This is a genomic window from Nostoc sp., from assembly GCF_036917615.1.
Taxonomy (GTDB): domain Bacteria; phylum Cyanobacteriota; class Cyanobacteriia; order Cyanobacteriales; family Nostocaceae; genus Nostoc.
Genome location: NZ_JBALCZ010000091.1, coordinates 1 through 57671, shown reverse-complemented (window position 1 = coordinate 57671; position 57671 = coordinate 1). Strand labels below are relative to the sequence as shown.

Annotated in this window: 50 protein-coding genes, 1 tRNA gene and 2 pseudogenes (1 of these 53 running past the window's edge); 26 read left to right on the top strand and 27 right to left on the bottom strand. The window is 41.7% G+C overall.

The genetic code is table 11. From position 1 onward, the window contains the following. The 8 genes from V7K85_RS33140 to V7K85_RS33105 all read left to right on the top strand — a co-directional run. Nucleotides 1-781, top strand: the 3' portion of a protein-coding gene (locus V7K85_RS33140) for a CheR family methyltransferase (RefSeq protein ID WP_334820442.1). The gene continues 1160 nt to the left of window position 1, outside the view; the window shows 781 of its 1941 coding nt (coding positions 1161-1941); its start codon lies off the left edge, out of view; its stop codon occupies nt 779-781. Then, nucleotides 762-2666 carry a PAS domain-containing hybrid sensor histidine kinase/response regulator gene (locus tag V7K85_RS33135; RefSeq protein WP_334820440.1) on the top strand — a complete coding sequence of 635 codons (1905 nt, stop codon included), beginning with the start codon at nt 762-764 and terminating at the stop codon, nt 2664-2666. The genes V7K85_RS33140 and V7K85_RS33135 overlap by 20 nt, the downstream gene beginning before the upstream one ends. A 15-nt stretch (nt 2667-2681) precedes the next feature. Then, nucleotides 2682-2840 carry a hypothetical protein gene (locus V7K85_RS33130; RefSeq protein WP_334820438.1) on the top strand — a complete coding sequence of 53 codons (159 nt, stop codon included), beginning with the start codon at nt 2682-2684 and terminating at the stop codon, nt 2838-2840. Nucleotides 2841-2891: 51 nt separating this feature from the next. Next, nucleotides 2892-3488 (top strand): tRNA-(ms[2]io[6]A)-hydroxylase, encoded by a 597-nt coding sequence (locus V7K85_RS33125; protein WP_334820436.1) that lies wholly within the window; start codon nt 2892-2894, stop codon nt 3486-3488. 18 nt (nt 3489-3506) lie between these two features. After that, nucleotides 3507-3911 (top strand): VOC family protein, encoded by a 405-nt coding sequence (locus V7K85_RS33120; RefSeq protein WP_334820434.1) that lies wholly within the window; start codon nt 3507-3509, stop codon nt 3909-3911. Between the two features lie 637 nt (nt 3912-4548). After that, nucleotides 4549-5037, top strand: coding sequence for a GNAT family N-acetyltransferase (locus V7K85_RS33115; protein WP_334820432.1), 489 nt, complete (start codon nt 4549-4551; stop codon nt 5035-5037). 145 nt (nt 5038-5182) lie between these two features. Then, complete coding sequence (locus tag V7K85_RS33110; protein ID WP_334820430.1) at nt 5183-5860, top strand: ComF family protein; 678 nt, start codon at nt 5183-5185, stop codon at nt 5858-5860. Between the two features lie 86 nt (nt 5861-5946). Then, complete coding sequence (locus V7K85_RS33105; RefSeq protein ID WP_334820428.1) at nt 5947-6402, top strand: PPC domain-containing protein; 456 nt, start codon at nt 5947-5949, stop codon at nt 6400-6402. A 206-nt stretch (nt 6403-6608) separates the two neighbouring features. Here V7K85_RS33105 and cobS read toward each other — a convergent pair whose 3' ends face one another. Further along, the gene (gene cobS / locus V7K85_RS33100; protein WP_334820426.1) at nt 6609-7382 is read right to left on the bottom strand and encodes an adenosylcobinamide-GDP ribazoletransferase; all 774 of its coding nucleotides are present in this window, start codon (nt 7380-7382) and stop codon (nt 6609-6611) included. 548 nt (nt 7383-7930) lie between these two features. Here cobS and V7K85_RS33095 point away from each other — a divergent pair. The 6 genes from V7K85_RS33095 (at nt 7931) to psbM (ending at nt 11525) form a co-directional block, all read left to right on the top strand. Next, nucleotides 7931-8083 (top strand): hypothetical protein, encoded by a 153-nt coding sequence (locus tag V7K85_RS33095; RefSeq protein ID WP_334820424.1) that lies wholly within the window; start codon nt 7931-7933, stop codon nt 8081-8083. A 164-nt stretch (nt 8084-8247) separates the two neighbouring features. After that, nucleotides 8248-8700, top strand: a complete 453-nt coding sequence (locus V7K85_RS33090) for a hypothetical protein (protein ID WP_322676276.1) — start codon at nt 8248-8250, stop codon at nt 8698-8700. Between the two features lie 578 nt (nt 8701-9278). Next, the gene (tgt, locus tag V7K85_RS33085) at nt 9279-10412 is read left to right on the top strand and encodes a tRNA guanosine(34) transglycosylase Tgt (protein WP_334820830.1); all 1134 of its coding nucleotides are present in this window, start codon (nt 9279-9281) and stop codon (nt 10410-10412) included. A gap of 128 nt (nt 10413-10540) precedes the next feature. Continuing rightward, the gene (locus tag V7K85_RS33080) at nt 10541-10678 is read left to right on the top strand and encodes a photosystem II reaction center protein K (RefSeq protein ID WP_006195022.1); all 138 of its coding nucleotides are present in this window, start codon (nt 10541-10543) and stop codon (nt 10676-10678) included. Between the two features lie 184 nt (nt 10679-10862). Next, on the top strand, nt 10863-11159 hold the full coding sequence (locus tag V7K85_RS33075; RefSeq protein WP_334820422.1) for a 2Fe-2S iron-sulfur cluster-binding protein: 297 nt from the start codon (nt 10863-10865) through the stop codon (nt 11157-11159). Between the two features lie 249 nt (nt 11160-11408). After that, nucleotides 11409-11525 (top strand): photosystem II reaction center protein PsbM, encoded by a 117-nt coding sequence (gene psbM / locus V7K85_RS33070; RefSeq protein ID WP_334820420.1) that lies wholly within the window; start codon nt 11409-11411, stop codon nt 11523-11525. 80 nt (nt 11526-11605) lie between these two features. Here the strand turns inward: psbM and V7K85_RS33065 are convergent, their stop codons facing one another. The 3 genes from V7K85_RS33065 to V7K85_RS33055 all read right to left on the bottom strand — a co-directional run bounded on the left by V7K85_RS33065 (nt 11606) and on the right by V7K85_RS33055 (nt 15574). After that, on the bottom strand, nt 11606-12457 hold the full coding sequence (locus tag V7K85_RS33065) for a universal stress protein (RefSeq protein WP_334820418.1): 852 nt from the start codon (nt 12455-12457) through the stop codon (nt 11606-11608). A 590-nt stretch (nt 12458-13047) separates the two neighbouring features. Beyond that, entirely contained in the window at nt 13048-13611 is a 564-nt protein-coding gene (locus V7K85_RS33060) for a pentapeptide repeat-containing protein (protein WP_334820416.1), read from the bottom strand. A 391-nt stretch (nt 13612-14002) separates the two neighbouring features. Beyond that, on the bottom strand, nt 14003-15574 hold the full coding sequence (locus V7K85_RS33055; protein ID WP_334820828.1) for an alkaline phosphatase D family protein: 1572 nt from the start codon (nt 15572-15574) through the stop codon (nt 14003-14005). Nucleotides 15575-16105: 531 nt separating this feature from the next. On the opposite strand from V7K85_RS33055, the gene V7K85_RS33050 reads away from it, so the two are divergent. Further along, a complete protein-coding gene (locus V7K85_RS33050) occupies nt 16106-16330 on the top strand; it encodes a hypothetical protein (RefSeq protein ID WP_334820414.1) in 225 nt (74 codons plus the stop codon). Here V7K85_RS33050 and V7K85_RS33045 read toward each other — a convergent pair. From V7K85_RS33045 to psbZ, 5 genes are all read right to left on the bottom strand, one after another. Beyond that, nucleotides 16296-17561, bottom strand: a complete 1266-nt coding sequence (locus V7K85_RS33045; RefSeq protein WP_334820412.1) for a glutamate-5-semialdehyde dehydrogenase — start codon at nt 17559-17561, stop codon at nt 16296-16298. The genes V7K85_RS33050 and V7K85_RS33045 overlap by 35 nt on opposite strands. Nucleotides 17562-17565: 4 nt before the next feature. After that, a complete protein-coding gene (locus tag V7K85_RS33040) occupies nt 17566-17973 on the bottom strand; it encodes a hypothetical protein (RefSeq protein ID WP_334820410.1) in 408 nt (135 codons plus the stop codon). An 893-nt stretch (nt 17974-18866) separates the two neighbouring features. Continuing rightward, nucleotides 18867-18938 (bottom strand) — tRNA-Gly (locus V7K85_RS33035). 234 nt (nt 18939-19172) lie between these two features. Beyond that, nucleotides 19173-19751, bottom strand: coding sequence for a 6,7-dimethyl-8-ribityllumazine synthase (gene ribH / locus V7K85_RS33030; protein WP_334820408.1), 579 nt, complete (start codon nt 19749-19751; stop codon nt 19173-19175). Between the two features lie 189 nt (nt 19752-19940). Beyond that, a complete protein-coding gene (psbZ, locus tag V7K85_RS33025; RefSeq protein ID WP_298905268.1) occupies nt 19941-20129 on the bottom strand; it encodes a photosystem II reaction center protein PsbZ in 189 nt (62 codons plus the stop codon). A gap of 653 nt (nt 20130-20782) precedes the next feature. Between psbZ and V7K85_RS33020 the strand changes: the two genes are divergently transcribed. Continuing rightward, on the top strand, nt 20783-23491 hold the full coding sequence (locus V7K85_RS33020) for a CBS domain-containing protein (RefSeq protein ID WP_334820406.1): 2709 nt from the start codon (nt 20783-20785) through the stop codon (nt 23489-23491). 55 nt (nt 23492-23546) lie between these two features. Here V7K85_RS33020 and V7K85_RS33015 read toward each other — a convergent pair whose 3' ends face one another. The 6 genes and pseudogenes from V7K85_RS33015 to V7K85_RS32990 form a co-directional block, all read right to left on the bottom strand. Next, nucleotides 23547-23771 (bottom strand): type II toxin-antitoxin system HicA family toxin, encoded by a 225-nt coding sequence (locus tag V7K85_RS33015; RefSeq protein WP_334820404.1) that lies wholly within the window; start codon nt 23769-23771, stop codon nt 23547-23549. Next, entirely contained in the window at nt 23764-23988 is a 225-nt protein-coding gene (locus V7K85_RS33010; protein ID WP_334820402.1) for a type II toxin-antitoxin system HicB family antitoxin, read from the bottom strand. Before V7K85_RS33010 ends, V7K85_RS33015 begins: the two co-directional genes overlap by 8 nt. 243 nt (nt 23989-24231) lie before the next feature. Continuing rightward, nucleotides 24232-24555 (bottom strand): annotated as a pseudogene (locus tag V7K85_RS33005) (Uma2 family endonuclease); the annotation flags it as partial. A gap of 654 nt (nt 24556-25209) precedes the next feature. After that, entirely contained in the window at nt 25210-25800 is a 591-nt protein-coding gene (locus V7K85_RS33000; protein WP_334820400.1) for a WG repeat-containing protein, read from the bottom strand. Nucleotides 25801-25890: 90 nt separating this feature from the next. Further along, nucleotides 25891-27771, bottom strand: a complete 1881-nt coding sequence (locus V7K85_RS32995; RefSeq protein ID WP_334820398.1) for a serine/threonine protein kinase — start codon at nt 27769-27771, stop codon at nt 25891-25893. Between the two features lie 101 nt (nt 27772-27872). Beyond that, on the bottom strand, nt 27873-28040 hold the full coding sequence (locus tag V7K85_RS32990) for a hypothetical protein (RefSeq protein WP_334820396.1): 168 nt from the start codon (nt 28038-28040) through the stop codon (nt 27873-27875). 284 nt (nt 28041-28324) lie between these two features. Here V7K85_RS32990 and abc-f point away from each other — a divergent pair, with 284 nt between their 5' ends. The 5 genes from abc-f (at nt 28325) to V7K85_RS32965 (ending at nt 33906) form a co-directional block, all read left to right on the top strand. Continuing rightward, nucleotides 28325-29947, top strand: a complete 1623-nt coding sequence (abc-f, locus tag V7K85_RS32985) for a ribosomal protection-like ABC-F family protein (RefSeq protein ID WP_334820394.1) — start codon at nt 28325-28327, stop codon at nt 29945-29947. Between the two features lie 189 nt (nt 29948-30136). Beyond that, nucleotides 30137-30463 carry a DUF6825 family protein gene (locus tag V7K85_RS32980; protein ID WP_334820392.1) on the top strand — a complete coding sequence of 109 codons (327 nt, stop codon included), beginning with the start codon at nt 30137-30139 and terminating at the stop codon, nt 30461-30463. A 150-nt stretch (nt 30464-30613) separates the two neighbouring features. Next, nucleotides 30614-32299: an ABC1 kinase family protein gene (locus V7K85_RS32975; RefSeq protein ID WP_334820826.1), complete on the top strand. Its 1686-nt coding sequence runs from the start codon at nt 30614-30616 to the stop codon at nt 32297-32299. A 20-nt stretch (nt 32300-32319) separates the two neighbouring features. Continuing rightward, complete coding sequence (locus V7K85_RS32970; RefSeq protein WP_334820390.1) at nt 32320-33057, top strand: Stp1/IreP family PP2C-type Ser/Thr phosphatase; 738 nt, start codon at nt 32320-32322, stop codon at nt 33055-33057. Between the two features lie 651 nt (nt 33058-33708). Next, nucleotides 33709-33906, top strand: coding sequence for an NblA/ycf18 family protein (locus V7K85_RS32965; protein WP_041565841.1), 198 nt, complete (start codon nt 33709-33711; stop codon nt 33904-33906). A gap of 469 nt (nt 33907-34375) precedes the next feature. On the opposite strand, the gene V7K85_RS32960 is transcribed toward V7K85_RS32965, so the two are convergent. The 4 genes from V7K85_RS32960 to V7K85_RS32945 form a co-directional block, all read right to left on the bottom strand. Continuing rightward, nucleotides 34376-35929: a serine/threonine-protein kinase gene (locus tag V7K85_RS32960; RefSeq protein ID WP_334820388.1), complete on the bottom strand. Its 1554-nt coding sequence runs from the start codon at nt 35927-35929 to the stop codon at nt 34376-34378. A 779-nt stretch (nt 35930-36708) separates the two neighbouring features. Further along, nucleotides 36709-37722, bottom strand: a complete 1014-nt coding sequence (locus tag V7K85_RS32955; RefSeq protein WP_334820386.1) for a glycosyltransferase family 2 protein — start codon at nt 37720-37722, stop codon at nt 36709-36711. Nucleotides 37723-38255: 533 nt separating this feature from the next. After that, a complete protein-coding gene (locus V7K85_RS32950) occupies nt 38256-38702 on the bottom strand; it encodes a hypothetical protein (protein WP_334820384.1) in 447 nt (148 codons plus the stop codon). Between the two features lie 82 nt (nt 38703-38784). Beyond that, complete coding sequence (locus V7K85_RS32945) at nt 38785-40056, bottom strand: anhydro-N-acetylmuramic acid kinase (RefSeq protein WP_334820382.1); 1272 nt, start codon at nt 40054-40056, stop codon at nt 38785-38787. Between the two features lie 286 nt (nt 40057-40342). Here V7K85_RS32945 and V7K85_RS32940 point away from each other — a divergent pair, with 286 nt between their 5' ends. Continuing rightward, nucleotides 40343-41758, top strand: coding sequence for a folate/biopterin family MFS transporter (locus tag V7K85_RS32940; RefSeq protein WP_334820380.1), 1416 nt, complete (start codon nt 40343-40345; stop codon nt 41756-41758). Between the two features lie 656 nt (nt 41759-42414). Here the strand turns inward: V7K85_RS32940 and V7K85_RS32935 are convergent. From V7K85_RS32935 to kdpB, 5 genes and pseudogenes are all read right to left on the bottom strand, one after another. Then, nucleotides 42415-42561: pseudogene (locus tag V7K85_RS32935) on the bottom strand (GNAT family N-acetyltransferase); the annotation flags it as partial. 37 nt (nt 42562-42598) lie between these two features. Further along, entirely contained in the window at nt 42599-43783 is a 1185-nt protein-coding gene (locus V7K85_RS32930; RefSeq protein ID WP_334820378.1) for a universal stress protein, read from the bottom strand. A 1-nt stretch (nt 43784) separates the two neighbouring features. Continuing rightward, nucleotides 43785-44003 (bottom strand): hypothetical protein, encoded by a 219-nt coding sequence (locus V7K85_RS32925; RefSeq protein ID WP_334820376.1) that lies wholly within the window; start codon nt 44001-44003, stop codon nt 43785-43787. Nucleotides 44004-44005: 2 nt separating this feature from the next. Further along, a complete protein-coding gene (gene kdpC / locus V7K85_RS32920) occupies nt 44006-44608 on the bottom strand; it encodes a K(+)-transporting ATPase subunit C (protein ID WP_334820374.1) in 603 nt (200 codons plus the stop codon). Between the two features lie 350 nt (nt 44609-44958). Then, nucleotides 44959-47064, bottom strand: a complete 2106-nt coding sequence (gene kdpB / locus V7K85_RS32915; protein WP_334820824.1) for a potassium-transporting ATPase subunit KdpB — start codon at nt 47062-47064, stop codon at nt 44959-44961. 75 nt (nt 47065-47139) lie between these two features. On the opposite strand from kdpB, the gene V7K85_RS32910 reads away from it, so the two are divergent. Then, nucleotides 47140-47394, top strand: a complete 255-nt coding sequence (locus V7K85_RS32910) for a hypothetical protein (RefSeq protein WP_334820372.1) — start codon at nt 47140-47142, stop codon at nt 47392-47394. A 201-nt stretch (nt 47395-47595) separates the two neighbouring features. Here the strand turns inward: V7K85_RS32910 and kdpA are convergent, their stop codons facing one another. Together kdpA and V7K85_RS32900 are read right to left on the bottom strand one after the other, a co-directional pair. Next, nucleotides 47596-49281, bottom strand: coding sequence for a potassium-transporting ATPase subunit KdpA (gene kdpA / locus V7K85_RS32905; RefSeq protein WP_334820370.1), 1686 nt, complete (start codon nt 49279-49281; stop codon nt 47596-47598). Nucleotides 49282-49695: 414 nt separating this feature from the next. Further along, nucleotides 49696-51399 carry a pentapeptide repeat-containing protein gene (locus V7K85_RS32900; RefSeq protein ID WP_334820368.1) on the bottom strand — a complete coding sequence of 568 codons (1704 nt, stop codon included), beginning with the start codon at nt 51397-51399 and terminating at the stop codon, nt 49696-49698. 619 nt (nt 51400-52018) lie between these two features. Here V7K85_RS32900 and V7K85_RS32895 point away from each other — a divergent pair. Then, complete coding sequence (locus V7K85_RS32895) at nt 52019-53137, top strand: trypsin-like peptidase domain-containing protein (protein ID WP_334820366.1); 1119 nt, start codon at nt 52019-52021, stop codon at nt 53135-53137. Further along, nucleotides 53094-55604, top strand: a complete 2511-nt coding sequence (locus V7K85_RS32890) for a LamG-like jellyroll fold domain-containing protein (protein WP_334820364.1) — start codon at nt 53094-53096, stop codon at nt 55602-55604. Before V7K85_RS32895 ends, V7K85_RS32890 begins: the two co-directional genes overlap by 44 nt. A gap of 32 nt (nt 55605-55636) precedes the next feature. Here V7K85_RS32890 and V7K85_RS32885 read toward each other — a convergent pair whose 3' ends face one another. After that, nucleotides 55637-56356, bottom strand: a complete 720-nt coding sequence (locus tag V7K85_RS32885; RefSeq protein ID WP_334820362.1) for a CHAT domain-containing protein — start codon at nt 56354-56356, stop codon at nt 55637-55639. 63 nt (nt 56357-56419) lie between these two features. Here V7K85_RS32885 and V7K85_RS32880 point away from each other — a divergent pair, with 63 nt between their 5' ends. Continuing rightward, a complete protein-coding gene (locus V7K85_RS32880) occupies nt 56420-57517 on the top strand; it encodes a sensor histidine kinase (protein ID WP_334820360.1) in 1098 nt (365 codons plus the stop codon). Nucleotides 57518-57671 lie beyond the last annotated feature (154 nt).

Genomic DNA, 57671 nt, shown 5'->3' with positions numbered 1-57671 from the left:
TTTGCAGATTACGCCTTTACAAGACACTGACAGCAGTTTATTAGGTGTCAGCATCGCTTTTTATAATGTCACCCGTTACATTAGACTCCAAGAGGCGTTGCAACGCTCCCGACAAGAATTAGAAACCACCAACGAAGAACTGCAATCTACTAATGAAGAATTAGAAACCACCAACGAAGAACTTCAATCTACCAATGAAGAATTAGAAACTACCAACGAAGAATTGCAATCCACCAACGAAGAATTGGAGACGATGAATGAAGAACTCCAATCTACTAATGAAGAATTACAGACAATTAATAGCGAACTGAACGATCGCACCATCGAACTCAATCGTACAAACATTTTCCTTGTCTCTATTCTCAGAAGTCTCCAAACTGGAATAGTGGTAATTGACAACAGCTTTAATATCTCAATTTGGAATTACATGGCAGAAGATTTATGGGGCTTGCGAACTAATGAAGTTCTAGGACAGTCTTTCTTGGGCCTAGACATTGGGCTACCCGTCGAGCAGTTGCGATCGCCCATTCGCGACTCCCTAAACGGAAAAAAACAGTTTCAAGAAATAATCCTCGATGCTACCAATCGTCGGGGTAGGGAAATAAAATGTTACGTGGCAATCACTCCCCTGTTTGGTATTGAAATGCAGGGAGCAATTTTACTGATGGCAGATGTAGCTAAAGTTACCAGTATGATTTCTAGTCAAGATATAGAGGAACGGCATCTGGAAAGAGAAAAGCAATCATCAAAGAAGAGTCCAAATGACCAAGGAAAATTTTAAACAAGCCATTGTCGAGGCGCATCAGCGACTAGAAAACCTCTTGCAGCTTGCAAGCCTTGCGACGGAGCAATCCATAGAAGAGGATTATCCTATAGAGTTTTTGCAACAAGCGATCGCCGAAATTTCGATTTTTTTGGAAGAGTTACACCAACAAAATGAGGAATTAATCATTACACGCCATTTGGTAGAAGCAGAACGCCAACGTTATCACGATTTATTTAACTTTGCCCCAGATGGTTACTTGGTTACAGATATTACTGGAATTATCCAGGAAGCTAACTATGCTGCGGCTAACTTATTGAATGTGCGCCAGTCTTACCTGATTGGTAAACCAATGTCTGTGTTTGTGGATCAGACACAACGGCGGAAATTTCGTAAAATAATCCTACAATTGCAACAGCAGGGGCAAATCAAAACAGAAGAGTTACGGTTTTTTCATAATCAAGGAAGTATAGACTTTCCGGCAGAACTAACTGCGATCGCTCTTGAAGATAGTCAGGGTAAAACAGTCAGTTTGCGCTGGCTACTCAGAGATATCAGCGATCGTCACCAGACAGAACAGAAAATTCGTGAACAAGCTGCCCTACTAAATATCACAACAGACGCAATGATCCTACAGGATTTGGACAACCAAATCTTATTCTGGAACCAAGGCGCAGAGAATATGTACGGCTGGAAAGTTAAGGAAGCTCAAGGAAACAACGCCTGGGAACTTTTATTTAAAGAAACCTCACCTCTACTTTGGGCGGCTCTGAAAACTGTGATTGAGCGGGGAACGTGGCAGGGAGAGTTGCATAAATTTACAAAATATGGCAAGGAACTAATCATTGCCAGCCGGTGGACGTTGATGTTCGATGCCGTAGACTTGCCTAAATCAATCTTGATCATTGACACCGATATCACCGAGAAAAAACAACTCGAAACCCAGCAGCTGCGTAGTCAACGCTTAGAAAGCTTAGGCACTCTCGCCAGCGGTATTGCTCACGACCTCAACAATATTCTCACCCCAATGATGACAGTTGCTCAACTGCTGCCCCTCAAATATCCCGATCTGGATGATATTTCGCTGCAAATGCTGAAGATCCTCGAAACCAATGCCAAACGGGGTGGTGATTTGGTGCGGCAAATTTTGTCATTTACCCGTGGTTTTGAAAGAAAACCCACAATCGTCCTAGTAACGCAACTGATAGAAGACATTAAACAGATAGTCCAACAGACATTCCCCAAACTGATCAAGATCAACACAGACATACCGCAAAATATCGGGATTGTTGTTGCAGACAGCACCGAACTGCATCAGGTGTTGATGAACCTAGCAGTGAATGCTCGTGATGCCATGCCCAATGGCGGTAAACTCACTATTTCTGCCACTAAGCTGTTTATCGATGAAAACTATGCCAGGATGCACATTGGGGCAACAGTTAATTCCTATGTGAGAATTACAGTTGCTGATACTGGAGTTGGCATTCACCCAGAAATTATTGATCGGATTTTTGATCCCTTTTTCACCACCAAAGAAGTGGGTAAGGGTACAGGACTAGGTTTATCTACATTAATGGGCATCATCAACAGCCACGGCGGTTTTGTGGAAGTAGCCAGTCAGGTAGGAATTGGGACTAAATTCCAAGTATATTTGCCAAGCAAGGAGGGCAGCACTTCTCAAGTAATAGATGAGATAGAACTGCCAACAGGTCAAGGAGAATTAATTTTAGTTGCCGATGATGAAGTAGCGATCACTCAGGTTACTAAAACCACACTGGAAATGTATAACTACAAGGTATTGACTGCCCAAAATGGAATTGAGGCCCTTGCCCTCTACAACCAGTACAAAAATGAAATTAGGCTGGTGCTGATCGATATCATAATGCCGTTAATGGATGGGTAAACAGCCATCCGCACCTTGCAAATCATCAACCCGCAAGTGCAAATTCTTGCCATGAGTGGATTAGCTACGGCTGAGGCATTAGTACAAACTAAGGGTATTAATATCCAAGGCTTTTTAGCGAAACCCTTCACCGCCAATCAATTATTGAACTTTGTCCAAAAAATCTTCCGTTAAAATCTATTTGCTAAACTATTTAACTAAATTAAAATTCTGGAGTTTTGTAATGTGTTTATTCAGTTACCGACTATCAACGCCCTGAAACAGCCCACTAGCTCTGCTTGGGTTGAACAAGCGATTGCTAACTTAGACATCATCTTACTCGACCACTCCCACTGTGAACGCAAAGCAGCAGGCGTGGCCTTGAACATGATGTTTCGCTACCCTTCCAATACTAAAATGGTTCGGGAACTGACTGCGATCGCCCGCGAAGAACTAGAACACTTTGAGCTAGTTAACCAATGGTTAGAACGCCGGAATATTCCCCTAGCTCCCTTACCACCCCCTCCCTATGGTGCTCTTTTAAAAGCTCAAGTCCGCCCCAAAGAACCTGAGCGATTTCTGGATTCCTTACTAGTCACTGGTTTAATTGAAGCTCGCTCTCATGAACGCCTGGGACTATTAGCTACTCACTGTCCAGAGCCAGAGTTAGCAAAATTTTATCGTGGGTTAATGGCATCCGAAGCGCGTCACTACGGTATATATTGGGTTTTAGCTGCTACTTACTTCGACAAAGAAATTGTCATGCAACGGCTTGATGAATTAGCAATTGTTGAAAGTGAGTTGCTGGCGACTTTGCACCCAGAACCTAGAATTCACAGTTAGTAGACTAAGGCAACAGATATGAAGCTTCAGTTAACACACCTGAGACTGCTTGTCTCCAACTACAAAGATTCTTTTCTGTTCTACCGGGATCTGCTGAAATTTGATGTCGATTGGGGCGATGAAGATAGCGGATATGCTGAGTTTAATACCGGATATCTCAAGCTGGGTTTGTTCAAAAAAGAATTAATGGCCCAAGTAGTCCCAAGAATCGAACAGCCTTCATATGTTGTCAACCGAGATAAAATTGTCTTGATTTTCGCAGTCGATAACGTGGATGAGGTCTATGAGCAAGTAAAAGATCAGAATGCAAACGTTGTGACTCAACCAGAAGATCGCCCAGAATGGGGAATTCGCACAGCTCATTTTCGCGATCCTGATGGCAATCTCATCGAAATCTACAATAATCTAGGAATTGTCAGTTAAAAGTTTGCTGCTAACAACTATTCAATATCTGAACCACAAACTTGGCTCTAAGCTCGACTTTATCCAAAATCAAGAACGAGGTTTTCTTCATCCGGCAAAAAACCTGGCTTTTTGGCAAATACTTCTTCTACGTCACAGATTATCAATAAGTTAAAAAAGTAAAACTACCGTCACACAATTGTTTCAGCGATAGTGTAGACGCTTTTTAGCGGCTTGCCGCAGGCATCGCGTTGCAAAAAAATGGATAAAGTTGAGTATAATCTCTGGGAATGTTTTTTAATAATGATAATCAACGGCAGGGGATAAGACAAATATCGTTTGTCTTATCCCTTTTTTATCAACAGTTATTTAAGTATATTAACTGACTGATAAAAAACATATTGTCTTAATCATATCACGATTGGTGAAAAATTAGAAGTGCAAAAACTCGATTCCTGGCAAGAATACACCTGATTATGCGTTGAGCATGTAGATGTAGAGCCAATTTATTTGGTAAAGATGACTTTTTTCAGCACTGGTACAATTGACACCTTGAGAGTACCGTCTGAAATCGACTCTGCAAGAATTGCTATTTGCTAGGTAAATTGGGATATAGATGCGGAAAAATTTTCTGTGTAAACTTGACCAGCAAATGGTAATGAAGAACTATTATCAAGATTTTTTAATCCGTGATTGGGTGGAAAGCGATCGCACAAGAGCCGCCGAAGTCATCAGTTATGTATTATCAGAATACGGTCTAGGTTGGGAACCCAAGGTTGCTGACCGAGATGTGCTGCGAGTAGAGGAATGTTATTTAGCTACGGGGGGAGAGTTTTGGGTAATTGAACACCAAAGCCAGTTAGTAGGTACTGGAGCATACTACCCGATACACCGAGGTAAAAAAGCTGTAGAAATCCGCAAAATGTATCTTTTGCCCAGCATTAGGGGTTTGGGACTAGGGAAATATTTGTTACAACAGCTAGAAGCAGCGATCGCAGAGCGTGGATTTGGGCAAATTTGGATTGAAACCGCCAGCGTTTTGGTGGAAGCAGTCAAGCTATATGAAAGCAATGGCTACACTCCAGCCACAGGAGTAGAAACAACAAGGTGCGATCGCGTGTATGTTAAATTACTGCACAACACTTAAGGGTTATGAGTTATAAAGTTTAAATTCTTAACTCCTAACTCTGTCAATTTTAGATTTTGAATTTTGGATTTTGGATTGAAGAAAAAATCTAAAATCTAAAATCTAAAATCCAAAATTGAATGACTCCTAACTCCTAACTCTTAAAATGCACACTTGGATTCAAAATCTCACAGGCTTACTCAATCTTTTTCTCCAATCCCATTGCCCCCTGTGTCAACGCGCAACTTCCCAAGAATTTTGTCACAATTGCACCAGACAACTGCAAAAATGTCAACGTAAAGACCCGATTTCTCTATGGCAAGAGCCAATACCAGTGTTTGGCTGGGGGGAGTATGGTGGCCCGGTGAAACGGGCGATCGCGGCGATGAAATACGAAAATCAACCCCAAATAGCTCGTCCTTTGGGTCAATGGTTAGGAGAAGCATGGTTGTTAAATTCACCGAGGCGAGATAGCCAGCCTGTGGTAGTTCCGATCCCACTCCACGCTAGCAAGCAAAAGCAACGTAAATACAATCAAGCTGCACTGATAGCACAAAGCTTCTGCGAAATCACTGGATTAAAATTGAAACTAAACGGTTTAGCAAGAGTGCGAGAAACTGAAGCGCAGTTTGGTTTGTCGGTATCTAAACGAGAAAAAAACTTGGACAAAGCTTTTGCTGTTGGTCAAGAATTTCGCGATCGTCCCCCAAATGTCCCAGTGCTGTTAGTGGACGACATTTATACTACTGGTGCTACTGCCAGGTCTGCTGTGCAAACACTTCGTCAGTATGGAATTGTGGTCTTAGGATTAGTAGCTGTAGCCACTACCGTCAAAGACGGATAAATCAAGAGATAATGGCAAGCTTTGGCTTAAAAGTGGATAAATTGACCAATTTACGCTATTTTTGTAGAAAAATTCCTTGAAGTGTTATGAATAAAGTTTTTGCGGCGGGTTTAAAACAACTCATGATCATTCCTGCCACATTGCTGGCAATAAGTATAAGTACAAGTGCAGCTTTTGCTCAAAATAAGTTGTATAGTCCAATCCCTTTATCTAACAGTACTGAAATTAATGATACCCTCTCAGACAAAGACATTCCTACAGGTCAAGGTGGGTTTGCCCGTGATTACACAGTGAAGTTACAGAAGGGCGATAATTTAGCAGTTGACCTGTCATCTGAAAACTTTGACAGCATCGTCACACTACTGGCACCTGATGGATCGACTGTCGCAGAAAATGATGATGGCCCTGATGGTAGTAGCAATTCCCTACTATTTACTCGCATCGTAGAGACAGGGAATTATGTTATTCGTGTCCGGTCTTTTGGAGAAACTGGGGTTGGGGCTTTTAAACTCAAAGTTACAAAGTTGCAACCGATTAAATGAAGTAGTCATTAGTCATTAGTCATTAGTCATTAGTCATTAGTCATTAGTCATTAGTCATTAGTCATTGGGCATTAGGCATTGGGCATTGGGCATTGGGCATTGGGCATTAGGCATTAGGCATTGGGCATTGGGCATTGATTATTCTCCTTGTCCCCCTGCTCCCCCTGCTCCCCCTGCTCTCCCTGCTCTCCCTGCTCCCTCATTTCTTAAAAAACGGTCAGCACGCAGAGAAATAAGGCTTCAGTCCACTCGACGACTGCGCCGTAGGTATCTCCAGTGTGTCCGCCTAATTTGTGGTTGAACCACGCACCAGTTAAAGTAGCGATCGCACTTCCAACAAGTATCATTGCCAGTGCGAGAAATAGCTGCTGTTTATCTATCAGCACAAGTAAACCACTCAAACCAAACAACAACAACAATCCTGGTAACAAATCTTTGTAAGAACGAATGGCGTGTTTGTGAAATGCACCTTTGCCAGTTGGTTTTAGATAAGGGTATCGCGCGATCGCTAGCTGTTGTCCCCAACGTCCCCACCCACAAGCAGCCATCAGCAATAACCAACGGTTTTCTGGCATATCTGTCAAGGCGGTTATTTTCAGGATCACCAAGGCGATCGCTGCCATTGCCCCAAAGGCACCTGTGGCACTATCTGCCATCACCTCTAGTCGCCGATCTGGGTCGCCCACTGCCAAACCATCGGCAGTATCCATTGCCCCATCTAAGTGCAGTCCTCCAGTTATGGCAATCCAAATACTTACTACCAAACCACTACGAGTTAACACGGGTATACCAATATAATCCATCCCCGTATCTAGCAACCCTAAAATTCCCCCAATTATCAACCCGACAAGCGAAGCAAGACGTGCCACTCCCCGAAAGTCCAATCCGTTCAAATACGGTAGTGGAATAACAGTATAAAATATAATACTAGCTGCCAGCTTTAACAGCAGCTTTTTCCACCACTGTTGCTGTTTTTTCATCAGAATTACATTAATATTTGGTAAATTACTGGATAATAATCTTGATTTCCGTGTAACCGCCATGAGCAGACTTTAAAACTTTAAATAAGATTTACTTCCATTAGACATTCCCCTTGAAAATTTTGTTATGCTGGTCTAAGTGGTAATTAAATAATTTCAAGTACTTTTATATACAAAAAATCAGCGATTTAGAAAGTTAAAATTCCATCAGGGAGTAAAATTTGTGTTTTGTATTAGTTAACTAAAAACTTACTCCAAATTATCAGAATGTTGCTTGAAAATCCTGAATAATCATAAAAACCCAAAAAGTTTTTACTCTTTAAACGTCTTCTAAGTCGGCGATGAAAACCATAGAAGAGGATTTATTCTCCAGTAACATTGATGCTATGATACGCAAAGCAGGTGGGGTAATCAACCTGTTTAAAAACCCTAGCAACCTAAACGGTTAACGCTGTACCTTCTCTATCGAGACGTTGCGCGAAGACAATTAAAGATATGGGGTTCTATTCCATAGTTCTAGTTATTACCCAGGAATAGGTAAAATCTTTATGGGGACTAGACAAACAGGTTTTAAACTCAAACAAATTTTGGAGTCATCCAACTACGGTAGGGCATATCGAAAGTTAAAGCTTCTCTACGAGACGCTGCGCCAAGAGAAGAGAACCACCTCTGGGTTAGATACCGCAAGGAAGCTAAACTAAGTGGACTCGTTGAACCAAGCATCTCCACGTCTTTAGACCGGAGAGTGTCAATAGACGATTGCCCCACAAAATTGATATTTTTTAAATGTAGGGAGTAAACAAGCTATTCAATTATGACAGTTTAGCTATGTTGTCGCTCTCCTTAGCTCAATCGCTATTTTCCTATGAGTCACCATCTACCCGACACCAGGATACCAGCTCCGTGCATTATTAACACGGGCATCATTGTAAATAAGCTTGACATCCGGCGATTGCTGGCAGATTTAGGTCGAGTCCACTACATCTACACCCAAGAAGATAAGGTACTGAGCGAGGGTGAAGGGGATGTGATGGAAGTTTTTGCCAATCCGCAAAGGTCTACCTTAGTGGCTAACCACGCGCTATATCTGAATGTTTGTAGTTTTGATTACTTGGAACTCAAACAGTCGTCGCAACAAGAAACCTATTTCGATTTGATGCAAGAAGGAGTGTGTCTGCGGTTGATTCCCCGCTCAACCCCCCTACAAGAGCGACGAGAGCGAAGCTTCAATGTCAGCGCCATAGAAGCGATGATGGAGCAAGTACTCTCAGCCAGGTGGGATGCAGAAATTGACGATGACTGTTCTGATTCTTTCTAAGTAATAATTATTACGTTAAGAAGCAATTATGTGGGAAAATTTACAAGTATGTGATTGCGAGTCAAACGGAGTGTAACCTACTACTAGGTCGAAGCAAGCTACGCAAAGCGTCTCTAAGAGTTGCAATCACACGGACTTTGACGGTTTTACATTTTGATTACATAATTAGGTTAATTCGTGCCTACCTACTTACTCGTAAAGTTGCTAACTAGGTTACTAGTGATTGCTTAAGTGTTCACTAAAACTCAATTACCAGTTTTTATGTTTGTCCATAATTTAGCCAAATAGCCAAATAATATTAATTTTGCCTTAATACCATTTGGTTTTATGGCTGCTAGTTATGGATTTCTGAAACTCTTTATCGATTAGCGTTTCACAATCCAAAATCTGTCTTGAAAAGCTTTGAGCGGATAGCGCAGCGTAAAGCCTTCTCTACCAAAGGTTGCGCCAACGGCATAGCTTCTCTACGAGACGCTGTTCGCGTAGCTTGCTTCCCCGCAGGGGTACGCTTAGAGCGAGTCCGCAAGCGTCGGAAACCTCCGCTCAAACTTTTCGCAAAATCTAAAATCGCAAATGGCATGAGTGCGAATTTTTCCTTTGAATGTCTTGCTTGCTGTAGTCAAACAAAAGCTAGAGCAGGAGTGTTTTTCACTCCTCACGGTGTTGTAGAAACCCCCAGATTTATGCCAGTGGGAACGCTGGCGAATGTCAAAACTCTTACCCCATCTCAGCTACGAGATACTGGGGCACAAATGATCTTATCGAATACTTATCATCTTCACCTACAACCAGGAGAAGCGATCGTGGCTGGGGGTGGTGGGTTGCACAAATTTATGGGTTGGAACGGGCCGATGCTCACAGATTCGGGTGGGTTTCAGGTGTTCAGCTTAAGCGAGATGCGAAAAATTACTGAAGAAGGCGTGACTTTTCGCTCACCCCATGATGGACAAATTATTAACTTAACACCAGAGCGCTCCATTGAAATTCAAAATACTTTGGGGGCAGATGTGATTATGGCATTTGATGAGTGTCCGCCCTACCCAGCGACTCGCCAAGAGGTAGAAACTGCAACTGAGCGCACTTACCGCTGGTTAGAACGCTGCATAACGGCTCATCAACGCAGTGAGCAGGCTTTGTTTGGGATTGTGCAGGGGGGTGTGTATTTGGATTTACGTTGCCATGCGGCTGAAGCTTTGGCTAAGTTAGATTTGCCCGGATATGCTATTGGTGGCGTCAGTGTGGGAGAACCGCCAGAATTAATGGCTGAGATTGTAAAAGTCACAGCACCGCTTCTACCCCCCGAAAAACCGCGTTACTTGATGGGTGTGGGTACTTATCGGGAAATGGCGATCGCGATCGCATCTGGTGTAGATTTATTTGATTGCGTAATTCCCACACGCTGGGCGAGACATGGAACGGCAATAGTCCAGGGCGGACGCTGGAATTTAAAAAATGCTAAGTTTCGAGAAGATTTTGCCCCATTAGACGAAACTTGTCCCTGCTACACTTGTCAAAATTTTAGCCGTGCTTACGTATCTCATTTAGTGCGAGCGCAGGAAATTTTAGCTTACACCTTGTTGAGCATTCACAACATTACCGAACTAGTTCGCTTTACCCAAAAGATTAGAGAAGCAATATTGAGCGATCGCTTTGCCATAGAATTTGGTCACTGGCTCAATCAAGAAAGGGGAGATGAGGGAGATGTGGGGTAAGAAGGGCAGAGGAAACAGGGGAAGAATAATTTTTAACTCCTAACTCTTAACTCCTAACAACTGACCAAACCATGTTAAGATATCTCTCAATTATGAAAGCTATGTTGGATAGGTGGATTTAAACAAACATGGAAGCAGCACTTTTATTAGCAAAACTGCCTGAAGCTTACCAAATCTTTGATCCTTTGGTGGACGTTCTCCCAGTTATCCCCGTATTCTTCTTGTTGCTTGCTTTCGTTTGGCAAGCAGCCGTAGGATTTAGGTAAGTTAATCTATTTTTCAATTTATAGGACAGGTAGAGCACCTGTCCTATTTTTTTGTGACATCAGTTTTAGAATATTAATATTTATTAATATTTTGTAATGAATTAATATAATAAATAAGATGTGAATCAAGCCATGTCAATATGAAGCCTTGAAAGCCAAGCTTAGAGTCAAGGAGAAATCAGTTATGGGTAATATCAAATTCGTTAAAGAAAATAAAGAAGTAGTGGCGGCGGATGGTGCAAATCTCCGGCTCAAGGCGATGCAAAATGACATTGATATATATACATTAATTGGCAAGATGACGAATTGTGGTGGTAATGGTCAGTGTGGCACTTGCGTTGTCCAGATAGTCCAAGGATTAGAAAATCTTTCCCCCCGCACAGATGTAGAAAACCGGAAATTCAAGAAAAAGCCGGAAAATTACCGTCTTGCCTGTCAAACTTTAGTGAATGGCTCAGTCAGTGTAGTCACTAAGCCTTAGGTTCTCAAATCTGCCATTGCTTCAATTTGTATCGAGTCAGTAGTCAAAATACTTATACCAATTCTTTGTGAAACTGCACAAAATCAGACTTGGGGCTTAAGCTCCAAGTTCTGGAGCAACCTCACAGGTAATCAATCGGTATTACCAAAATTGAGTTTCCTAATTTTGAATTTTGAATTGGTATAACTCTGTCATCGATGATGCTATCCTAATGTTGTTGACTGGAAATTTAAGAGAGGCTTTCTTGCCATGCAAGTTAATAACCTGGGGTTCATAGCGAGCATTTTGTTCGTACTGGTTCCCGCTGTGTTTTTACTAATTCTGTACATCCAAACTGCTAGCCGCGAAAGTGGAAAAGATAGTTAAGAATTTGTGTATAAAATAAATAACCCCTGCACTACTGGTGTAGGGGTTTTTATTTATCAACCGCTAACTCTATTTTGACTTTAAGCGATTGTCCGCGCCAACAATACCGGACAAGTGGCATTGACTCGAACATAGTCAGACAAGGAAGAGCCGATAAGTCGGTCTATATCAACAAAACTCTTAGCGATTGATGGACGCCGATCTGGAGAACCGAGCAATAATAAGTCTATATTCAACTCCTCTGCCAATCGACAAATTTCTTCACCAGGTTTGCCACTACTGATATAACAACGAGATTGGATGCCCTGTTTTTCAGCTTCTGCAACTGCGGCTGCTAAAACTGGATTTTTATCTGATTTAACCTCGGTTATTTCCGATCTTTTACCGCCTAAATTTGTACTAACGTTTGCTAAAATTAACTGGCCGCCCTGAATATCTCGCAACAAGAATAGAGCCAATTTTAAGCAGTTTTTTGCTGAATCAGAGTTGTCTATTGCCACCATAATGCGCTTAATTCTTTTAACATAAATGTCATCTTTTACCAGCAACATCGGGCGAGAAGATAGTTGGAAAACATACTGACTGACTGAGTTCGATAAAATCGATTGTAGCCGCTTCAGTCCGCGTGAACCCATAATAATCAAGTCAGCGTCGATTTCATCAGCTACTTGGCAAACTACATCTTTGGGGTCGCCCTCACGCAAAATTGAAGAAACCTGGCTAGGATCTAAGTTCAAAGTTTGAATCGCATTCGCCAGAATTTTACCACCATTTTCCCATTTAGCTGTCATGGTAGTAGCAGTACTTTGTGCAGGAACAACATGCAAAATTGTAACTTTTGCAGATTGAATTGAAGGGATTTCTTTCAGGGTTTTGAGCATTTCTTCTGCGTGTCCCAATCCCGATACAGCCAGCAAAATTCTTTTGATCATCTTACATAATTTTTGTTAAGTTTACTTTTGTTTTCGCTGTTAGTACTTGACTCTGGTTAGATTTTTACCGCCTTGCTCGACAACCTAGTTAGTAACTTGGCACAAATAAACTTTGTTTTTTAGTATTTAATATTCAAATAAATGGCAAAGTATAAAAAACTCAACAAATGTTTAAGTTTCTTTGCACCTAATTACTCAAAATTCTCAACTAAACTTCAATTACTAAGCATACTCTCAATTGAGTCTGAAGAACTTAATAAATTCTGATGTTAGTTATCATTTTTAATCTATGTTCACTTTTTTTAATTAAAAGTTAGTTAAGTATTGCAAAGAAATGCCAAAATAACTCTTCAGGAAAATTGATTCAGTGTAACCTTTAACAGGCGATGTCTACGACGGGCTATGCCTACGCTTCCGGCTTGAATAGTCTACACTACTCGTGAATTTTCTTTACTCTCCGCCTTTTTTTAAATTTCTTGCAGTTTTGGTAACTCAGGCAGGATTTACTATATCCGCAAATATTAACAGAGATAAATCAACTACTTACTACTGCTCCTTTGATGGCAGGAGAAGATAATGTTGACAACCTATCACAACCAGTCAGCAATGTAGACAGGTCCAGTTTCGATACTTCCATCGGGCATGATGGTATTCCAGAAAAAAGTACCAATGTTGCCATATCTGACTTGACGGAGTTCCAACCCATTCTTGTGCATAAAACCAACAGTGTTTCTGAGGTCAGCTTCAGCCAGGTTGGTATGATTGATGATGGCTGGACCAATAGCTCCAGCCAAATTAGCCCTAGTCAATTTGGCGTAACTCAAGTCAGCACTTCGCAAATCACTACGATATAACCTAGCTTTGATCAAATTGGCACCTCGCAAATCAGCCCTACTCAAGTTACAATCATCGAGAAAGCCTTCCGAAACGTCAATTCCAACCAAGAAAGCATTGCTGAGATTAGTACCAATAAAACCGCATTGAGCCAAGTTAGCTCCAGCCAAGTTAATTCCACTGATATCGGCTCCTTCCAACAAAGAGTAGTCCCCGTAAATATAGCTAAAGCTCAGTCCAGAGAAATCCCTTTTTCCAGCAGCATAAAGCTCCAAGAACTCCTCAATGAAAGAAATTTTGGCTCCCCTATATCCATGCATATCTTAACTCCAGAATCAATTAGTATCATAATTACCGCATAAACCCTCTGGAACACCCTCCTAGCAGCCCAAACAGAGTTCAACATAAACATCTAACTCACCTTCCTCACTAGAAGTATGAGTGGTTAAAAACATTTTTAGAATTGCCTTATGGCATTTCGTCTCATGATTCAATTCGGATTGCTATAGTTCAATCTAGTTTCTCATTCTCAATATTAGTAACAATTAAAATGCGTTTGCCCTGAGAAGCTAATGAGCATTTAAGTTGCGTAAAAGCAGGGCTGAAGCCCTTACTAAAAGCGAATCATTCTGGAAAAATGAATAACGATTAGCTTATTCAAACCCCCCAGATTATATTTGGGGGGTTTGGTTGATTGCTTATGAAATTTGCTTAACTTAGATGCGCTCCTGGTTGTCCGTTTTGGACTACAAACGAAGCTAGGGTTTTGACAGAGGCATTCAAGTCAACGATGCTTGATACAACGCGGTAGTCACTTTGCCAACGTTCTGGGGTAAGTTTGCAGCGAACGTATCCCCGGTAAGCACCATCAAAGAACTTAGTATGGGGATTATTACGTAGGGCAGCTTCAGCTGGAGCGATAAATTGGGTGGGAAAATCAGAGGTAATTGAAGTTCCTACGAACTCAGTGCCTACAGTTGGTGAGTTTGAGTTGTTGAAATCAAGCTTTAGATCGTGTACCCAACTAGAATGGATGTCTCCACTAATCACCACTGGATTAGAAGGTTGACGCTGGTTGAGAAAACTCAGCAGCCGATTACGTGCAGCTACGTAGCCGTCCCACTGATCCATATTGAAGACACCTGGACCTGGATTACTATTGAAATTGTACTCGGCAAACATCACCTGTTGAGCAATGACATTCCAGCGCGATCGCGATTGGTCTAAGCCTTTTCGTAGCCACTGCTCTTGTTCTGAGCCGGTCATGGTAGCATTGGGATCAAAAGCTTGGGGGCAGCGAGGCTTAAGTCCATCATCACAAGGTTGGTTAGTGCGGTACTGCCTCGTATCTAGAACGTTGAACTCAGCTAAATTACCGAAAGTCAACCGCCGATAAAGCAGTGCCTCTGGACCCTTGGGCAGCGAAGACTGACGTAGAGGCATGTGTTCGTAGTAAGCCTGATAAGCATTAGCTCGGCGTTTCTTAAAAGCCTCTTGGGTTTGGTTATCTTCGGGGATTAAGTTGGCGTAGTTGTTGTCAACTTCATGATCATCCCAAGTGACAATCCAGGGAAAAGCCGCATGAGCAGCTTGGAGATTTGGGTCATTTTTGTAGAGGGCGTAGCGATCGCGGTAGTCGTCAAGAGTAATAATTTCTGAACTATTATGCTGGCGGGGCCCACCGGATTGTGGCCCGTATTCGTAAATGTAATCACCTAGATGAACCACAAGGTCGAGGTTTTCATCAGCCAAATGCCGATAAGCTGTATAGTACCCATTTTGCCAGTCTTGACAGGAGACAAAAGCAAAGTTCAGTTGTTGGATATAGCTATAAAATGCTGGTGCTGTGCGAGTCCGCCCAATCGGGCTAACTTCCCTACCTGCTTGAAATTGATACCAGTACCAACGATCAGGGTTTAGTCCACGGACATCAACGTGGACTGAGTGTGCTAACTCTGGTGTTGCCAGCACTGTTCCTCGATGCACCACTTGTTTCATATTTTCATCAAGGGCAACTTGCCACCGCACAGGGACATTTACGAGTGGCATTCCACCTCCAGAGAGTGGATTAGGAGCCAGTCGTGTCCAGATAACAACACCATCTGGCAAAGGATCACCAGAGGCAACACCAAGACTGAACGGATAGCCAGAAAACCTTGAGTTAGCCAATACCGGATGCCATTGGCTAGCTATTGTTAACCCCGTTAGGAATCCTGCACCCAACAAAAAACTCCGCCGTCTGCACCGATTTGCTAGCAGGCGATCGCCATCCATAAATTCCATATTCACCACTTTCCAGATGTCAATATAGTTGGCATTTAGGAGGGTCAGTTGCGAAAAGCACAAACAGTGGCTTGATTTGACTGCCAATTTTAGATTTTAGATTTTAGATTTTAGATTAAAGAACAAAGAATTATTTGGTTCATCGCCCCCAAGGGGCAAGTCAAAGGTCAAAGGTCACTCATTCAAAATTAATTAATTACTTTTGAATGAGTGACTTTTGACTTTGAGCAAAGCGAGTGTGGGCGGAACAAATCCAAAATCCAAAATCCAAAATCCAAAATTGATTGACTTGTCTCCTAATTGCTGCTCAACCAAACACAAGGAATTCTACTAACCCAGAATCAAGCAGAAATTAAGATTTTGTTAAGTTTAAGATGGGATTGGGGCACTTGTACTGAGCTTGTCCTGAGCGGACTTGTACTGAGCCCAGCCGAAGTATTGCCTTGAGCGTTCGCGCAGCGTCTGGTAGAGAAGCCGAAAGGAGCCGTTGGCGCAGCCTCTCGTAGAGAAGGGCGGCGTCGAGGTAAGCCGTTGGCGCAGCCTCTCGTAGAGAAGTATTGGGCATTGGGACTGGGAGAATTTTGTGGGGATTTAGACCCCAATCAAAACAAAACTGCCGTTACAGGCACTTCTGTCAAACCCTTTTCTAACTACGAATTACGTAGCTTGCTTCTCGCCTTCTCTACGAGACGCTACGCGAATGGCGAGTATTACGAATTATTTAAAACCTACCATTTCCCTGAACAATGTGCTTGACAGTGGTCAAGGTTTCCAGGCTGATAAATCCCCGACGATGACCTTTTTGGTTAGACATGCCGAGAAACACTGAATCTCCCCGCGAGGGGTTGCGGGAAAAACGCGGGGAAGTGTTGATGTAGGTAGAGGCACTGTTGACTCCTAATGCAAACTGCCGACTTTCCTGGTAGGATTCAGTAACGATGGAGTCGGCATGACCACTGCTGTATTCATTAATCAAGGCGATCGCAGCCTCTAAGCTATCTACCAATTTAAAAGCTACTGTCCTAGTTAAATAAGGGTTTCCCCATTCGGCTTCTTTCACTAGATGCAACTGAGGAAAGGCTTTTACTAGTTCTGCATCCCCTTTAATTTCAAAGCCTTTTTCCATCAAGCTGTTCCACAGAACGGCTAAAGATGATGGTAAGGCTTGGCGATGAATTAGTACTTTTTCAATGGCATTAACTTGGTCTGGTTCGCTGTGATGGCTATCAAGAATCATCCAACGTACCATTTCTAAGCTGCTATTGGGCGACCAGTAGAGATAACAGTTACCCATCGCTGACTTTAAGACTGGGCAAGTTGACTGTCGTACTACCTGCTGTACCAAGCTGGAACGTCCGTAGGGAATCACTAGATTCACGTACTGGTCTTGGGTGACTAAATCCCGAATTGAAGCACCATGTTCTGCTGTGATCAGTTCTAGACAACCTGATGGTAGACCAACTTGGGCGATCGCACTTTGCAGTACCTCAGCGATCACCGCGTTGGAATGGCTAGCTTCAGTACTGCCTTTGAGAATTAGACAATTGCCAGTTTTGATACAAAAACCTGCTGCGATCGCCCCTAAATCCGGGAACGCCTCATAAATAAATCCAATCACTCCCAAGGGCATTAATTGGGTGTAACTTTGGGAATCTTCCAGTTGATAATCAGCGGTTCTGACGCGCCGTAGCGGATCTGATAATTCCCCCAACCGTTGTAAAATGTCTACTGTCATCTCTAGCCTTGTGGGAGTCAGCTTTAGCCAGTCCAATATCAACTCTGGCACTGCCATTTCCCGACTGGCTTCTAGATCCAAGGTGTTGGCTTCTAGAATGTCGTCAAATGAACGCTCAAGGGCTTGTGCCATCGCCAGTACTGCACGACTGCGGTCTGCTCCCTTTGTGATCCCCAACTTGAGGGAAGCTTGATAGCCTCGTTGGGCACTAGTAATCGGTTCGGGGTGGTCATCCAAAACTTCAACTGTCATTGAGTTAACGTCTGTAGGTAAGCCAGACCATTAGTGCTGGTAGGATCGCCAACAGCACCGCCACGATTGCCCAAGGAATAATGCTGGAAGCATTTGCCAATCGTAGTGCTAATGGCAGCCATATAATCACTAGCACGAAAATAATACCCAGCGCTATAGGCAGATAGCTTTCTCCCAAGCGGGGATGAACAACATGCCAACTATTTCCCATCCAACGCCAAGCCCGCTTGTAAGGATAGGTGGTAGAAAGCTGTTCTAGGACATGACCATTATCTTCTACTACAAAGATTTGCTGACAGCGATCGCAACCAAATGCTTCTGTCAGCGTAATCGGAATTAACTGACCCCGGCGACGACAGGGGCAGGGGTATTCAGTATTGAAGTCGATTTTTTCGGGTTTTTGAGATTGCACAAGCGTTCTAATAACTTGAGCGTGTTTTACACGAACTGCGAGAATATAATCCCTTGGTAAATGCCTTAGAGGCTTCTCTGTTTATATACATGGACAGGCGAGGCAAATATCGCCATGATTGCAAACAGTAGATGCAGCCGACTCTAAGTATCTTAATTGCCATATCAGTACGGGGTTCTCTGTTTGTAGTCTTTCCCCAGAGCTGGCAATCTTATTTAAAAATTTCCTTCTCTTCATTTGTCGCTTTAAAGGTAATGTGGTTGCGTTTTTGGGCATTTATTGTGCTGACACACTTGGTACAATTTTAAGCCTACGTGCCGACCACTCCTAAAACAAATCGTTTGGGAAGGCTACGCTGATAAACAACAGACACCGATAAACCCGCTAATTTTCCTTTTGGTCACTATATATTACTATCCAGTTATCAAGGTTAGATCGGGATTACATCCAATCTTTATTCCTTGCAGTTCACAAGCGTTTCAAGAGCGGGAATTGCCAAAACATTCAGAGCGTGTGACTCTTTACCGAAATAGATTGTGGCTAACTTCACTGCTAAAAGACGCTTTGCACCTAACTACACTACTATGTTAACTAGCCACCTTTAATCCAGTGTAATACAACCTACATAAAACGAATTGACTACACCTATAAAGATTGTAGCCAAGCTAATCCATATATAGACTACTCTAAAGCTGGGTTTTATATTTCTTAGCAAGCGGGCAATGCGATTTGAGTGCGCGAGATTAAATTTGGAACAGTAGACGAGTTGTTTGCTCGATCTATCCACAGTGGGATCATTTCATAGAGGTGTAGCGCGAATCGACGAAGACTTCAACGAAGCCTAAAAACAGCAAATCTCTTGGAATTTTCAACTCCAAGAGATTTTAGTTGGAAGCGGGTAACGCGATTCGAACGCGCGACATTCACCTTGGCAAGGTGACGCTCTACCACTGAGCTATACCCGCAATCATTAATCAAATATCAATATCTCAGATTTATCTGTAATTGTCAACCCATTAATTTAGTTATGAGTGTTGAGTTTTTTTAACTCATGACTCAGCCAAAAGTTTGAGCTGCGGTTGACGCCGCTCAAACTTCTCCCAAGGGGAGACGCCCGCCGTAGGATGCCTGAACGCGAACAGCGTCTTCTTTAGGAGAAGGGCTGTAGGGCGAACGCTGACTCATAACTCAACACTCATTTAGCCCAGTTCTTCTGACTCCGCAGTTAAATTGCCTATGCTGGCACTTTGAAAAGAGGCTGGCAAAGACTGGCTATTACGAGAATATGGCTCTGCCAAGTTAGAACGCAGTTGCCGCATGAGGCTTGCCATTTCTAGGGCATTGAGGGCATAATCCCAGCCATGATTACCTTTTATGCCTGCCCGTTCTAAGGCTTGCTGCATAGTGTCTACTGTCAAAATGCCAAAAATTACTGGTACCCCAGTTTGAAAGCTAGCGGCGGCAATGCCTTTAGAAACCTCTGAGGATACGTAATCAAAATGGGGTGTTTGCCCTCGAATGACTGCACCTAGACAAATTACAGCATCATAACGATGGGAAAGTGCTAGTTGGCGAGCTACTAAAGGTACCTCAAAACTTCCCGGAACCCAAACATAGTCTACCTGATTACCTTGGGGGTTAGGGTCTACACCGTGGCGTTTCAAGCAATCTTGACATCCCTCTAGCAGCTTTCCGGTAACTAGGTCATTAAATCGACCAATCACCACTGCAAACCGCAAAGGCTCCGTTTGGGTAAAAGTTCCCTCGAAAACTGCCATGACTGCCTCTTAATCAACTATACTTCTGGCCAATATACATTTCTTATTTAAATGTAGAGGAGCAGGAAAGCACGGTCAGAGAAAAGGAAATCGGAAAAAATTTCTCCTTTTTTCCTTTGGTCTTTGACCTTGGCTTTTCTGCTCCTCTAGTTCTTATATTATGTGCCTGCGCCAGAGTGAAGCCGTCGCCTACACGACAAAAAAGTTTAACAAACCAACTAAAAATACCAAACCAATCCAGACGCCAGAACCAAGCCAGAGCAGTTTTTTAGATTCAACCCAATTTTGAGGAGTGGCGTAAGCAACGGGGACGCCAACAACCAGGACAAAAGACAACACGACTAGACCTATCAAGGCAAACTGGAATATTATGGTCATTTTTGCTTCTCCCAATACAGCTAAATAGTGATATATCCTACACTAACAGTAAGCTGTACAGTGTAGGCAACGAGCGTGACTCCTACTATTGCATAGGACATTTCCAGAAGCTCTGGTTTTATGTCCCCGTGATGCCCCACGACCCACAGTTTGATTTTTCTTCCTTTCGTACCCCACAAATTTTACGACACAGGATGAATTGCTTATGACTTATGCACTGATGTGTCAACCAATGGTAAATTTGCATTCTTTGAAAGGATGCCTACTCGTTTCCCGTTGTCCAACGTTTCACGTAGGTTTCCCAGAGGGCAGTAAGCAAGGTGTATCAACGACCGTGGCGGCGAGTAACCAATTAAATCATACAACGCCCTGATCATCTATTTCAGAATATTTGACAATTAGGTGCTGACTCTGAAGGCTAAAGGGTGAGGCTTCTGTCCATTTTAGCTAAAGAGCAACACTGACACTGTTTTCTTGTTTTTAAGTTACTAGAAATTGCAACATTTTAGTCATTTGTCTTTGAAGGTCTGATGGTCGGAAGCCTCCGCTCATACTTCTCTCTTTGTCTAAGTACCGATAACCAATGACTAATGACTAATGACTAATGACTAATGACCAATGACCAATGACTAATGACTAATGACTCTTAAATTATGGATTTAATTCTTTGCCACACAACAGCAGATTTTGACGCACTAGGAGCAGCGGTTGGGCTAACGCGCCTACTACCGGGAAGTAAGATTGTGCTGACTGGCGGTTCTCACCCTCCTGTACGGGATTTTTTGGCATTGCATCGGGACGAATATTCGCTGATTGAACGCCGTTCGGTGAATCCAGAAAAAATTCGTTCTCTGACTGTGGTGGATACACAACAGCGCGATCGCTTGGGTAAAGCTGCCCAGTGGTTAGATTTGCCCCATATTAGAGAGATTATAATTTATGACCATCACTTAGGACAAGAATCAGATATTCCGGCTACCGAATCATATCTTTCTTCAGTCGGAGCAACCACAACTTTAATCGTTGAGCAATTGCAACAACAGGAAATTTCCCTAACTTCTGCCGAAGCAACTGTGATGGCTTTGGGTATCCACGTTGACACTGGCTCTTTGACTTATGACCAGTCCACGCCACGGGATGCCCTAGCTTTGGCTTGGTTGATGCAACAAGGTGTGAGTTTATCAGTAATTTCCACCTACCGTGACCCTGGTTTGTCTGTGCAATTGCAGCAGTTATTAACTGAATCGCTGGAAAATTTAGAATATCTTTGTCTACGCGGATATACGGTTGCTTGGGTAACTCTAAGAACTAAAAATTTTGTGCCTGGGTTATCGAGTTTGACATCGGAACTCGTGGAATTAACCGAAATTGATGCCCTACTGTTGGCTAATGAGTATCCTTTAGGTGAAAGTGATTCACGGTTAACTGTAATTGGGCGATCGCAAATTCCCAAAACGAATCTTAACCTATTATTCCAACTTCTAGGTGGCGGCGGTCATTCACAAGCCGCATCGCTAAACCTAAGAGGAGTTGATTCACAGGCAATATTAAAACAACTCCTTGACGGGGTAAAAGCACAAATTCCCCATCCGCCCACAGCTAGAGACTTGATGTCTTCTCCTGTTCGCACAATTTTGCCTGAAACCACAATTGCCGAAGCCCAGCGCATTTTATTACGCTATGGACACTCTGGTTTATCTGTAGTCAATGCCCAAGGGCAACTAGTAGGTATTATTTCGCGCCGGGATCTTGATGTTGCGCTGCACCACGGATTTAGTCATGCGCCAGTTAAAGGCTATATGACCACAAATCTCAAAACGATTACACCAGATACGACACTACCACAAATTGAATCACTGATGGTGACTTATGATATCGGGCGCTTACCAGTATTGAAAAATGAGCATTTAGTTGGTCTGGTGACTCGTACTGATGTCTTGCGGGAATTACATCAAGAAAGGGATGAAGACGAAGAGGGACAAAAATTCCAAATTCCAAATTCCAAATTCCAAATTCCTCTCAGCACGGAGTTGCAAAATCGCCTTGCACCGCAACTGTGGCAATTACTTACCATAGCATCGCAAGAAGCAGAAAAACGGGGTTGGCATCTTTATCTTGTCGGGGGTGCGGTGCGGGATTTACTGTTAGCTGAAGCAGTAACAAACACTTTGATGATTAAAGATATTGATCTTGTAGTTGATGGCTTTCACAAATCAGCAGATGTTGGTGCTGGTGTAGAATTAGCAAAAGCACTCCAACAACTTTACCCTGCGGCTCGTTTAGAAATCCACGGGGCTTTTCAAACTGCGGCTTTGTTGTGGCACAAAGACCCAGAATTAGATTCTCTATGGGTAGATATTGCCACTGCTAGAACAGAATTTTATCCTTATCCAGCAGCAAATCCAGAAGTTGAGGCCAGTTCCATTCGTCAAGACTTGTATCGTCGAGATTTTACCATCAATTCTCTTGCCTTGCGCCTTACTACTCCTCGTGCTGGTGAATTACTTGATTTCTTTGGTGGATTACTAGATTTACAAGCCAAGCAAATTCGAGTTTTACATCCCAACAGCTTTATCGAAGACCCCACCCGGATTTATCGTGGCGTGCGCTTTGCTGTGCGCTTCGGATTTCAGATAGAACCGCAAACAGAAGAGTTTATCCGCTATGCCATCAACAGTGGTGTTTACGATCGCACTGCTCAAGAGAATAGCAAAACCCCAGCCCTGCAAACTAGACTAAAAACAGAATTAAAACACATCCTAGAAGCCCCTTACTGGAAATCGGCTTTGCAGTTACTCGATAATTTAGGGGCATTGCAATGTATCCATCCTACCCTCAAGCTAGATGTGGAACTGCTGCGACAATTACGTTTGCTAGAACGCTGCTTGCGGCGATTTGATGCTGAACAAACTCTCATTCATTGGGAAATGCGTCTAGAAGCGTTAATCACCCGACTAACACCACAATATCGGGCGAAAGTAGCAAAGAATCTGCAACTGCAAGAGGATAGCATTAAACGCTTGCAAAACTTGACTTATGCCCAAACTGAGGTGATGGAATCTTTGCCTAAGTGTGAAAGTCCCAGTCAAGTAGTGCAGTTGCTGCGACAGTACGACTTACCAATGCTGATTTTAATTGCTTTGCAAAGTCCGCGATCGCTTAGACATCAGATTTGGGAATATTTAACTGTTTTGGCTAATGTGCAGCCACTATTGAATGGCAATGATTTAAAGAAACTGGGTTACACACCAGGGCCGCAGTATCGACAAATATTAAATGATATAGTTGCTGCTACCTTAGATGGAGTGATTAAAGATAGGACTGAAGCTGAGGAGTTTTTAGCACAATACTATCCTAAATGAATTAGTGAAGCGATCGCTCATATATTTGTGGAGTGTTAAGCAATAAATTATAAATTCAAGTTTCATCATCAGGCGGATCATTTTCATCAGGTTTGATAGCTTGTATAACCTGTTGAACTATCTTTGGGTGTAATAGTTTTCCCGAATGAAAAGGAATGACAACCCTGATATTTTCTAGGCGATAGACTCTATGACTGCCTTTACTTCTAATCTGGATAAAGCCAGTATCCAATAATAGTTTTTCCGCTTCCTTGGCATTTAGTCGCGGTAGTTTAGGCAACCTGAACCTCCAAAGTCATAGTCAGGATTTCCTTCTTTAAAAGTTCCTGCTTCTCTGACTCTGATAGAGTTTCTAGATAAACTTCAACAGCTTCTTTCATATTTGAGCTTACTTCTTCCAAAGAATCACCTTGACTTTGACAGCCTGGAAGTTCTGGAGAATAAGCGTAATAGCCATCTTCATCTTTTTCGATAATAATGTTTACTTTGTGAAACATAAAATAATCAACTATCTGATGAGAATTCAATTTTAACATTATTCTTAAAATAGAAATCGTACTATATTTATTGACGCTTTATAAAAACAGGCGATCGGCTACGGCACACTATGCGATTATTATATTAGTCTAAATTGTATCTGGATCTATATTTAACTCTCGCAATTTTGCTGCCAAACGTTCTACTCTTTCTTGCGCTTGTGCTTTTACTATGGTTTTTTGCGCCTGCACGATAGTTTCTTCTAGTGTCGGTACTAATTGTTCATCTTCCCACACTACCCAACTTTTCCGGATTTTACGTTCTGTTTCTAATACTACAAAAAAGTCTGGGCTACTAAGGTGTCTTGATTTTAGTTGTTGCGTACAGTAATAGATAGTCAGGTTTCCCGTCGCATAAAAATCATTTCTGTCTCGCCACAGCCATTTCAGGCATTCTAAAAGTAAGATTAGTTATCGCATATGCACTTCTGTTTCCCAGGGAGGTTCGTCACTATATAAATCACCTGGTGGAAATATCACATCTTGCGAAATGTCTTCAGTAGATTCTGATTCTTGGGTGATGGTCATAGAATCAATCCGGCATTAATTAGTTCTGCGTTGATTTTAACAGAGTTGTAGATGGCTATGCGTAGCTGACTGTAAAAGTATCCTATTTTTAGGGTAAGGGTAAATAAACTATTATGTCTTGATATTCATCTTCTTATAAAGCCAAAGCAGCTATTATTAATTTTTCTATATTTTTACCAATACTCAAATGTTGATTGAGTATAAAAATTCCTGTTATGTGGCGATTAACAGCGATATGATCAGCTTTACTTTCTGACTTGTCTTTCAGTTCGGAGTTGGCGCAGTTTATCCGACACTGGTGGAGGATTAAGCCTCTGTTCTTCTCTCATTCTATGACCGTGTTCTATCCAGTTTTTCATGTAAGCACTGACGGTTTCTTTGTTTTGCAGATAATAAAGGATAGTTGCATATACTTGCTCTAAAGAGATTGTTTGATAGATTTGGGCAATTTCTTCTGGAGAACGTCCACAATCAATGTATTAATAAAGAATTGTTTCAATCCCAATTCTTGAATTTTATTAGTCTGATGTCTTCAGAAGACAAGAAGTTAAAATACTCGGTGATTTGTTTACTAGGCATAGATTGACCCATACCCGTAGTTTTACTATTTATATAGTACCCTTAATTTATTAATACAACTTTCCCCGTGAAATATCACCTTAAAGGATTGCGAATATAGCCCCATTTGCTATCTGGTTTTACTCCTATTAAACCCTCAGAAGATGGTTGGCAATCATAGAATTGAAGCTTGGTAATCTCAGAACCATTTTTATTAAAATAGCCGCACTTTTTTCCATTATCTCTGATTACTAGCCCTTCTTTTAAGGAATCAGATTCATGTGATATTGACCACATGCTAGGATAGGTATTTTGTTGTAATATACCAAAATCAATTTCTGTTCTGGGCTTAAATACCTTTTGACCACTTTTGTTAATATAACTCCATTCTTCACCAATTTTGACGAGAGCTACTCCTTCTTTAAAGGAATTAGCCTTCTCAAATTTGGGAGGAATTACTGTTTGACCTGTTTTGTCAATATATCCCCAATAATCGTTGATTTTAACACTTGCTAGTCCTTCTCTAAAAGGCAGCGCAGCATTAAAGTTTGGCGGAATTACAAAGATAGCATTGAAGGCAAAGTAAACACTAATAACGGTATAAAATACTGCAAATATCAGTCCACCTCCTAGTCCTAAGCCAACTATTAATGCGTTTGAAAGTGATGTATTAGGTTTAAATGACATAAGTTTAAACTCTCTAACTATGATGAAAATAAGTTTTTTGGTGTGTTTCTTTGTGCCGTTGTAGAAAACGAATAAAGTCTATTTGTACCTTTACGGCTTATACGGCTTAATTAATAATTCCTCAGCCTGACGATATTCAGCAATTAATTTGCGTCGCTTGATTTGTGGATAAAACAGCATATAGAACACAGGTAACCCAGTTCCTGACAGGGTTAAAAAAATAAATGGATTGAGAAAGCCTACTATTAAAGCAATACCTATACTAGCCCCAAGGCCTGCTATCAGTAATAAAAGTATAGATGTAAATAAATCCTCAGCTAAATCTATTGCCCAAAACAGTAATCTGTACACAGCCCTATTCACAGCCAAACCTACAGTTACACCTACAGCCAAACCTACAGCCAAAAACAAAGGCCAACTTATAGCCGCCGAGCCTACAGCCAAACCTACAGCCAAACCTACAGCCAAAGTCATCACTATACCTACAGACGCAGCCACACCCGAACCCATAGTTCTAATATCTGCCATAATAAAACCCATAGTCGAACGTACATATGTATCGGCAAATGGCTGGCGTTTGTGATATTGATAATTCTTAATAAGAAGAAAACTGTACATAAGTACATTCACAGCTACTAGAAAACCCCATGTGTAAAAATTAACCAGTACAGAGTTATATCCCAAATTCGCTAACAGCAAACTAGCAACCCCAGCAGCAGCATAAACCTTAAACCAAGCAGTAGCCATAGTTACGACTACAATAATTAAAAACAGCCCAATTAAACCACCGGAGGGTATCTTTCGCTTTTCAATTGGTAAAGCAGCTGTCTGCACCTTCACCGTTAAAGTGTGAGTCTCTGGATAAGCATTACTGTGCAGAATTAGTTGACGTTTATACTGTGTATCTGCCATTAACTTGCTAGTATCGACACAGATTCGACACTTAATTGGTTTTTGGGTAACTCTTATAGGTTCTTCTACAGAAATCCAAGCATGATTATCTGGTGTATGGGGTGGATCATGAGGATGAGGTGCAACTTCCCATCTACCTTCTAGTAAAGTATCTGGAATCGGATTTTCAACTGTAATGCTTTGGATTAGCTTTTCCCTTAATCGGTTCGCTTTGAACTCCAGCACTGTTTCACTGAAATCAACTCCCGCTACACGGATAAAATCAAGTGTTTTGAGTGCTTCTAAAGCTGATTTTGCATTAGCAAAACGGTTTTTCTGTAGCGGTTGCACCATCTTTTCCAACCAACCCAAAAACCGTAGACTCAACCGAGGTAGAAGAAGGTGAAACTTAATTAAATATGGATCATCTTGATCTTGCAATTTATCTATTTTTGTTGATTTGATTCCTGTCAGTAAGCAAATCAAGGTTACGCCCAAAGCATACAAGTCTGTAGCATTTGTTGGTTTAAACATTTGCTCTGGTGGAATAAAACCCGGAGTACCTTTGAATACGCTACTCGCTGCGACTTCCTGGCTGCCAATACGAGCAAAACCAAAGTCAATTATATAGACATTGAGTTCTTCATCTACTAAAATATTTTCCGGTTTGATATCCCGATGAATTATCGGAGGATTGAGATTTTGCAGGTATCCAAGAATTTCTAAGGCTTTGACAGCAATTTGCCTAACTTCCTCTATTTCAAAGTGAGCGAGTGGTTCTGCCAAAGATTGGGCGTTGATATATTCTTGCACCAAACAAAAGCCATCAGACGTAGCAAAAGAATTTATGTAGCGGGGAATACCGCGATGAGTTAGTCCTTGTAGTACTTTAATTTCTCGTTGATGAGCCTCAAACCCAGACCAATTGGAACCAGCTTGAGCAAAGCAAAACTGCTTTATTACCATCTGTTGCCCTGTATTAACTTTTGATGCTAGCCAAGTAATCCTTCCTCCTTCCCGATTACGTCCTAATTCTCGTAAAATTTGATAGCCGTGTTCGCTGAAATCTGGATAGCTCATAGTTCAAGGGCAACAGTAGGGTATGCCAAATTTGCTGTGTATTACGCAAATACACTTAAATTAGCAGGGGTGATTCAATTAATCAATTTTTTTAACAATAGTTATTTATTCTTGTGGGATGGGCGTCTCGCCCGTCCTGGGGCAGGCAAGATGCCCATCCCACAAGATGTATTTAAGACAGAATAAAACTGCTGTAAGTCTTTATAGTAGGGCTGGTGAGTGTGGAAATAGAAAAAGCGATCGCCTCCTACTTTCCGAAATTCTTTCATGCTACACTGTAGTCAATATCAAACCTCATCACAACTCCAACGAGATAGCACAAATGAAGTAGTACCAAACACCTGTTGCGCCAAAGCAACAAATGTCAACAAAGAATAAACGCAACTAGTTTGACAGGGTTACTTCACATAGTCATGCACTAAAAATATTGTCATTACTCGTATCTACATTAAACCGCTTGGCAAGTGTCTGCGGCTAAGTTTTTTTGTGTCTAATCTACCCGTAATTTTTGGAGATACGCGGGTGGAAGTTTGCGAATTGAGGTTTGAGAAGAATGCAGAAAAAATCAATATTATTAGCTGAGAATTTAGCCTACGAACTCAGCTTGGACATAACTTTGTTTCAAAAAATTCAGGTGAATATCGAAACAGGCGATCGCATTGCTTTGGTCGGTCGCAACGGGGTAGGAAAATCAACCCTACTCAAGATACTTGCAAGTCAAATTAGCCCCAATGCAGGTTCAGTTTGGCGTAATGGTGTTGTCTACTATTTGCCACAAATCAGCACTATCAGGCAAGAAATTATAGCAGATACAGTACTTAATTTTTTAATTTCCATCTTTGAGGAATGGTGGAAGATTGAGGATATTTTGCAAACACAATTTCACACCACACTTGACCTATCTTTACCAATTACTAATTTGAGTGGTGGAGAATTTACAAAACTATTTTTGGCGATCGGTTTAGGTCAAGAACCAAACTTGCTGTTGCTCGATGAGCCAACCAATCACATGGATTTGCAAGCGTTAGAAAGCTTAAGGCAGTTTCTTCAAGATTTCACAGGCGCGTTTGTGATTGTCTCACATAAGCCTTTTTTCCTAGACCAGGTGACAGATATTACTTGGGAACTAACATCTGTAGGTGTGAAAGTATATGGCGGTAATTTCTCGCACTATCGAGAACAGAAAGAAATCGAGTTAGAGGTAGCATTGCGATCGCACGAAGTAGCCAAAAAGGAACTCAAACGTACCCAAGCCACAGCTATGCAAGAACAGCAACGCGCAGCCGAATCTAGTCGTAACGGTCGCGCCAAGTTTCTTAATGGTAGTATTGATAGAACAGCAGCAGGACTGATTAAAACAAAAGCTGAAGTGTCTACCGGAACTGCGAAAAAGAAACATGAAGCAGCAGTAGCAAAGGCTAATCAAAAGGTTGCAGAGACGAAGGTCAAAACTACGAAAGTAACGAGTATTCAGCTAGAAGAAAAAAATCAAAAGCGCAGAAATCTAATTAATATCCAGGGTGCAAATCTTAGGGTATCAGAACGTCTATTGATTCAAAATATTCAACTGCATGTGTCCTCTGGCGATCACATAGCCATTATCGGCGCAAACGGTTCTGGTAAATCGAGTTTGGTAAAGGCAATTTTGGGAATAGAAAACCAAACAGCGGTTTTGGATTCAGGTGAGGTTTTGCTTGCACCAGCTATGAAAGCTGTATATCTCGATCAAACCTACGAATTGGTAAATCGCCAATACACAATTATGGAAAATATGCAAGCTGCCAATCCTCATCTCAGCTATCAGCTTTTGCGTCAACAGTTGGGCCACTTCCTCTTTAAATATGATGACGTTCACAAAAGCGCCTCTGTAGTGAGTGGAGGTGAGTTGGCAAGATTAGCGCTCGCTATGATCAGTATCTCTCAAATCGATCTGCTGATTCTTGATGAACCAACTAATAACCTGGATATTGAAACAGTTGAACAAATGGTAGTAAGTATCAATGACTACCAAGGAGCGCTTTGGGTAATTTCCCATAATATCGATTTCCTTAGCCGGATTAACATTACCCAAGGTTTCAAATTAAGGGAACAAACTTTGCAAATGACGATTTATTTACCGAGTACACCAGAGCAATATTATCGAGAGTTGCTGGATTGTCACGATATCTGTTATTAGCCCACGGAGGTAGGCTTCTCTGCGAGACGCTACGCGAACGTTTGTGTGCCCGGTAAACTCCCCGCGCGAATTCTATTCGCCAGGGCAAAAGTCGCACATCGCGTCACCTAAATCTCAACCTCTACAACAGAAGCCGTAAAGCATACAGGCAAGTTATAATTCTCTTGCGGATCAACGTAACAAAAATTTATGAGTAACCCCCTTGTCCAAGCCTTTTTCGTAGGCAGAGCGGTAGCTGAAGTAGTTAATGAGCGTTTAGAGGTCGCCTTGACCGATGCTTTGAGTGATCTGGGCAAATTTGATGCGGAAGCTAGAGAGCAGTTGCGCCAGTTTACAGATGAAGTCCTAGAGCGGGCAAATCGGGCAGCAGAAGCAGCTAATGCTGGTCAAGCTAACACAGGTAGTGGACAACCCAGTTCTGATTCAGGTGACGTGCAAGCAGATATTGATGAATTGCGGGCAGAAATTGCCCTGTTACGAACAGAATTGCAACATTATCGCAGAACTTCTGCATAAATTTAGTCGTTAGTCATTAGTCATTGGTCAAAAATTATGCACAAATGACAAAGGACAAAAGACAAATGGCACTTTATCAAAAACAGTTTAGGAATCAGAGTGTCTTTTCTTCCAGATGATTCGGTTGCAAACCAACGGTACACAAAGTATATGGAACAAGGTTATTCAGATAAGGCATACCGTTGGAATCGGGAAAACTACTCTAGCAGACGGCGTTTTGTGGACATTTGGTCTTTTGTCTTGACCATATTGTTCAAACTTTGGCTATACAACAAATCTTGGAGTTATCCGGGTGGTGTGACTGAGGTAAAGCAAGCTGCAAGACGCAAGACACAAGCGGTCTGGATTCGCAATACCCTACTGGACTTAGGGCCAACCTTTATCAAAGTTGGGCAACTATTTTCTACCCGTGCTGATATATTCCCTGTTGAATATGTAGAAGAATTAGCCAAGTTACAAGACAAAGTACCGGCATTTAGCTATGAGAAAGTAGAAGCGACCATTGAGAAAGAACTAGGCAAGAAAATTCCTGAACTATTCGATAATTTTGAACCTATTCCCTTAGCTGCTGCTAGCTTGGGGCAAGTACACAAAGCTCTGCTGCATACTGGAGAATCGGTTGTCGTCAAGGTGCAACGTCCGGGACTAAAAAAGTTATTTGAAATAGATTTACAAATTCTCAAGGGAATTACCCGCTACTTTCAAAACCATCCCAAATGGGGACGGGGGCGAGATTGGTTGGGTATTTACGAAGAGTGTTGTCGCATTCTTTGGGAAGAAATTGATTATCTCAACGAAGGTCGGAACGCCGATACTTTTCGCCGGAACTTTCGCGGCTACGATTGGGTGAATGTTCCAAGAATATACTGGCGTTACGCTACTTCCAAAGTGCTGACTTTAGAATATCTCCCTGGAATTAAAATTAGCCAATACGAAGCTTTAGAAGCAGCAGGTTTAGATCGAAAGGCGATCGCTCGTCAAGGCGCTCAAGCTTACTTGCTACAGTTACTCAATAGTGGCTTTTTTCACGCCGATCCTCACCCAGGCAATATTGCCGTTAGTGCAAATGGAGCTCTGATATTCTACGATTTCGGCATGATGGGGCGGATTAAGTCCAACATCCGCGAAGGACTGATGCAAACACTGTTTGGCATTGCCCAAAAAGATGGCGATCGCGTTGTGCAATCTCTGATCGATTTAGGCGCGATCGCCCCAACGGATGACATGGGCCCAGTGCGGCGTTCCGTCCAGTACATGCTGGATCATTTCATGGATAAGCCCTTTGAAAATCAATCGGTAGCGGCAATCAGTGACGACCTTTACGAAATAGCTTATAATCAGCCATTTAGATTTCCAGCAACTTTCACTTTTGTGATGCGAGCCTTTTCTACTCTAGAAGGGGTAGGCAAAGGCTTAGATCCAGAGTTTAACTTTATGGAAGTTGCCAAACCATATGCAATGCAGCTTATGACCGATATGAATGGTTCTGAGGGGAATAGCTTTATTAACGAATTAAGTCGTCAAGCAGCTCAGGTAAGCAGTACTGCCTTTGGTCTACCACGTAGATTAGAGGATACGCTAGAGAAGCTAGAACGGGGAGACATGCGCTTGCGCGTTCGGTCTATAGAAACTGAACGGCTGTTGCGACGGCAGAGCAGTATTCAGCTCTCAATAAGCTATGCTCTGTTAATCAGTGGTTTCACACTTTCAGCTACGATTTTAGTGGTTAGCAATTATGTATGGTGGGCACTAGTGCCTGGTTTAATTGCAGCAGGGCTTTCAGTAATCGTGATCCGATTACTTTTACGCCTTGACCGTTACGATCGGATGTCTTAATTGATTGTTGCAAAAAATTTATGAAACTTAATTTCACGGGTTTTAGCGATCCGGGACTTATTCGTTCTAATAATCAGGATGCTTATTATATCGACCCAGAAGGGCGATTTTGCGTTGTTGCCGATGGCATGGGTGGTCATGCCGGAGGTGAGGAGGCAAGTCGGATTGCCACTAAGGAAATTCAGGCGTATTTGGTGGCAAATTGGCAATCTCCTAAGTCTTCCCAAGAATTGCTAGAGCAAGCTTTGTGGGATGCCAATGAAGCAATTTTGCAGGATCAGCAAAATCATCCCGAACGCGCTGACATGGGTACAACGGTTGTAGCGGTAATTTTTCGCTCCCCAGAGTCGCCCTGGTGCGCTCATGTTGGCGATTCTCGGCTGTATCGCTTCCGGGAGTCGCAATTAGAGCAGGTAACGGAAGACCACACTTGGGTAGCACGGGCAATCAAAATCGGTGACATCACCTTAGATGAAGCACGATTACATCCTTTTCGTCATGTATTATCTCGCTGTTTGGGGCGTGAAGACTTGCATCAGATTGATGTGCAACCACTAGATGTAAAAGTTGGCGATCGCTTGCTGTTATGTAGTGATGGTCTTACAGAAGAACTTGTCGAGCAGAAGATTGCTAGCTGCCTCCAAGAGACTCCTTGGGTTGATAAAGCCGCCATCTCTTTAGTTGAGGCTGCCAAAGACCACGGAGGGCACGATAACATCACAGTTGTCATCGTCTCACTCGAAGAAAATAGTCGTTAGTCATTACTCATTGCCTAAGGACAAAGGACAACTGACAAATTGACAAATGATTAATCCGGTAGATATACTCAGCAATTTGTTCAGCGTGAGCATTTTTCCTTTTTACAATTTGATACAAATACTTTTAGCCTCCAAAGTGACCCCAGGAGGCTAAATTTGTATAAATTGGTAAATTGACATCTTGCACGTAATAAGGTAGAGCGACTATAATTCACGCTTATTACCACTCATTTTCCAACCTCTTTAAAATCCCTACTCTCGGAAGCTTCCTCCAAAGTGGGGGAGACAGCACCTTAGATTTTCTGTTTAAGAAAAACTATCGATGGTTAAGGATAGCACCTGATCTTCTCCTCAAAGGAGGTCGTGCAAAGCAGGAAGGAGTCAGGGAGGTAATTATACCTAGTCTGAGACGAAAAATAGCCTATATTCCGGAATATGGTTCGGCTGACTTGGGTGGTATATCAGTAGGATTAGGTGCAAGATATCAGAGCAAAAAAAGTCCACAGTTAGGATGTGGGCAATCTGTCAAACAATTGTTATCTTTCTTAATATGGAGGAACAAATGTTGGACAGTGACAAGTCCAAGTATTATCTCATTTGGACTTCTTTGAGCGATATCATCTTTACGCGTCGTTTTTTCGGAGTTAACTTATGAATCAACCAATGAAACTATCCTTGGAACAGCAATTCAGCATCTGCTCATTTGCTACTCAGGTGCAAAATATGAGCCACGATCAAGCTAAAGACTTTTTAGTCAAGCTCTATGAGCAAATGGTAGTCCGCGAGGCAACTTATCAAGAGCTTCTTAAGCACCAGTGGGGCTTAGATTCCGGTTCCACTATGGCATAGAGTCGTTCTACTGTCGCAGTGGGCGACCTCCTTCTCTTGCTTGGTTCCAAGGAGGAAAAGAGCTGGTGATGTCGGGGCGTCAACTTCGATAACTAATTCCACAAGAGCAGCGCAAAAGTTTAATTCACAAGATTAACTAAGAATCAGTAAACATTGTCTTTGCCACATATGCTGTAGTCTAGACCTAACTTTAGCTTTGTAGGCTAAATTCGTTGTTTGCTTTAGCCAAACTTCTTTTGTTTACTCTAGTCTGAGAATCACACTTGCGTAAATTCAATATCTCCTGGAATGTCTACACAGGAAGATTTAGATAGAATTTAGATCGCCCTGCTTTGGCAGTTAGTGATTTCACTCTTTATACATATAACTAGAACTTACATCTTTATCTATATTTTGTTTATAAAAGTTTACATCCGGGGAGTGACCACCCTTGGTTCCATCTAAAACACGTAACATTAAGAAATTATGCCTAGCTGCAAAGATCGTATGGAGAATCTGTATCAATACTTTCCAGTTTTGCCAGAATTTGAGGCTTAATCTTTTCGTACTCGCTTTTGAGTAAGCTTTTACTAAGTTGCGGGTCGGCAGAGGACATGAATGTATTGCTCATTGCGACCCACTCTTGCAGTCGTTGGCGCTGGGCAGAAGCGACGCTGGAAAGTAAGATATGGGTACAGCGATTTGGTGTTTCTCGTGCAAAGAACACCAGGCGGTAGTAACCTGTATGCTGTAGTAACCGGACAATTTCTTGACCAAGACTGGTTTTGAGATCAAGGTAATAAGGTAACCATTTAGCGCCATGTTTGCGGTTGTAGATGACAGTAATCCATAGCAGCATGGGATGGGGAACAGAGATGAACAGAAATTGGTTATAGCGGGTACAGAGTAAGCGCTTTTGAATTTCTTCTTGCGGTAGCATCACCCACAGAGCTGGTAAAACCTCCCCATTGGTGTGAATGGGCTGGGGAAAGACAATATCAGCAATTGGTTTATTTTGAGGCCAGGAAATGGTACGACCGATTTCATCGTTTGACCAGGATACTTGCAAATCGGCTTTTATCTTTTGTTCAAGCTCAGTGTTAACTGTAGTAGCAGGAACTAGGGCATAGCTGTCTTGCTTAATTTTGCTTGTATGCTCAGGCTTTTCTAAAGATGCTAAAACTCTTAGGATTTCAGTGATACTTTGGGGGCGATCGCGTGCTACTTTAGCTAGACAACTCATCACCAAATTTTCGATTTCTTTTGGTAGTTCTAATCCGGGCGCAACCTCAGCAAAAGAACATGGCTTTTGGTAGTGATGTGTTTTATACCATGCTCCAAAAGAGTGAGTTGGTGACACCAGTGGCATTTTGGCTGTGAGCATCTCAAACATCATGACGCCCAAACTATAAATATCAGCACGGTTATCTAATTCTTTACCCTCCATCTGTTCGGGAGAAGAATAAGCCAATGTCCCCAAATAGAATTTTGTATGGTCGCCATCTGACTGTAATAACTTAGCAATACCAAAATCTAGAACCTTGACCAATTCTCCGAAACTCGGATCTTGAATCACCAGCATATTGCTTGGCTTGACATCGCGATGGATAATTGGGCAAATTGTGCCCTCAACTAAGATGCCATCATGGGCGCACTGTAACCCCAGGCTGAGTTGACGCGCCATACTCAAAAATCTTGGTAAAGGCAGTCGTTGCTTGCGAATAATATTGTTCAGGCTTTGCCCTTGTAAGTATTCCATGACGTAGAAGGGGGTATTATTCTCATCTACGCCATAGTCCATAACTCGGACAATGTGGATGCTTTTTTGCCCTAGTAAAGCACAGGTTTTTGCTTCTCGCTCAAAGCGGTCTTGCAATCGCAGCTTTTCATTTTGGATTGATAGAGCCAGAAACTTAACGGCAACAGGTACACCTCCCAACAAAGTATCTTTAGCACGATAAACCCGACCCATTGCTCCAGTACCGATTAACTCCTGGAGTTGGTAGCGTTTGCTGAGTAAGCGACCAATGTTGGGGTCTGACATAGAGAATTTAAATCCAAAAGCAGGTTGTAAGTGTTTGGGAGGAAAAGTGCATTCAAACTGATATCTGAATTATTGCGACCAGAAATAACTTTCTAGGCTCGTACTGCAAGGCAGAAGTCGGAAGTCAAAAAGCTGATAGGGTAGGCTTTTCAGTGGTTTCCAATCGTTGCTCTATTTAGGCGGTGCTGTACTAGCTTTTTTCAGTCCTCTTTTAGAGGATTGAAACCATAATTTAGCAGGTTGCAACCGAGACGGTTATTACAACTGGTGCAACATACCAGCTCAAACAAGCAGAAAGGGTAGATTTCTAATGACGCTTTGTACCATTTTACACTTTCATTGTGGTGTAGTTTTAGTTTGCCCAATTTTGACTAAATAGATAACTCTAATATCTGTCAAAAACCTTAATTAGGCAGTACCACACTTACCACAGAGTTCTGAGAACTGAGTAATGAGTCCGGAGTTTGAATATCAATAAAGCCTCAGGGGGCGGCATGAAGGCGTGCTGGGCAGATTTATATAAGTTCTAAGCCCTGATGCCTCGTAAATAATGCTCTAGCTTCTTAGGATTTATAACTGTTATTTTAGTGGTCAATGGCCCACAACTAAAGTTTTTCTTGATTAGCACTTTTCTTCTACCTCCAGCAAGACTGTCTTTTGCTTTTGTTTTATAAGTAGGGATAATCACAGATACTAATTACCTGACCATTTTTTTAACCTTTTAGCTGATTCGGACTACATAATATATTATTATGTTTACTGATAAAACTATGATAATATTAATTAGTACTTTTTCGTTTTATACGTAGGTTATAAGACATGTCAAAAACAGACTTATTACCCATCACATAGTATTGAATTCGACGGTCGATAATATTGTAAAATCGGGAAATAAAATCATAAAAGAAGGATGGATTTTTAGTAATTTCTGTTAATGCTGTTAACCATTTTCCTTCCTTGATAAGCACTACAACTTGAAAGTAAGCTAGATTTTTCTTAGAGACTGCAAGATGATAAGACAAAGCATGTATTAAATCTGGATTTTTTTTCACAACTTCTTGTTGCATGAAAGAATTAGTAGCTATGCAGCATTGATTTAGACGTGATAATTTGCTTTGATGTACAAGAGACCCAGCGCGTGAGCGGTAGAAATAATAAGGTTTTGGTTCAAGAAAAAAGCGAGAGCCTTTGATTAAGCATTTCATATCAAGCCAAAAATCTTGACCCATCCTGATGTCTTCATCGTACTCAATGCCGTGCTTAACCAGAAATTCTCGTTTGAATATAGGCTTGCTTAAACCAAGATGCAACCCTACTTGTCCATAAACATCAGTTTCTACAAAATAAACGATATCTATTTGGATAATTTTATCTAGATGTCCTCCACTTTCTTGAATCAATGTACTCCAAGGAGATGTTGCACCATCTTTAATTAAATAAACATCGTCAGCAATCATATCTGCATTTATTGTGTCTGCCAGCAACACAAGCTTTTCTAATCTTTCGGGAGCATACCAGTCATCTGAATCAAGAACAGCAACCCATTCTCCTTGAGCTGCTCTGAGGGCACGATTACGTGCAGCAGAAACCCCAAGGTTTTGTTGATTAATTATCACTTTGACACGTTGGTCAGTAAAACTTTTAGCGACTTCTACAGTTTGATCGCTTGAAGCATCATCGACGATAATAACTTCAATATCAGTGAGCGTTTGCTCTAAGGCTGACTCTATTGCTTTGGCAATATAAGCTTCAGTATTGTAAGCAGGGATAATGATAGAGACTTTAGGATTCACGAAACTCAACTCCAGACTAAAACAGTTCGGTAAAAATGCTAAGGGAACACCAAAAAATAAATTATCCCAAACTTATGGTTAGTAGGGTGCATCTGTCAGACAGAATATTTGAATATTAAGAGATTATTGCTACTGACGCACCCTACAAAGGGGAAATTTTTTTTATTTGTCAGTCCCTAAAATCATTAGGATAATTTGATGATTTGTTTTTTACTATATAACTCAATAGGTCAGTGAGAATAACCCTCTTTTATCACTCTTGCAAAAGAATAGTCTAAAATCCCTACGGCATAAGGATTTCAGTAAAAACATTGATTCCAGCCATTCTGTAAGAAAATAAACGCTCAAATTCCCACTTTATCCACAGTCGAAAAATTGACTATTATTTTTATTTTTTGAGAGAATCAAACAGGGATAAACGATGACTCCTTAAGGTCAGGCATGAGACATTGGACGTTGGGAAACCAGTGCGTTGCCATTGTTTGAGCGGTCGGCTGCCAGCCTAGACGCACAAAGCTGAGGCAGCACTGCCCTTAGGTTGACTGACGCTCTAGGCTAGCTTCCATCGTGTTAGTTAAAAAATGACCAGCCAAGATGCCACTACTGAGGTAGTATGTATCTTCCGAAATCCGGTGCAGGGTTTCAAAGCCACTACGACGCTGACGATCGCCTAGTACCCAGTAACGCTGTACAATCGTATCTAGACCAATCCAGCCTTCGCCTTCAATCTGTCCCAAAAGATTATGCTGGAGTAAAAAAGTATACTGACGCTCTCCTTCATGCAGCCGCCCCTTGTATTGTAGAAAGATTTCGGAGCGATCGCTACCAGGAAATATCAGTTTTGTGGCCATAGTGAACCAGTTATCTCGATTCCAAGCTACCAAGGTCATACCCTTGACGCTGATTGGCATACCATTACGTTCCAGCCAATTTCCTTGCATTGCCCAGCGTCCTGGTTCCAATAAAAAAGTATGAGCCACTTTCTATATTCCCTGTCTTGATCAAGTGCCGCCAAGACTACAGTTATAGCAGTGCTGAGTTGCGTTAGCGGATAGCTATGGTTCAGCCCGTGCTGAATGCTAAGTCTTGACCTTGGTAAATTTCTCCCAAAAGCACTTCTTGAGGTGCCCCAGTGGCAGTAGGTAAGTTGCCAGGAATACCCAAATCTCGCCAGTAGGCTAAAACCGCGAAGGCGATCGCTTCTTTAAAATCTGCGCTCAAGCCGACTTCATCTGTAGTCCAGACTGGTATTGATGCCAACAACAACTGTAATCTTTGTTTCAAATAGAGATTGCGACTACCACCGCCACATAATAGTACCCGTTGTGGCATTTCCGGCAAAAAAGTGCGGTAACTATGAACAATTGAAGCAGCTGTAAGTTCCGTGAGAGTTGCCAGTACGTCGGCAGCATTGAGTTGGTATGCTTGGGCATCTTTTAAACACTGATGCAGGTAAGTCACACCAAATAACTCTCGACCAGTGGATTTGGGTGGCGGCAGATGAAAATAGTCTTGGTTGAGCCATTGTTCTACCAATGGATGGCAAGGAGTACCACTCGCTGCCCAATTGCCATTTTCATCGTAAGTTTTAGCACCAGCGCTTAAATGCTCTACTGCCAGATCCAACAGACTATTTCCTGGGCCAGTATCCCAAGCGCGAATTTTTGAGAGCCAGTCGCCATACCGAGGCAGAATATAAGCAACATTACCAATACCACCAATGTTTTGAATACAACGCCCCTCTTGGGGATGACTGAGTAAATAGGCATCTACTCTAGGCACCAGAGGCGCACCATGACCACCAATAGCGATATCAGCAACGCGGAAGTTGCTCACAGTTGTAATGCCTGTAAGATGGGCAATTAATGCACCGCGCCCTAATTGCAGACTATAACCCAAGGCAGTGCTGTTAGCGGATAGCTGTTGTTTTGCCCGTGAGGAGTCAGGAGTGAGCATTTCTCTCCCTCTCTCCCCCTGCTCCCCTGCTCCTCCTTTGGGTGGTCGATGATAAACCGTCTGACCGTGGGAGCCAATGAGAGTGACTGGCTGATGACCAATTTGAATATTTTGGGCGGCTTGGGCAAAGACAACGGCGATCGCATCATCTATTTCTGCCAATTCTGCCATTGAGATGGCAACGCCTGCACCAACTGCCAATATTCTTTCTCTAAGTTCGGCTGGATAAGGATATGTTGCCCCAGCTAGCAACTCAACTTTGAGATCCAATTCTCTACCGGAAATATTTACCAACGCAGCGTCTATGCCATCTACGGATGTGCCACTAATTAAACCGATAACGCGAGTAGGGACGGCGGCTTCTTCAGTCGGATGCATTAATAAAAATTCTTTTGTTGATTGCAAGAGGTAGTTTAATTCATGTTACTACCCATGTCAGTACTAGATCCCTCTAAATCCACGCCACTTGACGCCGGGCCGCTTAAGTCGGGAGACCTGCCCATGCAGCTGGCTCCTTAAGTGGAACGACTGGCGTGGGCTAGGAGGGATCAATAAGTCTCTATAATCACAGCCAACCACTTTTCAAACAACCTCTTAGAGAAAGCCCACATCCTAAGAATCGATATGATAGAAAAGTAGATAAAATTTAAGAAATATTTATCGAATGGTGCTTCAATCATCTGGCTTGTCCAAGGTCAAAGACTCATTAACACAAAAAATCTTCTTGGGTAATGAACCTAATGCGGAGTTAATTGCAATTCTCACCGTTTACTTTGTCCAAGGAATTTTAGGGCTATCGCGTCTAGCCGTTAGCTTTTTCCTCAAAGATGAACTGCTGCTGAGTCCAGTCCAGGTGTCAACGCTATTGGGAATTGTCTTCCTACCTTGGATGATCAAGCCGGTGTTTGGTTTTATCTCTGATGGCTTGCCTATATTTGGCTATCGTCGGCGTCCTTACTTGATTTTATCCGGGATATTAGGAACTGCTTCTTGGGTAAGTCTCGCCACAATAGTTCATACTAGTTGGGCAGCTACGTTAGCGATCGCTCTTAGTTCTCTCTCTGTCGCCATGAGTGATGTCATCGTTGACTCGCTGGTTGTCGAACGAGCCAGAGACGAATCGCAAGCCAAAGCTGGTTCATTACAATCTCTGTGTTGGGGTGCTTCGGCGATCGGAGGTTTAATAACAGCATACTTTAGCGGTCTGCTGCTCCAATATTTTACTACCCGTACTGTCTTTGGAATTACCGCCTTATTCCCTCTCATCGTTTCAGGAGTAGCTTGGTTAATTGCTGAGTCCCCCGTTAGCAAAGATTCTCAAGATGGTAATCACACTAATTCTTTACCAATCAAACATCAACTGAAGCAGCTACGCCAAGCCATTAGCCAAAAAACAATTTGGCTACCAACGGCGTTTATCTTCATCTGGCAAGCTACCCCAAATGCTGACTCAGCTTTTTTCTACTTCACTACCAACGAACTGCACTTTGAACCAGAATTTTTGGGGCGGGTGCATTTGGTAACAAGTTTCGCTTCTTTAGCAGGTGTTTTGATTTTTCAACGTTTCCTCAAAAGCATCCCTTTTCGCGTGATTTTTGCTTGGAGTACTGTCATTTCTTCAATTTTAGGGATGACGATGCTGTTGTTAGTGACTCACACAAACAGGCTATTGGGTATAGATGACCACTGGTTTAGTTTAGGTGATAGCCTGGTTTTGACTGTGATGGGGAAAATTGCCTATATGCCAGTGATGGTGCTAGCAGCAAGGCTTTGTCCCTCTGGTGTGGAAGCAACATTATTTGCCTTATTAATGTCAGTGTTTAATTCAGCAGGAGGTGTTTCTCATGCATTCGGGGCATTAATCACCTATTGGCTGGGGATCACTGCAACCAACTTTGAGTCACTTTGGATCTTGGTGTTAATTACTAACCTCAGTACGCTGTTGCCCCTACCATTTATCAACTGGCTACCTGCTGCTGAGGAACAAACTGAGACACCCAAAGATGGGGAACAAGCGTTTTTGCCAGATTTGATGTCTGAGTTGATACTGAGAGAACCAGAGTCGGAAATAGTGGAATAGTGTAAAAAATAATCTCGCGCAAAGTCGCAAAGGCGCAAAGAGATATTTATCATTTCCCCTACGGTTTGTACGCTCACATCTTGCACCAGTTGCTTTATTGCAATTTTTGTAGGGTGTGCACTGCCTACTGTTCGCTCAAAGCCTGATTTTTACGTTGTGGGCACTGCCTACTCTAAGGTTATTGAGAATGGTGCCAGATGTCATGTCAGTATGGAAACTTGACTTTTAAATATAACCCAATGCCTACAGCGGACTTAGGCATCGCTGGCTTAAAAATCAATACGCTTGGGTTAAGGAAATTTATCTGTTAAAGCAGGCTAGGGGAGCTGGGGTACAGAAAAAAGGCTTATTTGAACCGTATTGGCTTAAAAATAGTGTTTCCAGACCCGATTTTTGATTAAATTTAAAGCACTATTACTTATTGACAAATAAACCCTTATTTGAAATTGTCACCAATGGTTTTTGTTAGGGCGAACGCTGGCTTTCACCGATGACAATTTGAGTAATGCGGTATTTTTCTGCTGTTTGCGCGATCGCCTAAATTTTTAATAAACAGACCTTAACTTGATATTTTTTACTCATGTCACCATGAGTCTCACAAAAATGAATCTATGTAATTCGCTCGGTCTCTTAACTGGAATTCGCATTTTATACACAATTACCTCCCATTCATCCCAGGTTTGATATAAATAAAGACACAAATTGCTAGTAAATAATTCTTTCCCCAAGTGATAAATAGGAGTGATGTTGTCAATTGCTAATTTGCGGACATAAACTTCATTATTCTCATTGTAGCTTGTCATAGCTGTTGCAATATCGTTCAGTGACATGAGATTACTATTAGACCTTAGAAGACGCTGTTTTTTCGCTGGCTATGATATGCAAATCGATATTTTTGAGCAAGCGCACCAATTTTTGGGTTAATGATCCTTTGAGGAGCATTTGCCAGCGCGATCGCTGACTCTCTCCAATTACAATTTGGGTGATCCGATATTTCTCGGCTACTTGGGCGATCGCATTGGCGATGTTACTGTTGGTAATACGAAGAAAAGTACCTTCAAATTCTTTACAGAGTTTCTCACAAGTGTGGATGTGTAAGCTTTCCTCCTTGGTGAGAAAGCGCTCTGGAGCGGCCACAAACAAGGTATAAAGCGGCGCGTTCATATAGTTAGCAAGCCTCGCACCCCTACGTAACAGCTGCACTGAGTTGGGATAGGTGGATACACACACCAAAACCCGCTCGTGAATATTACAGAATTGCCCATTGGGGGTAGTAGCGTTCGCGAAGCGTGCGCGAAGCGCAATCGCATTTTCTTCCACGTTGTCTGCTACTTCCCGCAAAGCCAACTCCCGTAAAGCAATCAGGTTACGACGTTGGAAAAAGTTATCGAGGGATTGTTGAATTTTTTGCGGTGCGTAAATCTTCCCTTCTAATAACCGTTCTTGCAGTGTTTCTGGTGTGACATCTACTACTACTATTTCATCTGCTTCATCCATAATCCTGTCAGGAACCCGCTCACGAACTACCACACTTGTAATTCGGGCTACTAAGTCATTGAGACTTTCCAAATGTTGCACATTCATTGTGGAGTAGACATCAATACCTGCTGTTAAAACTATTTCTACATCTTCGTAGCGTTTTTCGCGTGGGGAACCAGGGACGTTGGTATGGGCAAGTTCATCGATTAAGACTAATTGGGGCGATCGCTTTAAAATAGCATCTGTATCCATATCCGTTAGCGTCAACTCACCCCGAGGAAATTGCTTACGGGCTAAAATCTCCAGTCCCTCTGCCTTTTGGGCTGTCTCCTTGCGTCCGTGGGTTTCCAAAAGCCCAACGACGACATCAATTCCTTCATGTTTGAGTGCATGTCCCTCTTCCAGCATCCGGTAAGTTTTGCCTACTCCAGGAGCCATGCCAATAAATATTTTATGCTTGCCCCGCCGTCGTACCGGATAAAGCGAGTAATTTGCAGAATTTAAAGGTGTAGCGCCAGCCGAACCAGTATTAGTATTATCTGACATTTCATTCTTGGTTCCTATATAGCACTCCTATTTCATTGGAAAACGGCGCTTTACCCATAACGCCAGTCGCCTCTCCGAAGGGAGACGCTACGCGAACAAGTCGGGAAACCTTTGACGCTCGATTACTCGCTACCGCTACGCTAACGGCAGTTCCTCCTGGGGGAAACCCCCTGTGAGCGACTGCCTCACCACGGCGCTGGCTCCCCAATGCCCCATTCACATTTATTGATTTTGCTGACGATTAATATCTTGCAAGTCAAGAGCATAATTTAATCGCAGAACATTGACTCCCGGCTCGCCAAAAATCCATAAAAATCTGCCATCAGTATACTTATTAATTAAAGGTAGAATCTCATCTTCTTTGACTCCACGCGCACCAGCAACCCGCGTCAATTGCTGTCGTGCTGCTTTGAAAGAAATATGCGGATCTAAACCGGAGCCGGAAGTATAAATTGTATCATCTAGCGGTTGAAGATTTTCGTCTCGCAATTGATTTGCCTGTTCTAAAATCCGCTTTAGTAGCTCTGGATTAGTAGCAGCGAGATTGCTCGCTCCAGATATGCCAGTTGGCTTGGCTTTTTTTCCTTGGCTATATCTCACAGTACTGGGACGAGAATGAAAATATCGCTCAGATGTGAACACCTGACCAATCAAAGCGGAACCAATTGGTTGATTATTTAGATTCCGCATGATGCTGCCGTTAGCTTGATAGGGCAAAAAAACTTGACCTACTACAAGGATTACCAGAGGATAGATGATTGCAGTCAACAACCAAAGCATTAAAGTTATGAAAATTGCTCTGATGGTTTCTCGAATAATAGCCATAAAAAGTTTTCCAATTGCTCCTAGAATTTAATTTTTAATTTTTAATTTTTAATTTTTTTGTCTACGCAGGAGGACGTTTCCGGGTGCTGTTAGCAACAGCAGAAACAACTCGGGCAACTACCACATTCAAGCACAGCGGGATAAAAATAGCGAGTGGTAGGTGTTGTTTATGCCATTGCGACCAAACAAAGGATATCGCCGAAGCGGTGCTGAGTGAAAACGATGTTTATTCATATTCTTTTTGTTCCCCCTCTCAACAGATAAAAGTAAAAATAGAAAAGGTAAAAATGTTGATTATTTTACTTTGGTTAAGATGCGCTCGTTTGGCAGCGTCTCTATTTTTGCTGTCCTTAAGCCAAGCCCACAACTGTAATCAGTATATCTATTAACTTAATGCCAATAAACGGCGCAATTACCCCACCTAAGCCATAAATTAAGATATTGCGTTGGAGTAGCTGATTAGCTGTCAGCGGTCTAAACCGCACACCCTTTAATGCCAAGGGAATCAATGCGGGAATAATCAAAGCGTTGTAAATCAGCGCTGATAGTACAGCAGATTTAGGGCTAGTCAAATTCATAATATTCAAGCTTTGCAGGTTAGCAGCGACAAATATCACTGGGATAATTGCAAAGTATTTAGCAATATCATTAGCGATAGAAAATGTCATCAATGCCCCACGAGTAATCAACAATTGTTTGCTAATGCTAATAATATCGATCAGCTTTGTGGGATCGGAGTCCAAATCGACCATGTTGGCGGCTTCTTTTGCAGCTTGTGTCCCTGTATTCATAGCGACGCCGACGTTAGCTTGGGCTAATGCCGGAGCATCGTTAGTCCCATCTCCGGTCATGGCAACCAGTTTACCTGCTGCTTGTTCCTTTTTAATGACGCTGATTTTGTCTTCTGATGTGGCTTCGGCAATGAAGTCATCGACTCCAGCTTCTTTGGCAATGACAGAAGTTGTAATTCGGTTGTCTCCAGTCAACATGATGCTACGCACTCCCATGCGTCGGAGTTGCTCAAAGCGATCGCGGATACCAGGTTTAACAATATCTTTGAGATAAACAATCCCATAGATTTCATTATCTAGGCTGACTGCTAGGGGTGTACCTCCCAGGCGAGAAACTCGTTCGTAGCCAGCATCCAATTCTGGTGTATCGGATCCGTTCAGGGAACGGACAAATTCTTTAATGGCTCCGACTGCTCCCTTCCTGGCCTGATGTCCACCAGGCAAGTTCGTGCCACTCATGCGTGTTTTGGAGGAAAAATCGACTCCTTCTGCCTGACTGGAGTCAAAATCAAACCGTGCGCCTAAGTTTTCTGCCAGTCGGACAATGGATTTACCTTCTGGTGTATTGTCAAAGACACTAGCCGCCCACGCAACATTAGCAAGTTCCGAGATTGAATGACCGTTGATCGGAATAAACTCTTCCGCCAAGCGGTTGCCGAGGGTAATTGTACCTGTCTTGTCGAGAACTAAAATGTTGATATCACCACAGGCTTCAACTGCTTGTCCGGAAGTAGCAATAACGTTAAATTGGGCGACTCGATCCATACTAGCAATGCCAATGGTACTTAGTAAACCGCCAATCGTCGTCGGAATCAATGCTACTAATAGGGCAATCAAGATTGGCACGCTGACTGGACTATTGACATAGTAGGCAAGGGCAGGCAAGGTTATCACGACTACCAAAAACACTAAGCTCAGAACTGCCAGCAATACTGTCAGGGCAATTTCATTGGGTGTTTTGCTGCGTTCTGCCCCTTCCACCAAGGCAATCATCCGGTGAATAAAGCCTTTGCCTGGGTCAGATGTGATGCGGATAATTAGTTCATCTGAGATAATCCGCGTCCCACCAGTGACGGAACTGGCAACGTCGGAGCCTGATTCTTTTAGTACTGGTGCGGATTCTCCAGTAATTGCCGATTCATCCACCGAGGCGACACCCATGATTACTTCGCCATCGGCGGGGATAATATCGCCAGCAAGGACGTAGATGGTATCGCCCTGTTTGAGGCTGGTGGATGAAACTTCACTAATTGTGCCATCGGGAGCAAGTTTTTTAGCGATCGTCTCTGATTTCGTTGATCGCAAGGCATCGGCTTGGGCTTTACCCCGCCCTTCTGCCACTGCTTCGGCAAAATTGGCAAACCAAACTGTAAAGAATAAAATCCCCGACAACAAGCCGTTGAAAAGTTGTGGGTTCTTTTGCAGGGCTGGGCCAAATAGGTTGGGATCAATTGTTAGCAATAGGGTGATGATTGTCCCCACCCAAACCACAAACATCACTGGGTTTTTGATTGCATACTTAGGATTGAGTTTGACAAAAGCATCTCTAATTGCCCTTAAGTACAGCCACTTATTACTTGTCCTCGCCTTTTTACGTGCTTGGCGGCGATCGCCAGGACGGAAATTTGGGCGTCTAGCTTTGGAGTTAGTTGCCACTTGATTTATAAATAAAGTTAGGAGTTAGGAGCGGAGTCGGAGACGCTCCGCCTCCGGTTAGGAGTAGCGCTGTCAAGCTTAGTCTTGTATTCATTACTAGCTCAGAACTCGGAAGTTCAGCCTCAGAACTCGGAAGTTGAACCTCTGAACTCGGAAGTTGAACCTCAGAACTCGGAAGTTGAATCTCTGAACTCGGAAGTTGAACCTCTGAACTCGGAAGTTGAGCTTCTGAACTCGGAAGTTAAACCTCAGAACTCGGAAGTTGAGCTTCTGAACTCGGAAGTTAAACCTCAGAACTCGGAAGTTGAGCTTCTGAACTCGGAATTTTCAAAATTCTAAAAGAACAAGTAAAGATTTTGTTTGGACGAATATGAAATTCAAGCTACATATCACGTTGACAGGGCTAGAGTTAAGAGTTATTAGGAACATTTCAATAAAAAAAAGTCCAACCTGTAGGGTGCGTTAGTAACGCACCTTACGAAACCGGATAATTTATTTTTTAGTATTCTCTTAATTCCAAACTTATAACTCATAACTTTTCTAACTGCCAGATGCTAGTTTCAAACCCTCAGCTATGGGGCCTAAAGCCAGAACGGGAAAGAAAGTCAACACTCCCAAAACCAGTGTCACTCCAGCTGTGATACTAATAAATACCAGAGAATCAGTTCTCAAGGAACCAGGGGTTTCTTGTACTTGTTGTTTGCGAGACATTCCGTCAGCTAACAGCAAGATGGCAATCATCGGAATGTAGCGTCCTCCTATTAAGCTAACTAAAGTACTCAAATTCCACCACAGGGTGTTATCCCTCAACCCCTCTAAGCCGGAGCCATTATTTGCTGCTGCTGAGACGTATTCATAAACTACTTGAGAAATACCGTGATTGCCAGGGTTACTAATTCCAGATAAAGAGATGGGGTAAGCCAAGGCGATCGCACTGGGAATCAAAACTAGAATGGGGTGAATCAACAGCACTACGCTAACGAGGACGATTTCCCGCTTTTCAATTTTGCGTCCTAAAAACTCTGGGGTGCGTCCTCCCATTAGTCCAGTTAGGAACACTGTGAGAATTAAGTAAATAAATAAGTAAGCCGTTCCAGTTCCCTGCCCACCCCAAATAACCTGAATAAACAAGTTGAAGAGAGTCGAAAATATTCCTTGCGGCATCAAAGAATCGTGCATCCCGTTAACAGCACCAGACATAGTAGCGGTAGTCATGACTGCCCAAAACGCCGTTTGTGCCCAGCCAAATCGAACTTCTTTACCCTCTAAATTGGGCTGTTCTAATCCAAAGGCGTTATTAACAAGGGGATTACCTTGCAGTTCTCCCACGGCTGTTACCCCTACCAGAACTACAAAAATTACAAACACCATCCAGAAAAGCAACCAAGCTTGTTTGATATTGTTGGCGAATATACCATAAGTGTAAATCAAGGCTGCTGGTATAGAAATCATGGCGAGCATTTCTATCAAGTTAGAAGCGCCATTAGGATTTTCAAAGGGGTGAGCTGAGTTGACGCCAAAAAAGCCACCGCCGTTGTCGCCCAAAAGTTTGATCATTTCAAAGGATGCCACTGGACCTCTGGCAAGATATTGCCTCCCTCCATCCAAGGTTCTGATATCCAGAGTCCCAGCTAATGTTTGTGGTACACCTGCTACAAGTAAGGCGATCGCTCCAATAATCGAAATCGGCAGTAATATTCGCGTAATTCCACGGACGAGATCGACGTAAAAGTTCCCCAGTTTTCTACCAGTCAACCCCCGAATAAAGGCTATTCCCACAGATAAACCAGTGGCTGCAGAGGTGAACATTAAAAAGCCTAAAGCCGCTACCTGGCTAAAATAACTTAAGGTTGTCTCACCTGCATAGTGTTGCTGATCGGTATTCGTCACAAAGGAAATGGTTGTATGCAGCAATACATCCCAGGTGGGCGCACCGAAGCTGTTAGGATTCCAGGGTAAGAGTCTCTGAAAATATATCAGTAAATACACTGAAATAGCCATAAGCAGGTTGCTGTACAGTACAGCTTGGATATACTGCCAACCCGTCATATCATCTTTTCTGCGGACACCCGCTAATACGAACATACTTCGCTCTATCGGATTCATTAAAAAATCAAGCAGTGTTTTTTCTCCCAAGAAGACACGCGCTATATATCTACCGAATAGCGGAGTGATTGCTATGACAATACACAGCGTTAAGCCTATTTGCAAAAAACCTTGTCCCATATATTTCGCGCTCAATCAAATTTAAGTGCTAGCAAGCCAATTCTTAGAAATAACAGATTAACTGTTGGAGTATTTGATTTCGAGGGATTTACTATTTTCAGTTATTACTATTTTCCAGATAATTATTAAATTTTTTGTTAAGAATATTTAATTTTTACTCTTAATTCATCTATCTCACTACTTAGGATTATTTGTTTATACAATACATTTTCAAAGTTTGCTACTTTCAAAGAATATAAATATCAAAGAGGATTTTATTCAACTCTCCAAAACTTTTAGTATAAAATTACACTATCGCTAAAACCTAATATCCATAATTGAGGTGAGAAAAGAACTCTATTGCATATTGAACATTTTTGCTAAAAATCATTAAACATGACATGAGCGCCTAAGACACGGCTATTTTATCAATAATTACGAATTGGTACTACTTCTTTGCAGTTGGGCGATCGCTTGTTTAATTGCAGTCACAATACTCCCTTCAGGAAGACTATCAATAATTTGCTGACTTTGCAAAACCAAAAGCTGCTTAAAAACTGAATCTTTTTCGGCTTCATTCAAAAGCAATTGTTTAATCAGTTCCGCCTGAGTGCCTGCTGTAGTGGCAACGCTTTGCCCTTGAAGTTGAGCTAAAAGATGCTGCACAATATTCGAGACTTGTACTGGTTCAGTAGCATTGGCTACGAGACTACGAACTTGATCTGCGGCTTCATTATATTCAATTTGTCCAGAGCCAGTTAAGTTAGTAATCGTACTCCCATTAATAACAAAACTGTTACCAAATGGACGTTTGCTAAATTCTTTAATAGTTTCTGCTTGGGTGCTGGCAATTCCTAGTAAACTATTGATTTGCTGTTCTCTAGTAGAGAGTTGTTGCTTTAACTCTTCGTAGGAATCATTGAGGCGTTTCTCTACCTCTGCATGAGAAATATTTTGATTGTGAGTTACCTTAGCAACCCAAAGATCACCTTGTTTCTCAATTCCTTTGAGTTCTAGCCCTAAACTTTCATTTTCTAATTCGAGTTTTTGTAAGCTGAAAGCGAAGGCACGCCAATTTACTCCTTCTTTGAAAACTAATTCCACAACATTACCGACTTCTTGATAGAGAGATTCAAATTCTCTTGGTTCAAAGTTGCGGTCTAGTGGATGGCGATCAATTGGTTCCCCTTTTTCATCTAATTTGCGGTAGATATAATCACACTCAACATTAGTAAAGCAAGTTTGGCTGTTGACGTTCCAATTTTGAATACAAATTCCTGTTAAATTGGGATTTGTAAAATCAACGGCGATAGTTTGGGCATTAGCTAGAATACTACCGCGCAAGTCTGCACCCTGCAAGTCAGCCCCAGTTAAATCAGTATCAATGAACTTCATCCGCCGCAAGTCTGCACCTTGCAGATAAGCACCGCGCAAATTCAAGTTACTCAAATCAGGATCTTCAGAACACCCATGAGTTAAAAGTTTCTGTACTTTGGGTATTTCTAAATCTAAATATCGACTATCAACTCTGGCTCGTTCTAGCCCAGTGACACCTTGAAAACAGGTGCGATAAAGCTTGCGTGCGCGTAAATCTGTGTTGGCTAATTGAGCATTTTTAAAATTGACTTCACTCAAGTCTAAGTTATGAAAAGATGTCCCACCCCAAGAGCTAATCGCCAGCGCCCAATCACGCAACAAGTCCGGATGATTCCAGGGCACATTTCGCCGACGGTTGACTAACAAGCCACTTAATGCAAAGCCGATAGCATATATAAAGCCAAATGCACCTGCAATAGCTTTGATAATTGCTTGCTCTCCATTAGTTAAATTTGCTAAGGCTGCTTGAATTGATGGCTCTTGTAACATTACATTCTTAGTAGCTGTATTAACCCCAACATTGGCCGCCAACATAAGTGTGAAAAAGCTAATAATCTTTAGCCATTGAGGCTTAGAAAACAAGATATCAAACAACGCAATTGCAGAGCGACTGACAATAAAAGTAATACTACAAAGTGCTAGTCCGAAGAAAGCCATAAATGGTGTATTACCCAAAAAGTTAAATGGAAGTGTGAGTAGATTAAACTTTTCTAATAAAATAAAGCCCACCACAACCAGAAAAAGACTTAAAGCCCATGCCAATAGGCTTTGACTAAAAGTCCGATAGATTGTAGTTATCAACCAGGTAACTAGACATAGAGTTACGCCTATATAACTAGGGTCAGATTTTAGGCTTATGAACAAAGCACTAATACAGCCAAGATAAGCAGCAGGGATACTTAATACAAAATAAAGTGCAAAAACCAAGACACCGAGAAATATTTTTACTGATATTCTCTGACCTGCAATCGCGTTATTCTGGGCAGGGCTTAAGGTCTCTTGTTTAAGACTCTGACCTCTTATATCTTTATCCAAGTGATTTATTTTGTAAACTATTTTTACACTTTAGTTGCTTTTACAGATAATCTATATTACATATATTATGTCTCTTTCATCTGAAAAGTAGATGAAGTATAAACAATTATGTAGCTTTTATGTATTATTCTAGATTAAAGTATATAAGTTAAATGTGTCCATAATTACCTTTCTATAGAGAAAAATTAAGGGCTTAATTTTTGTCTAAGTCCCATTAGGTAAATATCTCAATTTTGCGTTTTGTATAGGTTGAGAAATTAGTATTTTTCTACTATCCGAGAACGCTAATTTACAACCACAAAATATTATCAGTATTATCATCTTATTGTTTTAGGAACAAGCAAATATGAGTATTAACTTTAATCAATCTATTTTAGTTAATAAAGAGTATTGGATAAAACAAGGTTTTCCAGGAATGCATGGAACCTCAAACATTGGTGTAGATGAAGAACTATTAAAGTTAGATGCTCAACCAGAATCACTAGACAAAGTAATTGCAATTATTCAAGAAAGATTGCATGTTGAACAACGCTCTTTAATCACCGCAGTCATTGGAGAACAACATTTTTTACCTCTATCGTTTTTTGAAACAGGAGTAAAACAAAGCCTAGAAGTCTGTCGTATAGCTAGGTATTTTTCTTTAGAAGCTTTTAAAAAATTCATTGAAGATATTAAAAACGAAATTAAAAAGCCTAATATAACAAATGATTTTGCAAGTAATTTTGATTCCATTGCTAAGATTAAGGAAATATTCTCATTTTCAGATCGAGCTGCTGAGAGTATTAAAGGTTTAAAGGATTGTGACAGTAAATTATCAACAGACGAAAATTTAGAAATATCAATAGCCAATTTAGAAGCCTTAAAAAACATTACGCCAAATCAGCTTACCAAGATTAATCCAGTACCTATTGGTAGTGGATTCTTAGTTGGAGTTACACATTTAATTACAAATCAACATGTTATCCAAGATGCCAAGGCAGCCAGGGAATGTGTTGCTCAGTTTAATTATGTTGATGATACTCAAGGAAACACTGTGTTATCTATAGATTATCAGTTAGCTCCAGAAATATTGTTTATTTCTGAACGGAGTTTAGATTATACTCTAGTGCAGTTAAAATCTGGAATTTTTACACCACAAGCTGGATTTAATTTTGGTTTGATTCAATTAGTTGAAGACGAAAATAATATATGTCCGGGACTAGAATATATTTCAATTAATAATGGAGATAAAAAACAAGAAATTAATATATTAGAAACTAAATTAGCATCTGAAAAACAGTCAAATTTATCTTTAAAACCATATGAGTTCGACATCAAAAATATCCAAGACAAATTATTCGTTTTTGTTAAAAATGTCGGTGAGTGCCCAGAAATAAAAAACCAATTAGACAGCTATTTCTCAAGAGTATCAAACAAAAAATTTGCCTGGAGATTCAATTATTATAGTACAACATGCAAAAGGTAAAAAGAAACAAATAGCTTTAAATGATGGAGTAATTGATTACGGTCTTTATAAGAAGTTTCTCCGATATAAAACAGATTCAGATTACGGTTCATCTGGCAGCCCTGTATTTAACAATAAGTGGCAGTTAGTAGCATTACATCATGCAGCAATTTTTCAACCAACAGATGATACAACGAAGCAACAAACAGTTATTGCTCAACAAGGTATTAGAATATGCAGAATAATCGAAGACTTAAAGAAAAAGAGTGTCAGCAACCCGAAACTTGCAAGCTTTATCGAAGACTTTGTAGTTACCTCTGAACAGTTGAATTATCCACCATTGCCATCTGCACTTAAGTTTGATGGAGAAAGTAGTGACGTTGATTTAGGTGATCTTAATTTAAGCATCGCTGAAGGAATTACATTTGAGGCATGGCTCAATCGTAATTCCATGTCTAGTGACGGAACAATAGTCAGCCAGGGTTTAGATTTTTCTGTATCTTGGAGAGTAGGAAAAATTTGGATCAATGTGGGGAAAAACGAATTTTATACTATAGATGCTGTTTTAAATCATAATTGTTGGTTTCATGTTGCAGTTACATTCAGCAATGACAATTCTATAGTAATATATATTGATGGAAAGCAACAAAAACATAGCTCGCCACTTAATGTTGACAACAAAAATAATGACAACTCTAAAAATAACCTATATCTTGGTTGCGGAAATTTTGGTTATTTTACTGGTTTCATGGCTGAGGTTTGGATATGGGGAGTAGCTTGCAGTCAGGATCAAATCCAAAAGAATATGTATCGGCGTTTGAGTAAAGATGATCAAACAAACTTGAGGGATTACTACCGTTTTAAAGAAGAACAAAGTTATAAAGTATACAATTATTTTAAAGTTAATAAATCTACTAAAAATGAAGAAGACAACTCAAATAATTTAAAAGAAGACGAATTGCTATGTGGGTTGCAGCTGAATGGTAAAAATGATTTCATCGATTGTGGTAAAGATGAAAACTTTAAGATTGAAGATGCAATTACCATTGAAGCATGGGTTAAAAAGAGCGATCATAATGATAAGGGAGTTATTGTTAACCAAGGTGGTAGTTGGGATAAACATGGTTATTGCCTATGGATTAACGATAATAAAATCCGTGTAGAGTTACAAAATAATAAACATATTTTTGTTGATACTGAAAAAGTCTTTGACAAACCTGGAGAAAATACTATAACTTCAAACTTTAAGCTGGACAAATGGTATCATATTGCATGTACGTGGTCTAGAAACTCAACAGAAAATATTGAAATATATGTTAATGGAATAAAAGAAGAAACTAATATTCCACAAGACTCAGCAAAGAAGCTTTCTGATGAGCCTATTGAAGAATTCAAAGTAAACTTAAATATTGGTCGCGCCGAGGGCTATGGATTTCATTTCAACGGTGCTATTGCAGAAGTCCGTCTCTGGAAAATAGCCCGTACAGAGCGTGAGATCAAAGACTATATGCATGTCCAATTAACAGGTGACGAGCAAGGATTAGTTGGTTACTGGCGGCTCGATGAAGAAGAGGGAAACACTGCAAAAAACAAAGTCAACGATGATGGGATAGGGATAGTTTGTGGGGGAAAATGGTTGAAGCCCTATTGCCTCCTTGCCAATAATCAAGGTGCATTTGGTGTAGCATATAGAACAAATAGGCTAAAAGCATCTCAGTATCCAGGTTTACCTCTACCATTTGGTTTAAAGTTTAATGGGAAAGACGATCAGGTCGATTGTGGCAATGAGAATTTGGCTGTTAGTAAAGCAATTACCGTTGAGGCATGGTTTAAACACAAGTTCGGTAATTGTGTAATTGTTAGCCAAGTTGAAGTTGACGCTGATCAGAATGGCTACTCCCTATCCTGGAATAGCGGCAGAATCCGTGTAGCATTACAGAGTCAAGACTCCTCAGAGAAAAAAATCGTAGTGGTTTATACAAAAGAGAATGCTCCACAAGATTGTGTGTGGCATCACATTGCATTTACTTGGGAGCAAAACTCACATGAGGTTTCGCTTTATATCGATGGTAGAATCCAGGATTGTGTAGTAGAAGGGTCTTGTGAGACTATCGTTTTTGCAGGACAGACTAGGAGTATCGGTTTATTTACAGGTTCACTGGATAACCTCACAACGAATTTCTTGATTGGTTGTAAGGAAGAAAAAGAAACCTATTATAATGTAGCGATCGCTGATGTCAGACTCTGGAAAGTAGCCCGTACTCAAGATGAGATTAAAGCAAATATGTCTCGACGTTTGGAGGGTAATGAGAAAGACTTAATTGGTTACTGGCGACTGGACGATGGCGGCGAGGATAACTTAGAGGTACAGAACCTTGTACCTAACAGTCAGCCTGGTAAGATTACTGGCGCAACTTGGTTTCCTCAGCCACCTAAGCCAATTTATGACAAAGATACAACCAACCAAGAAAATAATAGTGTTCGGTAGTGCTAAGTGTTGAATAGTACTGCACAGTTAAATTATGCTAAAGTTGATTTAGGCATTAACACTGGGGTCAAGTATTCAGCAATTCCTGCCATGCGAATGTTGACACAGCCTAATTTGTAGGCAAACTCAACTGACTCGCCTGCACCCAAAGCGTCATAAAAACCCACAGCAAATTCAATTGCTGCTACGTCACCAATAGCTTTATTCATGCCAATCACGTAAGGGACATGAGGAGCGATCGCCGAAGCTTGTACTTGTGAGTAGCAGGCATTGAGTATAATGCACTCTAGTTTGTCTGAGAACAATTCAAATAAACCTGCTAAAGCCTCTGTATCTACTAACTTTGCAGTTCCAGTTTCATCTTCTAGTACCAAGCCTTCTTCGCCACCCCCATGACCGGAAAAATGAACAATCTGAGGTTTGAAGTCTAGCAAAGCACGCTGGATATCTCTAGTTTGCACAGCCCATCTCTGCTGTAGTACAAATTGATCCCGCCGTTTAGCCCTTTGTAATCCAGCGTCAATTTCTCGCATTTCCTCATCTAGGCGTAGTCTAGATGTACCTTTGGGATTGGCTGCTAAAAATAAGATAGTTTTTGCCGTCGATGCCTGAGTTGCAGCCGGAGAATTTTGGGTTTGTGCCCCCTGAATTCCCTCGTTGTAATGAATTGAACCAGAACCAGTCAGGTTGGTAATTGAACTGTCTGAAATGTTGAAGATATTCTGTGCCGAAGGTGAATCTGACTGAGACATAAGAAATCGCTACTCTCCATACTTAAAGAAACTATTAGGATTTTTAGTAAATCATAAATGACGATGTTAAGTCGATTATTGACTATGAAAAAAGCTATAAATAAGCGTGGCCAGACATATGGGCTAATAGCGATCGCCTTTGCGATCGTGATAATACTGGAATATTTGACACCTCCTGAGTACGTATTTGGCTATCTCTACACAGGGACGATTTTATTAGCAGATTCTCGGTTAAATCGGGGAGCAGTTTTGGGGATCACTCTTGCAGCGACAGGATTAACATTGTTGAATTTGTTTGTCCCAGGAGGAGAAGCCATTCATTCCCCAGCGTTAGCAAATAGGTTGATTGCAGTATTGGCGTTGTTGGTAACGGGTTGGTTAAGCGATCGCAACCACCGCAATGAAGAAGCGATCGCTTATACGCAAGCACAATTACGCTCCCAAGAACAACTAGCTATAATGCGTGAAGATTTTGTTTCTACCCTAACGCATGATTTGAAAACACCCCTATTAGGAGCAATTGAAACGCTGAAATATTTTCAAAATGAACAATTTGGTGAAATCACGCCAATGCAAGCAAAAGTCCTCCAAACAATGGCTCGTAGTCATCGGAGTACACTGCAATTAGTCCAAACTCTTTTAGATGTGTACCGCAATGATGCCGAAGGGCTGAAACTACAGATATCACCTGTTAACTTGGTAACTGTGGCAGAGGAGATCATCGCTACCTTGACTGAACTAGCGAGAACACGTCAGGTTTATATTTCTCTGCACTATGGCGAATCAGATTTTCGGAGCTTTCTCTGGGTAAATGGCGATTCTTTGCAACTGGGGCGAGTCTTTACTAATCTCCTGAGTAATGGCATTAACCATACCCCTCGTGGCGGTAAAGTTGAAGTAGTACTTGAAGGTTATTCTAGCGATCAAGTAGTAAAAATACTCGATACTGGTTCCGGCTTTACCGAAGAAGAGTTACCCCACTTATTTGAGAGGTTTTATCAAGGACATAGCGATCGCCACGTCTCAGGATCTGGACTAGGGCTTTATTTAACCAGGCAAATTATTGCTGCTCATGGGGGTACAATTTGGGCAGAGAATCGCTCACCACGAGGCGCACTGTTTGGTTTCCGACTCCCAGCTTGTCCACCACCGGGGAGTTGAGGAGTGGGGGCAGAGGGAGCAGGGGAGGCACGGGAAGCAGGGGAAGAAGAATTAATAATCAATGACCAATGACCAATGACCAATGACCAATGACCAATGACCAATGACCAATGACCAATGACCAATGACCAATGACCAATGACCAATGACCAAT

Coding starts and splice junctions, on each gene's coding strand:
- V7K85_RS33135 (WP_334820440.1), top strand. CDS start 762: ATGACCAAGGAAAATTTTAAACAAGCCATTGTCGAGGCGCATCAGCGA.
- V7K85_RS33120 (WP_334820434.1), top strand. CDS start 3,507: ATGAAGCTTCAGTTAACACACCTGAGACTGCTTGTCTCCAACTACAAA.
- V7K85_RS33115 (WP_334820432.1), top strand. CDS start 4,549: ATGAAGAACTATTATCAAGATTTTTTAATCCGTGATTGGGTGGAAAGC.
- V7K85_RS33110 (WP_334820430.1), top strand. CDS start 5,183: ATGCACACTTGGATTCAAAATCTCACAGGCTTACTCAATCTTTTTCTC.
- V7K85_RS33105 (WP_334820428.1), top strand. CDS start 5,947: ATGAATAAAGTTTTTGCGGCGGGTTTAAAACAACTCATGATCATTCCT.
- cobS (WP_334820426.1), bottom strand. CDS start 7,382: ATGAAAAAACAGCAACAGTGGTGGAAAAAGCTGCTGTTAAAGCTGGCA.
- V7K85_RS33095 (WP_334820424.1), top strand. CDS start 7,931: ATGGGGACTAGACAAACAGGTTTTAAACTCAAACAAATTTTGGAGTCA.
- V7K85_RS33090 (WP_322676276.1), top strand. CDS start 8,248: ATGAGTCACCATCTACCCGACACCAGGATACCAGCTCCGTGCATTATT.
- tgt (WP_334820830.1), top strand. CDS start 9,279: ATGAGTGCGAATTTTTCCTTTGAATGTCTTGCTTGCTGTAGTCAAACA.
- V7K85_RS33080 (WP_006195022.1), top strand. CDS start 10,541: ATGGAAGCAGCACTTTTATTAGCAAAACTGCCTGAAGCTTACCAAATC.
- V7K85_RS33075 (WP_334820422.1), top strand. CDS start 10,863: ATGGGTAATATCAAATTCGTTAAAGAAAATAAAGAAGTAGTGGCGGCG.
- psbM (WP_334820420.1), top strand. CDS start 11,409: ATGCAAGTTAATAACCTGGGGTTCATAGCGAGCATTTTGTTCGTACTG.
- V7K85_RS33065 (WP_334820418.1), bottom strand. CDS start 12,457: ATGATCAAAAGAATTTTGCTGGCTGTATCGGGATTGGGACACGCAGAA.
- V7K85_RS33060 (WP_334820416.1), bottom strand. CDS start 13,611: ATGCATGGATATAGGGGAGCCAAAATTTCTTTCATTGAGGAGTTCTTG.
- V7K85_RS33055 (WP_334820828.1), bottom strand. CDS start 15,574: ATGGAATTTATGGATGGCGATCGCCTGCTAGCAAATCGGTGCAGACGG.
- V7K85_RS33045 (WP_334820412.1), bottom strand. CDS start 17,561: ATGACAGTTGAAGTTTTGGATGACCACCCCGAACCGATTACTAGTGCC.
- ribH (WP_334820408.1), bottom strand. CDS start 19,751: ATGGCAGTTTTCGAGGGAACTTTTACCCAAACGGAGCCTTTGCGGTTT.
- psbZ (WP_298905268.1), bottom strand. CDS start 20,129: ATGACCATAATATTCCAGTTTGCCTTGATAGGTCTAGTCGTGTTGTCT.
- V7K85_RS33020 (WP_334820406.1), top strand. CDS start 20,783: ATGGATTTAATTCTTTGCCACACAACAGCAGATTTTGACGCACTAGGA.
- V7K85_RS33010 (WP_334820402.1), bottom strand. CDS start 23,988: ATGTTTCACAAAGTAAACATTATTATCGAAAAAGATGAAGATGGCTAT.
- V7K85_RS33000 (WP_334820400.1), bottom strand. CDS start 25,800: ATGTCATTTAAACCTAATACATCACTTTCAAACGCATTAATAGTTGGC.
- V7K85_RS32995 (WP_334820398.1), bottom strand. CDS start 27,771: ATGAGCTATCCAGATTTCAGCGAACACGGCTATCAAATTTTACGAGAA.
- V7K85_RS32990 (WP_334820396.1), bottom strand. CDS start 28,040: ATGAAAGAATTTCGGAAAGTAGGAGGCGATCGCTTTTTCTATTTCCAC.
- abc-f (WP_334820394.1), top strand. CDS start 28,325: ATGCAGAAAAAATCAATATTATTAGCTGAGAATTTAGCCTACGAACTC.
- V7K85_RS32980 (WP_334820392.1), top strand. CDS start 30,137: ATGAGTAACCCCCTTGTCCAAGCCTTTTTCGTAGGCAGAGCGGTAGCT.
- V7K85_RS32975 (WP_334820826.1), top strand. CDS start 30,614: ATGGAACAAGGTTATTCAGATAAGGCATACCGTTGGAATCGGGAAAAC.
- V7K85_RS32970 (WP_334820390.1), top strand. CDS start 32,320: ATGAAACTTAATTTCACGGGTTTTAGCGATCCGGGACTTATTCGTTCT.
- V7K85_RS32965 (WP_041565841.1), top strand. CDS start 33,709: ATGAATCAACCAATGAAACTATCCTTGGAACAGCAATTCAGCATCTGC.
- V7K85_RS32960 (WP_334820388.1), bottom strand. CDS start 35,929: ATGTCAGACCCCAACATTGGTCGCTTACTCAGCAAACGCTACCAACTC.
- V7K85_RS32945 (WP_334820382.1), bottom strand. CDS start 40,056: ATGCATCCGACTGAAGAAGCCGCCGTCCCTACTCGCGTTATCGGTTTA.
- V7K85_RS32940 (WP_334820380.1), top strand. CDS start 40,343: ATGGTGCTTCAATCATCTGGCTTGTCCAAGGTCAAAGACTCATTAACA.
- V7K85_RS32930 (WP_334820378.1), bottom strand. CDS start 43,783: ATGTCAGATAATACTAATACTGGTTCGGCTGGCGCTACACCTTTAAAT.
- kdpC (WP_334820374.1), bottom strand. CDS start 44,608: ATGGCTATTATTCGAGAAACCATCAGAGCAATTTTCATAACTTTAATG.
- kdpA (WP_334820370.1), bottom strand. CDS start 49,281: ATGGGACAAGGTTTTTTGCAAATAGGCTTAACGCTGTGTATTGTCATA.
- V7K85_RS32895 (WP_334820366.1), top strand. CDS start 52,019: ATGAGTATTAACTTTAATCAATCTATTTTAGTTAATAAAGAGTATTGG.
- V7K85_RS32885 (WP_334820362.1), bottom strand. CDS start 56,356: ATGTCTCAGTCAGATTCACCTTCGGCACAGAATATCTTCAACATTTCA.
- V7K85_RS32880 (WP_334820360.1), top strand. CDS start 56,420: ATGTTAAGTCGATTATTGACTATGAAAAAAGCTATAAATAAGCGTGGC.